The 55934-nt window shown below is 72.8% G+C and carries 52 protein-coding genes (2 of these 52 cut by a window edge); 11 read left to right on the top strand and 41 right to left on the bottom strand.

Annotated elements, in window-relative coordinates; translation table 11 throughout:
- Nucleotides 1-1224: the 5' portion of a glycoside hydrolase family 1 protein gene (locus OEB99_RS15590; RefSeq protein ID WP_263578208.1), read on the bottom strand. The gene continues 198 nt to the left of window position 1, outside the view; the window shows 1224 of its 1422 coding nt (coding positions 1-1224); its start codon is at nucleotides 1222-1224; its stop codon lies beyond the left edge, outside the window.
- 204 nt (nucleotides 1225-1428) lie between these two features.
- Nucleotides 1429-3309 carry a beta-glucoside-specific PTS transporter subunit IIABC gene (locus OEB99_RS15585; RefSeq protein ID WP_263578207.1) on the bottom strand — a complete coding sequence of 627 codons (1881 nt, stop codon included), beginning with the start codon at nucleotides 3307-3309 and terminating at the stop codon, nucleotides 1429-1431.
- Between the two features lie 487 nt (nucleotides 3310-3796).
- Here OEB99_RS15585 and OEB99_RS15580 point away from each other — a divergent pair, with 487 nt between their 5' ends.
- Nucleotides 3797-4087, top strand: coding sequence for an HPr family phosphocarrier protein (locus tag OEB99_RS15580; protein WP_318011427.1), 291 nt, complete (start codon nucleotides 3797-3799; stop codon nucleotides 4085-4087).
- 76 nt (nucleotides 4088-4163) lie between these two features.
- On the opposite strand, the gene OEB99_RS15575 is transcribed toward OEB99_RS15580, so the two are convergent.
- From OEB99_RS15575 to OEB99_RS15515, 13 genes are all read right to left on the bottom strand, one after another.
- The gene (locus OEB99_RS15575) at nucleotides 4164-5000 is read right to left on the bottom strand and encodes an HAD hydrolase family protein (protein ID WP_263578206.1); all 837 of its coding nucleotides are present in this window, start codon (nucleotides 4998-5000) and stop codon (nucleotides 4164-4166) included.
- 109 nt (nucleotides 5001-5109) lie between these two features.
- A complete protein-coding gene (locus OEB99_RS15570) occupies nucleotides 5110-5958 on the bottom strand; it encodes a PhzF family phenazine biosynthesis protein (protein WP_263578205.1) in 849 nt (282 codons plus the stop codon).
- Nucleotides 5959-6001: 43 nt separating this feature from the next.
- The gene (locus OEB99_RS15565) at nucleotides 6002-6220 is read right to left on the bottom strand and encodes a hypothetical protein (RefSeq protein WP_263578204.1); all 219 of its coding nucleotides are present in this window, start codon (nucleotides 6218-6220) and stop codon (nucleotides 6002-6004) included.
- Nucleotides 6217-6810, bottom strand: a complete 594-nt coding sequence (locus OEB99_RS15560; RefSeq protein ID WP_263578203.1) for a hypothetical protein — start codon at nucleotides 6808-6810, stop codon at nucleotides 6217-6219. The genes OEB99_RS15565 and OEB99_RS15560 overlap by 4 nt, the downstream gene beginning before the upstream one ends.
- Nucleotides 6811-6854: 44 nt before the next feature.
- Complete coding sequence (locus tag OEB99_RS15555) at nucleotides 6855-7928, bottom strand: LacI family DNA-binding transcriptional regulator (protein WP_263578202.1); 1074 nt, start codon at nucleotides 7926-7928, stop codon at nucleotides 6855-6857.
- A gap of 2 nt (nucleotides 7929-7930) precedes the next feature.
- Nucleotides 7931-9445 carry a sugar ABC transporter ATP-binding protein gene (locus tag OEB99_RS15550; protein ID WP_263578201.1) on the bottom strand — a complete coding sequence of 505 codons (1515 nt, stop codon included), beginning with the start codon at nucleotides 9443-9445 and terminating at the stop codon, nucleotides 7931-7933.
- A 53-nt stretch (nucleotides 9446-9498) separates the two neighbouring features.
- Complete coding sequence (locus OEB99_RS15545; protein WP_263578200.1) at nucleotides 9499-10521, bottom strand: ABC transporter permease subunit; 1023 nt, start codon at nucleotides 10519-10521, stop codon at nucleotides 9499-9501.
- A complete protein-coding gene (locus OEB99_RS15540; RefSeq protein ID WP_263578293.1) occupies nucleotides 10518-11570 on the bottom strand; it encodes an ABC transporter permease in 1053 nt (350 codons plus the stop codon). Before OEB99_RS15540 ends, OEB99_RS15545 begins: the two co-directional genes overlap by 4 nt.
- Nucleotides 11570-13099 carry a sugar ABC transporter ATP-binding protein gene (locus OEB99_RS15535; RefSeq protein ID WP_263578199.1) on the bottom strand — a complete coding sequence of 510 codons (1530 nt, stop codon included), beginning with the start codon at nucleotides 13097-13099 and terminating at the stop codon, nucleotides 11570-11572. The genes OEB99_RS15540 and OEB99_RS15535 overlap by 1 nt, the downstream gene beginning before the upstream one ends.
- Before the next feature lie 134 nt (nucleotides 13100-13233).
- Nucleotides 13234-14205, bottom strand: coding sequence for an ABC transporter substrate-binding protein (locus OEB99_RS15530; RefSeq protein ID WP_263578198.1), 972 nt, complete (start codon nucleotides 14203-14205; stop codon nucleotides 13234-13236).
- 335 nt (nucleotides 14206-14540) lie between these two features.
- A complete protein-coding gene (locus OEB99_RS15525; protein WP_263578197.1) occupies nucleotides 14541-17168 on the bottom strand; it encodes a bifunctional diguanylate cyclase/phosphodiesterase in 2628 nt (875 codons plus the stop codon).
- A gap of 135 nt (nucleotides 17169-17303) precedes the next feature.
- Complete coding sequence (locus OEB99_RS15520) at nucleotides 17304-17900, bottom strand: sulfocyanin-like copper-binding protein (RefSeq protein ID WP_263578196.1); 597 nt, start codon at nucleotides 17898-17900, stop codon at nucleotides 17304-17306.
- On the bottom strand, nucleotides 17897-18217 hold the full coding sequence (locus tag OEB99_RS15515) for an SHOCT domain-containing protein (RefSeq protein ID WP_263578195.1): 321 nt from the start codon (nucleotides 18215-18217) through the stop codon (nucleotides 17897-17899). The genes OEB99_RS15520 and OEB99_RS15515 overlap by 4 nt, the downstream gene beginning before the upstream one ends.
- A gap of 226 nt (nucleotides 18218-18443) precedes the next feature.
- Between OEB99_RS15515 and OEB99_RS15510 the strand changes: the two genes are divergently transcribed.
- Complete coding sequence (locus OEB99_RS15510; RefSeq protein WP_263578194.1) at nucleotides 18444-19124, top strand: vitamin K epoxide reductase family protein; 681 nt, start codon at nucleotides 18444-18446, stop codon at nucleotides 19122-19124.
- On the opposite strand, the gene OEB99_RS15505 is transcribed toward OEB99_RS15510, so the two are convergent.
- Together OEB99_RS15505 and OEB99_RS15500 are read right to left on the bottom strand one after the other, a co-directional pair.
- Nucleotides 19121-20254, bottom strand: coding sequence for a sensor histidine kinase (locus tag OEB99_RS15505; RefSeq protein ID WP_263578193.1), 1134 nt, complete (start codon nucleotides 20252-20254; stop codon nucleotides 19121-19123). The two genes, OEB99_RS15510 and OEB99_RS15505, sit on opposite strands and share 4 nt — an antisense overlap.
- The gene (locus OEB99_RS15500; RefSeq protein ID WP_263578192.1) at nucleotides 20251-20997 is read right to left on the bottom strand and encodes a response regulator transcription factor; all 747 of its coding nucleotides are present in this window, start codon (nucleotides 20995-20997) and stop codon (nucleotides 20251-20253) included. Before OEB99_RS15500 ends, OEB99_RS15505 begins: the two co-directional genes overlap by 4 nt.
- A 93-nt stretch (nucleotides 20998-21090) precedes the next feature.
- On the opposite strand from OEB99_RS15500, the gene OEB99_RS15495 reads away from it, so the two are divergent.
- Nucleotides 21091-23133, top strand: a complete 2043-nt coding sequence (locus OEB99_RS15495; protein WP_263578191.1) for a heavy metal translocating P-type ATPase — start codon at nucleotides 21091-21093, stop codon at nucleotides 23131-23133.
- Nucleotides 23134-23140: 7 nt separating this feature from the next.
- Here OEB99_RS15495 and OEB99_RS15490 read toward each other — a convergent pair whose 3' ends face one another.
- A complete protein-coding gene (locus tag OEB99_RS15490) occupies nucleotides 23141-24229 on the bottom strand; it encodes a fatty acid desaturase family protein (RefSeq protein ID WP_263578190.1) in 1089 nt (362 codons plus the stop codon).
- Nucleotides 24230-24471: 242 nt separating this feature from the next.
- Between OEB99_RS15490 and cspE the strand changes: the two genes are divergently transcribed.
- Nucleotides 24472-24675, top strand: coding sequence for a transcription antiterminator/RNA stability regulator CspE (gene cspE, locus OEB99_RS15485; RefSeq protein ID WP_263578189.1), 204 nt, complete (start codon nucleotides 24472-24474; stop codon nucleotides 24673-24675).
- A 106-nt stretch (nucleotides 24676-24781) separates the two neighbouring features.
- Here the strand turns inward: cspE and arcC are convergent, their stop codons facing one another.
- The 4 genes from arcC to OEB99_RS15465 all read right to left on the bottom strand — a co-directional run bounded on the left by arcC (nucleotide 24782) and on the right by OEB99_RS15465 (nucleotide 29538).
- Complete coding sequence (arcC, locus tag OEB99_RS15480; RefSeq protein ID WP_263578188.1) at nucleotides 24782-25771, bottom strand: carbamate kinase; 990 nt, start codon at nucleotides 25769-25771, stop codon at nucleotides 24782-24784.
- Between the two features lie 7 nt (nucleotides 25772-25778).
- Nucleotides 25779-26789 (bottom strand): putrescine carbamoyltransferase, encoded by a 1011-nt coding sequence (gene ptcA / locus OEB99_RS15475; protein ID WP_263578187.1) that lies wholly within the window; start codon nucleotides 26787-26789, stop codon nucleotides 25779-25781.
- Nucleotides 26790-26923: 134 nt separating this feature from the next.
- A complete protein-coding gene (aguA, locus tag OEB99_RS15470) occupies nucleotides 26924-28021 on the bottom strand; it encodes an agmatine deiminase (RefSeq protein WP_263578186.1) in 1098 nt (365 codons plus the stop codon).
- A gap of 32 nt (nucleotides 28022-28053) precedes the next feature.
- Nucleotides 28054-29538: an APC family permease gene (locus tag OEB99_RS15465; protein WP_263578185.1), complete on the bottom strand. Its 1485-nt coding sequence runs from the start codon at nucleotides 29536-29538 to the stop codon at nucleotides 28054-28056.
- Nucleotides 29539-29719: 181 nt separating this feature from the next.
- On the opposite strand from OEB99_RS15465, the gene OEB99_RS15460 reads away from it, so the two are divergent.
- Both OEB99_RS15460 and OEB99_RS15455 read left to right on the top strand, forming a co-directional pair.
- Complete coding sequence (locus OEB99_RS15460) at nucleotides 29720-30343, top strand: TetR/AcrR family transcriptional regulator (RefSeq protein WP_263578184.1); 624 nt, start codon at nucleotides 29720-29722, stop codon at nucleotides 30341-30343.
- 9 nt (nucleotides 30344-30352) lie between these two features.
- Nucleotides 30353-30589 carry a hypothetical protein gene (locus tag OEB99_RS15455; RefSeq protein WP_263578183.1) on the top strand — a complete coding sequence of 79 codons (237 nt, stop codon included), beginning with the start codon at nucleotides 30353-30355 and terminating at the stop codon, nucleotides 30587-30589.
- A 7-nt stretch (nucleotides 30590-30596) separates the two neighbouring features.
- On the opposite strand, the gene OEB99_RS15450 is transcribed toward OEB99_RS15455, so the two are convergent.
- The 3 genes from OEB99_RS15450 to aceA form a co-directional block, all read right to left on the bottom strand.
- Entirely contained in the window at nucleotides 30597-31640 is a 1044-nt protein-coding gene (locus OEB99_RS15450) for a 1-aminocyclopropane-1-carboxylate deaminase (RefSeq protein ID WP_263578182.1), read from the bottom strand.
- A gap of 97 nt (nucleotides 31641-31737) precedes the next feature.
- Nucleotides 31738-33324 (bottom strand): malate synthase A, encoded by a 1587-nt coding sequence (aceB, locus tag OEB99_RS15445; protein WP_263578292.1) that lies wholly within the window; start codon nucleotides 33322-33324, stop codon nucleotides 31738-31740.
- Between the two features lie 152 nt (nucleotides 33325-33476).
- Entirely contained in the window at nucleotides 33477-34832 is a 1356-nt protein-coding gene (gene aceA / locus OEB99_RS15440; protein ID WP_263578181.1) for an isocitrate lyase, read from the bottom strand.
- A 146-nt stretch (nucleotides 34833-34978) separates the two neighbouring features.
- Here aceA and OEB99_RS15435 point away from each other — a divergent pair, with 146 nt between their 5' ends.
- Complete coding sequence (locus OEB99_RS15435; protein WP_263578180.1) at nucleotides 34979-36478, top strand: helix-turn-helix domain-containing protein; 1500 nt, start codon at nucleotides 34979-34981, stop codon at nucleotides 36476-36478.
- 38 nt (nucleotides 36479-36516) lie between these two features.
- Here OEB99_RS15435 and OEB99_RS15430 read toward each other — a convergent pair whose 3' ends face one another.
- The 9 genes from OEB99_RS15430 to OEB99_RS15390 are packed head-to-tail and all read right to left on the bottom strand — an operon-like array spanning nucleotide 36517 to nucleotide 44926.
- Complete coding sequence (locus OEB99_RS15430; RefSeq protein ID WP_263578179.1) at nucleotides 36517-36714, bottom strand: hypothetical protein; 198 nt, start codon at nucleotides 36712-36714, stop codon at nucleotides 36517-36519.
- Between the two features lie 3 nt (nucleotides 36715-36717).
- Nucleotides 36718-37476 (bottom strand): COG4280 domain-containing protein, encoded by a 759-nt coding sequence (locus tag OEB99_RS15425; RefSeq protein ID WP_263578178.1) that lies wholly within the window; start codon nucleotides 37474-37476, stop codon nucleotides 36718-36720.
- A gap of 25 nt (nucleotides 37477-37501) precedes the next feature.
- The gene (locus OEB99_RS15420; protein WP_263578177.1) at nucleotides 37502-39001 is read right to left on the bottom strand and encodes a hydrogenase large subunit; all 1500 of its coding nucleotides are present in this window, start codon (nucleotides 38999-39001) and stop codon (nucleotides 37502-37504) included.
- The gene (locus OEB99_RS15415) at nucleotides 38998-40446 is read right to left on the bottom strand and encodes a proton-conducting transporter transmembrane domain-containing protein (RefSeq protein WP_263578176.1); all 1449 of its coding nucleotides are present in this window, start codon (nucleotides 40444-40446) and stop codon (nucleotides 38998-39000) included. Before OEB99_RS15415 ends, OEB99_RS15420 begins: the two co-directional genes overlap by 4 nt.
- Complete coding sequence (locus OEB99_RS15410; RefSeq protein ID WP_263578175.1) at nucleotides 40446-41132, bottom strand: hypothetical protein; 687 nt, start codon at nucleotides 41130-41132, stop codon at nucleotides 40446-40448. The genes OEB99_RS15415 and OEB99_RS15410 overlap by 1 nt, the downstream gene beginning before the upstream one ends.
- The gene (locus OEB99_RS15405) at nucleotides 41132-42082 is read right to left on the bottom strand and encodes a respiratory chain complex I subunit 1 family protein (RefSeq protein ID WP_263578174.1); all 951 of its coding nucleotides are present in this window, start codon (nucleotides 42080-42082) and stop codon (nucleotides 41132-41134) included. The genes OEB99_RS15410 and OEB99_RS15405 overlap by 1 nt, the downstream gene beginning before the upstream one ends.
- On the bottom strand, nucleotides 42079-44046 hold the full coding sequence (locus tag OEB99_RS15400) for a proton-conducting transporter transmembrane domain-containing protein (RefSeq protein ID WP_263578173.1): 1968 nt from the start codon (nucleotides 44044-44046) through the stop codon (nucleotides 42079-42081). Before OEB99_RS15400 ends, OEB99_RS15405 begins: the two co-directional genes overlap by 4 nt.
- The gene (locus OEB99_RS15395) at nucleotides 44043-44534 is read right to left on the bottom strand and encodes an NADH-quinone oxidoreductase subunit B family protein (protein WP_263578172.1); all 492 of its coding nucleotides are present in this window, start codon (nucleotides 44532-44534) and stop codon (nucleotides 44043-44045) included. The genes OEB99_RS15400 and OEB99_RS15395 overlap by 4 nt, the downstream gene beginning before the upstream one ends.
- Nucleotides 44531-44926 carry an ArsR/SmtB family transcription factor gene (locus tag OEB99_RS15390; RefSeq protein ID WP_318011425.1) on the bottom strand — a complete coding sequence of 132 codons (396 nt, stop codon included), beginning with the start codon at nucleotides 44924-44926 and terminating at the stop codon, nucleotides 44531-44533. Before OEB99_RS15390 ends, OEB99_RS15395 begins: the two co-directional genes overlap by 4 nt.
- Nucleotides 44927-45049: 123 nt before the next feature.
- Here OEB99_RS15390 and OEB99_RS15385 point away from each other — a divergent pair, with 123 nt between their 5' ends.
- Nucleotides 45050-45886, top strand: coding sequence for a COG4705 family protein (locus OEB99_RS15385; protein WP_263578170.1), 837 nt, complete (start codon nucleotides 45050-45052; stop codon nucleotides 45884-45886).
- 13 nt (nucleotides 45887-45899) lie between these two features.
- On the opposite strand, the gene OEB99_RS15380 is transcribed toward OEB99_RS15385, so the two are convergent.
- Together OEB99_RS15380 and OEB99_RS15375 are read right to left on the bottom strand one after the other, a co-directional pair.
- Nucleotides 45900-47273 carry an MATE family efflux transporter gene (locus OEB99_RS15380; protein WP_263578169.1) on the bottom strand — a complete coding sequence of 458 codons (1374 nt, stop codon included), beginning with the start codon at nucleotides 47271-47273 and terminating at the stop codon, nucleotides 45900-45902.
- Between the two features lie 11 nt (nucleotides 47274-47284).
- Nucleotides 47285-48283, bottom strand: a complete 999-nt coding sequence (locus OEB99_RS15375) for a phosphotransferase family protein (RefSeq protein ID WP_263578168.1) — start codon at nucleotides 48281-48283, stop codon at nucleotides 47285-47287.
- A 185-nt stretch (nucleotides 48284-48468) separates the two neighbouring features.
- Between OEB99_RS15375 and OEB99_RS15370 the strand changes: the two genes are divergently transcribed.
- Together OEB99_RS15370 and OEB99_RS15365 are read left to right on the top strand one after the other, a co-directional pair.
- Nucleotides 48469-49323, top strand: coding sequence for a TetR/AcrR family transcriptional regulator (locus OEB99_RS15370; RefSeq protein WP_263578167.1), 855 nt, complete (start codon nucleotides 48469-48471; stop codon nucleotides 49321-49323).
- Nucleotides 49314-49793, top strand: a complete 480-nt coding sequence (locus OEB99_RS15365) for a nitroreductase/quinone reductase family protein (protein ID WP_263578166.1) — start codon at nucleotides 49314-49316, stop codon at nucleotides 49791-49793. The genes OEB99_RS15370 and OEB99_RS15365 overlap by 10 nt, the downstream gene beginning before the upstream one ends.
- A 17-nt stretch (nucleotides 49794-49810) precedes the next feature.
- Here OEB99_RS15365 and OEB99_RS15360 read toward each other — a convergent pair whose 3' ends face one another.
- The 4 genes from OEB99_RS15360 to OEB99_RS15345 form a co-directional block, all read right to left on the bottom strand.
- Nucleotides 49811-50476 (bottom strand): response regulator transcription factor, encoded by a 666-nt coding sequence (locus OEB99_RS15360; protein ID WP_263578165.1) that lies wholly within the window; start codon nucleotides 50474-50476, stop codon nucleotides 49811-49813.
- Complete coding sequence (locus OEB99_RS15355) at nucleotides 50473-51726, bottom strand: sensor histidine kinase (RefSeq protein ID WP_263578164.1); 1254 nt, start codon at nucleotides 51724-51726, stop codon at nucleotides 50473-50475. The genes OEB99_RS15360 and OEB99_RS15355 overlap by 4 nt, the downstream gene beginning before the upstream one ends.
- 4 nt (nucleotides 51727-51730) lie before the next feature.
- Nucleotides 51731-53941: an MMPL family transporter gene (locus OEB99_RS15350; protein WP_263578163.1), complete on the bottom strand. Its 2211-nt coding sequence runs from the start codon at nucleotides 53939-53941 to the stop codon at nucleotides 51731-51733.
- Nucleotides 53942-54028: 87 nt separating this feature from the next.
- Nucleotides 54029-54751 carry a hypothetical protein gene (locus OEB99_RS15345; RefSeq protein WP_263578162.1) on the bottom strand — a complete coding sequence of 241 codons (723 nt, stop codon included), beginning with the start codon at nucleotides 54749-54751 and terminating at the stop codon, nucleotides 54029-54031.
- Nucleotides 54752-54891: 140 nt separating this feature from the next.
- Between OEB99_RS15345 and OEB99_RS15340 the strand changes: the two genes are divergently transcribed.
- Nucleotides 54892-55590 (top strand): TetR/AcrR family transcriptional regulator, encoded by a 699-nt coding sequence (locus OEB99_RS15340; protein ID WP_263578161.1) that lies wholly within the window; start codon nucleotides 54892-54894, stop codon nucleotides 55588-55590.
- A gap of 90 nt (nucleotides 55591-55680) precedes the next feature.
- Here OEB99_RS15340 and OEB99_RS15335 read toward each other — a convergent pair whose 3' ends face one another.
- A protein-coding gene (locus OEB99_RS15335) for a glycosyl hydrolase family 18 protein (RefSeq protein WP_263578160.1) crosses the window boundary here: on the bottom strand, nucleotides 55681-55934 show its 3' portion. Its footprint extends 1402 nt past the window's final position; the window shows 254 of its 1656 coding nt (coding positions 1403-1656); its start codon lies off the right edge, out of view; its stop codon occupies nucleotides 55681-55683.

Raw genomic sequence — 55934 nt, 5'->3', positions numbered from 1 at the left:
GCCGTCCGCGACCGCCTCGGCGACCTGCACGAGGTGGTCGTTCAGGTAGGAGATCCGGTAGTCGTCGACGACCGTCTTCACACCGTCGACCTCGACCAGCCGGTCCTTGGCACCCAGCCCGTTCTCGACGATGAACAGTGGCTTGCCCCACCGGTCCCAGAACTGGTTCAGCACGACCCGCAGGCCGACGGGGTCGATCTGCCAGCCCCACTCCGAGGCGGGCAGGTGCGGGTTGGGGACACCACCCATGATGTTGCCCTCGCCGGCCGACTTGGTCGGGTCGGCCGTCTCGCACAGCGACATGTAGTAGCTGAAGGACACGAAGTCGACGGTGTTCGTGAGGATCTCGCGGTCCTCGTCGGTGATGTCGAGCTCGATGTCGTTCTCGCGGAAGTAGCGCAGCGCGTAGCCGGGGTAGGCGCCGCGGGTGTGCACGTCGGAGAACATCAGGTTCGCGTGGTCGGCGTTCATCACGGCGAGCACGTCCGCGGGGGCGGGGGTCAGCGGGTAGATCGGCATCGCGATGACCATGCATCCGACCTGGATGTCGGGGTCGGTCTCGTGGGCGATCTTCGTGGCCAGGGCGCTCGCGACCAGCTCGTGGTGGGCCGCCTGGAACAGTGCGCTCGGCGCAAGCCGGTCCTTGGGCGTGTTGATCCCGCCGGACAGCAGCGGCGCGTGCAGGACGGAGTTGATCTCGTTGAACGTGAGCCAGCGCTTGACCCGGTGGCCGTAACGCTCGAACAGCACCCGCACGTAGCGCTCGTAGAAGCCGATCAGGTCACGCGACACCCAGCCGTCGTACGTCTCGGCGAGGTGCAGCGGGGTCTCGTAGTGGGAGATCGTCACGAGCGGCTCGATGCCATGCTTCTCGAGCTCGTCCAGGACCCGGTCGTAGAAGGCCAGACCCTCCTCGTTGGGGGCCTCCTCGTCTCCGTTCGGGAAGATCCGGGACCAGGCGATCGAGAACCGGAACACCGAGAAGCCCATCTCGGCGAACAGGGCGATGTCCTCGGCGTAGCGGTGGTAGAAGTCGATCGCCTCGAGCTTCAGGTTGTCCGGCGTCGGAACCTCGGTGCGGGGCGCGACGATGCCGTTCGGCATCACGTCCTGGATCGAGAGCCCCTTGCCGCCCTGGTCGTAGGCACCCTCGATCTGGTTGGCGGCGGTGGCACCACCCCACAGGAAACCGTCCGGGAAGACGACGGGGTTCGACGTGGTCATGATGAGCAGTTCTCCGTTCGGGACGAGTCGGGTGCTGCCGTGCACCCGATGACGGGGGTCGAGTGGGAACCGGCCGGGGGGGGGGGGGGGGGGCCGCCCGGCCGCGGGGGGGCCGGGCCCGGGGGGGGCCGCGCCGCCCCGGTGGGGGGCGGGGGGCGCCCCCCGGGGCCCGCGCCGCCCCCCCCCCCCCCCCCGCCCGTCGGGTCAGCCGACCAGGTCGAGCGCGACCTCGCCCTTGGCGATGTCGCCGGTGGCCACCGGGACGACGGCCGAGTACGGGCCGTTGTTGGTGACGATCATGACCGTGATCGGGTTGTAGCCGGCCGCCTCGATGGCAGCGAGGTCGAACTGGGTGAGCAGGTCGCCGGCCCGGACGCGAGCGCCCTGCGCGACGGCCGCCGTGAAGTGCCGGCCCTTGAGCTCGACGGTGTCGAGGCCGACGTGCACGAGCACCTCGAGCCCGGTGTCGGTGCGGATCCCGAAGGCGTGCGGCATCACGGTGACCAGCTCGCCGGACACCGGCGCGAACGCCTCGCCGACCGCCGGCACGACGGCCAGACCGGCACCCATGGCGCCGGACGAGAAGACCTTGTCCGGGACGGCGTCGAGCGGCACGACGGTGCCGATCGCGGGCGCGGTCACCGCGACCGCCTCGGAGGCGACCTCGCCGGCATCCTCCGGCTCGGCGACGGCCTCGGCCGTGGAGGGCAGGTCCTTGAACCCGAGGACCATGGTGAGCACGAACGCGATCACCACGGCGAGACCTGTGCCGAGCAGCTGCATCGCGAACGAGCCGATGTTGATCGTCGAGGTGAGGGTGATCAGACCCGGGAGCACGAAGCCCTCGGCGGCCGAGCCGCCGGCCGCGGCGATCGCACCACCGATCGCACCACCGATCACGCCGTAGACGAACGGCCGCTTCAGGCGCAGCGTGACGCCGTAGATCGCGGGCTCGGTGATGCCGGCGAGGATGCCCGAGATCGCGGCCGGGCCGGCGACCTCCTTGAGCTCCTTGTTGCGGGTCTTGACGAACACCGCGGCGGCGGCGGCACCCTGCGCGAGCACGGCGGCGAACAGCGGACCGGTGAGCAGCGAGTAGCCCTGGGTGGACAGGTCCTGGATCATCGCCGGGACGAAGCTCCAGTGCACGCCGAAGATCACGAACACCTGCCAGAAGGCGCCCATCAGCGCGCCGCCGATCACCGGGCTGAGGCCCCACAGCCAGTTGACGCCGTTGGACAGGCCGGTGCCGACCCAGTCGGAGACCGGGCCGATGACCAGGAAGGTCAGCGGGACGATGATCGCCACGACGAGCATCGGGGTCACGAAGTTGCGGATCGCCTCGGGCAGCACCCGGGTCAGCAGGTGCTCGAGCTTGGCCTGGGCATAGACCGCGAGGATGGTCGGGATGACGGCGGACAGATAGCTCACCATGATCACCGGGATCCCGATGAAGGTGAGCTGGTCGCCGCCGGCGAAGCCCTGCAGCGTGACCGAGACGCCGTCGGCGTTCGGGATCACCGCGATGGTCGCCGAGTAGATCAGCGCGCCGGCGATCGCGAGCGACGTGTAGACGTTCGCCTTGAACTTCTTCGCCGCGGTCACCGCGAGCAGCATGGGCAGGAACTGGAACAGTGCGTCGCCGGCCACGTACAGGATCGCGTAGGTCGAGTTCGCGGCCGCCTCGGGCTGGAGCTTGACCCAGACCGCCAGCAGGGCCTTCAGCAGACCGGTGCCCGCGAGGACCCACAGGAACGGCGTGAAGATGCTGGTGATCAGGTCGATCGCCTTCGCCAGCAGACCGCCCTGCACGGCGTCGCCGGCCTTGATGTCGTGCTTGGCCACCAGGGCCTCGTAGACGTTGTTGACGGTGTTGCCGATCACGACCTGGAACTGGCCGCCGGACTCGACGACCGTGATGACACCACGGGTCGCCTCGACCGCAGCCTTGTCCGCCTTGTCCCGGTCCTTCAGCGTGAACCGAAGTCGGGTCGCGCAGTGCGTCACCGACGCGACGTTGCTCTCGCCACCGACGCCCCGAAGGACGGCGTCGGCGAGCACCTCGTACTTGCTCGCAGTTGCCACGATTCCTCCTCGAATCAGTCATGTCCGCCGTTGGGGCATGCCTTTCGGGCAACAAAAAAACCCGAGACGAGATCTCGCACAACGAACGAGATCCGACTCGGGTTTTGCCTGCCGCGCAGTAACAATCCCAGACTTCGGGGATACCGAAACCGGCATCCGAGACACGAAGGTAGCCACCGAGGCACCCGGCCGTCAAGGACTCAGGTCCTGGTCGTCGAGATTCGGTCCGCCCGGCCGCACCGCCGAGCCCGGTGATCATCGTCGCAGGTCACCGCGTGCCCCGAAGCGGACCCGCGCGCCCGGGTCCGGGCTCCGGGCGCAGGCTCGCGCGCTGTCCCGGGCGATGCCATGAGGCCCGGAAGGACTTGACTCCGTGGCACACGTGGCCCTATACCAGTGGCCACGGATTGTGACCGACACCCGTCGGGCAAGACCTGGTGGAACTCGCGAGAGCGACGTTTCCCAGGTCTTTTTTGTGCACCGAGACATGACGAAGGGCAACACGATGCTCAGCAGGACCGTGACCGTAGGGGCCGCCTCCGGGCTGCACGCCCGACCCGCCGCGCTGTTCACCAAGGCGGCCGCGCAGTGCGGCCACCAGGTGCTGATCGGCCCCGCCGGAGGCCCGAGCGTCGACGCGTCGAGCATCCTCATGGTGATGGGCCTCGGCGTCCGGCAGGGGCAGCAGGTCGAGCTCTCGACGGCGGACGAGGCGGGGGCCGGAGCGCTCGACGAGCTGGCCGCCATGCTGGCCTCGGACCTGGACGCCGTGGGCTGATCACCGGCCGGAGCCGCCGGCCCGGCAGCGGGGCCCGATCGGACCGGACCGAGGCCGTCGGGCCCGACCGGAGGCCTCAGACCAGACCGAGCTCGTCGAACAACGTCACCAGGCCGGCGCGCTCGGGACCCGGCGCGACCCGGTCGGCGACCGCGAGGAGCCGCGGGTCGGCGCCCTCGATCGCGACGCCGACACCGGCCTCGGCGACCATCTCGAGGTCGTTGAGGCCGTCGCCGACCGCCACGACCTGGGCCATCGGCAGGCCGAGGTGCTCGGCCGCCAGTCGCATCCCGATGCCCTTGTGCACGCCGACCAGGTAGATCTCCCCGGCGCGCTCGCCGAGGCCCGGGATCGACGCGGGCAACGCCGCGACCTGCGGTCCCATCTCCTCGACCAGTGCCGGGATCGGCGTCGAGGAGTCGAAGCAGGTGATCTTGCCGAAGGACGCCGTGGTCAGGTCCGCGGACAACACGAGCCGGTCGAGGATGTCGTGCGGCACCGGGCTGGTGGCGTCCGGGAACCGCGCGGCGAAGTGGACGGCCAGGCGCTCGTCCACCCCGACGGCTCCGTGCAGCACGTCAGGCGCCTCCAGGAGGTAGGCGACGTCGTGGGCGTCCAGCACCTCGACCGCACGGGCGGCCAGGTCGGCCGGGAACCGCCGGTCGGCGAGCACCGTGCCACCCACCTCGACGTACGCGCCCGCGCCGCCGACGAAGCCGTCGAACCCGGCGGACATGATGCGCTCGGGGACCATGGACCTCGGCCGCCCGGTGCACAGCAGCACGGCGTTGCCCGCGGAGCGGGCCGCCCGGACCGCGGCCACGTGCGCCTCGGGCACGATCCCGCGCTGGGCGTAGGTGCCGTCGATGTCCAGGAACACTGCGCGCCGGCCGGGCCGGTCAGGGGACGTCACGGGCGACCACGGTACCGGGCAGCACGCAGGGCCCCGCACCGTCCCGGGCGTCAGCCTGGGCGAAGCTCCTGCGGGCGAACGACCGACGCCCCGAGCGGCGACGCCCCGGTCAGAGCGTGACGCTCCCCCGGATGAGCGACGTCGCGCTCCCGCCCACCCACACCGTGCCGTCCGGGTCGGCGGCGATCGCGATCGACCCGGCCCGGCCGACCCGGGCCCCCTGCGCCACCCGGTAGCGCGGGGTCGCGGCGCCCGTCCGGGCGAACCACTGGGCGACCGACGCGTTCAGGCTGCCGGTCACCGGGTCCTCACCGATGCCGACCCGGGGTGCGAAGGCACGCAGCTCGAAGGCGTGCTCGGACCCGGGCGGGTAGGCGCCCACCGCGCCGACCATCGCGTCCGGGATCCGGGTTAGGTCCGGGTCGAGCGCGAGGACCTCGTCGGCCGTGGCGAGCTGCAGCACCGCCCAGCCGGGTCCGTTGTCCACCCACTGATGGGCGACGACCCGGTCCCGCGTGATCCCGAACGCCGCCGTGAACCGCGCGACGTCCGCCTCGTAGAGCTCGCCGTCCCGCACCAGCGGCGGTGCCGCGAACGCCGGCTCGCCGTCCCCGATCCTGATCTCGACCAGGCCCGCCCCGCACTCCTGCACCACCCGGCCCTCGACCCGCGGTACACCGGCGTGCTCGAGCCAGGCGTGGGCCGACCCGAGCGTCGGGTGCCCGGCGAACGGGAGCTCGCCGCCCGGGGTGAAGATCCGCAGCCGGTAGTCGGCGCCGGGGTCCTCGGGCGGCAGCACGAAGGTGGTCTCGGACAGGTTCGTCCATCGCGCGAACCGGCCCATCTGCGCGTCCGTGAGGCCCGCAGCGTCGAGCACGACGGCCACCGGGTTCCCCAGGCAGGGACCGGTGCCGAACACGTCGACCTGGGCGAACGGACGGGTGCGGGGCTCGGTCATGCGCCCACCGTACGTGCGACGGGTCGCCGTCCGGCGTCGCGGACTACGTCGGCTCCGGCGACGTGTCGCCCTTCCGCCCGCGGACCGGCGCCACGTACGCGAGCAGCACGCCGAGCACCATCCCGGCGATCGGCGGAGCCGCGAGCCAGGCGATCGTCGCCGGCACCACGCCGAGCACGATCAGCACGAGGCCCACACCGAGCCCGAGGAACAGACCTGCGAAGAACCCGAGCACGGGCCGCCGCCGCACGTCGGTGGTCATGACGCACCTCCCGCCGCCGCGGCGCCGCCGGCCACGACCTTCGTGCCCGCGAACATGCCGATGAACATCAGCAGCCCGATCACGCCGAGCCCGAGCCCGCTCCAGAAGATCGGCGAGGAGGTCACCGCACCCGTCCCGGTGATCCAGCCGCTGCCGTGGCACGAGCCGCCGTCACCCGTGAGCGTGCCGCTGACCGGGATCACCATGCTGCCCCGCAGCGCCCACGCGATCGGGGCGAACGCGTCGGCGAGGTTCTCGGTGCCGCCTGCCGAGGTCTCGCCGTCGGCGTTCTCGAGGTCACCGCTCGCGACCCGCACGCCGCCGACCGTGATCGACCAGCTCCCGTTGGTGATGACCGCGTCGGTGCTGCCCGACCAGACCACCGTGCCGGCCGGGTCGACCGGCAAGGGGTCGGCCTGCGTCGCGCCCGGACCGGGGACCTCGACCGAGCCGAGCTCTGCTCCGGCCGCATCGGTGGTGGTGACGGACCCGGAGCAGCCCTCGGCCTCGACGGCCGACGCTGCGAGGGGTACCGCGACCACGGCGGCGACCGTTCCGGCGAGCACGAGCATGATCGGGCGACGCTTCATCGCAGCCTCCGGGTGGCTTCCTTGGCATTCCCGTGGGGCGAACGTTACTCGCGCCACGCGAGCCGCGGGTCCGCTTCGGCGGCCTCCGTCGGGTCGGCCGGGTCCGCACCGCGGCGACGGGCCGACTCCCGGACGATCAGGTGGGTCGGCAAGGGCGTGTCCGTCGTCTCGCCCTCGCCTTCCTCGAGCGCGACCAGCACCTTCTGCAGCATGAGCTCGCCCAGCGCGGCGAAGTCCTGGCGGACGGTCGTCAGCGGCGGGTAGAGGTAGGCGGCCTCCGGGATGTCGTCGAAGCCGACGACGCTGACGTCCTCCGGCACGCTGATCGACCGCTCGCGCAGCGCCGAGAGCAGCCCGAGGGCCGTGAGGTCGTTGGACGTGAAGATCGCCATCCCGGGCTCGAGGTCCATCTCCCGCCCGATCCGGTACCCGTCCGCGGCGCTCCAGTCCCCGTAGACCAGGTCGACCACCGGCAACCCGCGCTCGGCGAGCTCGTCGCGCCAGCCGCGGACCCGCTCGACCGCGTCCGCGGCACGCGCGGGTCCCGCGATGTGCGCGATACGCGTGTGGCCCAGCTCGGCGAGGTGGCGCACCGCGGAGCGCGCACCCCGGTACTGGTCGATCTGCACGAGCAGCGGGCTGCGCCGGGCCGACGACGCCGCCGCCACGACGGGCACCGACAGGTCGAGGCCGCGCACCATCTCCAGCACGCCGATGTCCATCACGATCAGCACGATCGCGTCGACCCGCTGGCGCAGCAGGCCTTCGATCGCGGCCCGGACCGCGCCCGGGTCGTCGTCGACCGTGGTGACCATGTCGACGCTGTAGCGGGCCGCGCGGGCCGCCATCGAGAAGTGCATCCCGATCCGGATCGGTCCGTGGTCGGACACGGCAGGTGCGATCAGGCCGATCGTCCGGGTCCGGCGCGACACCAGCGACCGGGCCGCCGGCGACGGGCTGTACCGCAGCTGGGCGATGGCCTGCTCGACGCGCTCGCGGGTCGCGGGACGCACGTTGGGCAGACCGTTGAGCACGCGCGAGACCGTCTGGTGCGAGACCCCCGCGAGACGGGCGACGTCGAAGATGTTCGCGGCCCGGGCCGGCTTGCCGTCGGACATGCTCAGCCCTCCTGCTCGTCGGGCTGGGCCACGAGGGCCAGGAGGGAGTCGACCGTCATGTCGCCCGAGCGGAGCGTCTCGACGATCCGTCCGTCGCGCAGGATCGCCACGCGGTCCCCGACCCGCAGGACCTCCTCGAGCTCGGCGGAGATGAACATGACGGACAGGCCGTTGTCCGCGAGCTCGCCGACCAGGTTCTGGATGTCGACCTTGGCGCCGACGTCGATGCCACGCGTCGGCTCGTCGAGCACGAGCACGCGGGGCGCGAGCGCGAGCAGCCGGGCGAGCAGCACCTTCTGCTGGTTGCCGCCGGAGAGCGTGCCGGCCGGCCGGTCGAGGTCGGGCGGTCGGATCCCGAGCGCCTCGACCCAGCTCTGCGCGAGCTCGCGCTGCCGGGCCGGCCGGATCCGCCGGAAGATGCCGCGGTGGGCCTGGAGCGCGAGCGTGATGTTCTCCAGCACCGACAGCTCGGCGAGGATGCCCTCGGCGCGACGGTTCTCCGAGGAGTACACGACACCGAGCGAGATGGCGCGCCTCGGGGAGTCCAGGTGGGCGGCGCGGCCCTCGATCCGGATGATGCCGGCATCCAGGTGCGCGGCCCCGGTCAGGGCCCGTGCGAGCTCGGTGCGACCCGATCCGAGCAGCCCGGCGATGCCGACGATCTCCGCCTCACCGAGGTCGAGGTCCGCCGCCCCGATGCCGCGCGCGGTCACGCCGCGCGCGCTGAGGAACACGGGCGCGTCCGGCTGCGTGACGGGCTCGCGCTGGCGCGCCTTGTAGTCCGAGACGTCGTGCCCGAGCATCTTGTGCACCAGGTCGATCCGCAGCAGCTCGCGCGTGAGGTACTCGCCGACCAGCCGGCCGTCCCGCAGCACCGTCACCCGGTCGCAGATCTCGTACACCTGGTCCAGGAAGTGCGACACGAACAGGATCGCGACCCCACGCGCCTTGAGCTCACGGATGATCCGGAAAAGCTCGCCGACCTCGTCCAGGTCGAGGCTCGAGGTCGGCTCGTCCAGCACGAGCACCCGCACGTCGGTGGAGATCGCCCGGGCGATCGCGACCAGCTGCTGCACGGCCACCGAGTGGGTGCCCAGGATCGACGCCGGGTCGATGTCCAGCCCGAGGTCGGCGAGGATGCCGCGGGCCTGGTCGCGCATCCGGCGCTGGCTGACCACGCCGTGGGCGCGCGGCTCGCGGCCCAGCAGGATGTTCTCGGCCACCGAGAGGTTCGGCAGGAGCTCGATCTCCTGGTAGACGGTGCTGATCCCGGCCCGCTGCGCGTCGTGCGGCGTGGGGAACCTGACCTCGTCGCCGTCGAGGGTCAGTGTGCCCTCGTCGAGCGCCAGCGCGCCGGTCACGGCCTTGATCAGGGTCGACTTGCCGGCACCGTTCTCACCCATCAGCGAGTGGACCTCGCCCGGGAACATCCGGAACGAGACGTCGTCGAGCGCCGCGTCGGCACCGAAACGCACCGTCGCGCCGGTCAACTCGAGCAGCGGCCGCGCTCCGTCCACCGCGCCATTATCCCGAGCGGGGCCCGGCGTCGCCCTCACCGACGCCCCGATGACTACCGCCGCTGCTCCGACCGCGCGACGATGGCCCGCTGCACGACGATGAACAGCAGGAGCAGGGCACCGATGATGATCTGCATCCACGACTGCTCGGCGCCCATGAACGAGATGATCGTCTTGATCGTCCCGTAGACGAAGACGCCGACGAGCGAGCCGAGCACGTAGCCCCGGCCACCGGTGAGCAGCGTCCCGCCGATCACCACGGCCGCGATCGCGTCGAGCTCGGTGCCGATGCCGTTGCGCGGGTAGCCGGCACCGGAGTACGCCGTCAGCACCAGGCCGGACAGCCCGCCGCAGAAACCGCTGATCACGTACGCCGCGACCTTGGTCCGGCCCACGTCCAGACCCATCAGCCGCGCGGACTGCTCGTTGCCGCCGATCGCGTAGATCGTGCGGCCGAAACGCGTCAGGTGCAGCACGAACGCCGCGACCGCCACGGTCAGCAGCGCGATCAGGCCGGTCGGGGTGATGTACCAGTCGCCGACCCTGATCCGGTTGGTCTGCAGCCACAGGACGCCGGTGTTCTCGACCTTGATCGAGGACAGGCTCACCACGTAGGCCAGGCCTCGGGCGAGGAACAGCCCGGCGAGCGAGGCGATGAACGGCTGGACGCTGAAGTACTGCACGAGCGTGCCGATCAGCAGGCCGATCACGGCGCCGCCCGCGAGCATCGTGACGATCGCCAGCCACGCCGGCACGCCGCGCGCGAGGAGCTGGGCGCCGAGGATGCCGGTGAACGCCATGACCGAGCCGACCGAGAGGTCGATGCCGGCCGTCAGGATCACGAACGTCATGCCGACCGCGAGGATCACCAGGTAGGCGTTGTCGAGCAGCAGCGCGGAGATGTTGCCGGGCGTGATGAAGTCACCCCGCAGGAACGCCTCGGCGCCGACGAACAGCAGCACGAGGATGATCAGCGCGGCGAAGGTCGGCATCATCCCGGCACGCCGGGACAGGAAGGTCTGGAACGTCGAGGTGGGGCGCTCCGCGGCCACCGTCCCGGTCATCGCCGCGCTCACGAGGCCACCTCCACCTTGGGCCGGTCCTGGACGGATGCCGCCGCTCGCGGCCGCCTCGCCCCGCCGAGGGCGCGCAACGCGTTCCTGGTCCGCGGCGACTGCGCGATCACCACGGCGACGACGACGAACGCGAAGAACACCGGGCTCTGCGCCGACGGGACGCCGAGGAACAGGATCGTCGAGTCGAGCGTCTGGATGATCAGCACGCCGATCACGGTCCCGGCGATGGAGAACTTGCCCCCCGCCAGCGACGTGCCGCCGAGGACCACCGCGAGGATCGCGTACAGCTCGATCAGGAACCCGGCGGCGTTCGCGTCGGCCGCCTTGATGTTCGAGGCGTAGATGATCCCGGCCAGGCCCGCGAGCACGCCGCTGACCATGTAGGCGCCCCAGATGATGCCGCGCGACCGGACGCCGGCCAGCCGGCTCGCCTCGGGGTTGATGCCCACCGCCTCGGTCAGGACCCCCAGCGCGGTCCGGCGCTCGACCAGGCCGAGCGCGGTGATGACGACCACCGAGATGATGAACGCGAACGGCAGCACGGTCAGGTAGCCGCTCGCGATGTATGCCAGCGGTGCGGAGTTCACCGTGGTGATGAACCCCCCGGTGATCAGCAGCGCGACGCCGCGGCCGGCGAGCATCAGCACCAGGGTCGCGACGATCGGCTGGATCCCGAGCGCGGACACCAGGAACCCGTTCCAGGCCCCGAGCACCAGGGAGACCAGCAGCGCCACGACCACCGCGACGAGCACCGTGCCCGTGGCGCCCGGGTCGCCGGAGCCGTCGATGATGGTCAGGGCGACGGCGCCGGAGACCGCCATCACCGCACCGACCGACAGGTCGATGCCCCGCGTGGCGATCACGATCGTCATGCCGAGCGCGACCAGCATCAGCGGCGCGCTGTTGCGCAGGATGTCGATCAGCGCGCCGTACAGCTCGCCGTCCTGCAGCGTGATCCGCAGGAACTGCGGCCGCGCGATCGCGTTGACCGCCACGAGCACGACCAGCGCCGCGCTGGGCCAGAACAGCCGGTGCCTCCAGATGCGCATCACGCCGCACTCCCCTTGCCCTCGTTGGCCAGGTAGTCGATCAGCCCGTCCAGGTCGACGTCGCCGGAGTCGAGCTCGCCGATCTTCTTGCGGTCCCGCAGCACCGCGATCCGCTGGGCCAATCGAAGCACCTCCTCCAGCTCCGACGAGATGAAGATGACGGAGAGTCCCTGGGCCGAGAGCTCGGAGACCTTGTGCTGGATGTCGGCCTTCGCGCCGACGTCGATGCCGCGGGTGGGCTCGTCGAGGACGAGCAGCTCGGGAGCGGTCGCGAGCCAGCGGGCGAGCAGCACCTTCTGCTGGTTGCCACCGGAGAGGTTGCCGACGATCAGCTGCGGGTCCGCGGGCCGCACGCCGAGCGCCTCGATGTACTCGGCGACGACGGCGTCCTGCTCGCTCTTGCGGATCTTGCGCATCCAGCCCTTGCGCGCCTGGATGCCGAGCACGATGTTCTCCGCGACCGTCAGGTCCGCGACGATGCCCTCCCCACGCCGGTCCTCCGAGGAGAACGAGATCCGCCGGTCGATCGCGTGCCGCGGCGAGGTGATCCGGGCCGGCCTGCCGTGCACCGCGACGCGGCCGTGGTCGGGACGATCGGCGCCGTAGAGCAGCCGCACCAGCTCGGTCCGGCCGGATCCGAGCAGGCCCGCGAGACCGACGACCTCGCCGGCGTAGACCTCGAGGTCCGCGGGCTCGAGCACACCGCGACGGCCGACGCCCTCGGCGCGCAGCACGGGCTCGCCGGTGCGGTCGATCACGCGGTGCGCCGAGCGCGACAGCGCCTCGAGGTCGTCGAGCTCGCGGCCGATCATCTTGGTGACCAGGGCGTCCCGCGGCAGGTCGGCCACGGGGTACTCACCGACCAGGGCGCCGTTGCGCAGCACCGTGATCCGGTCGGAGATCTCGTACACCTGGTCCAGGAAGTGCGACACGAACAGGATCGCGACCCCGGAGTCACGCAGGTCCCGGATGACGCCGAACAGCTGCTCGACCTCGTCCCGGTCGAGGCTCGAGGTCGGCTCGTCCAGGATCAGCACCTTGGCCTCGAGCACCATGGCGCGGCTGATCGCGACCAGCTGCTGGATCGCGATCGAGTGGGTGGACAGCAACGTCCGCGGGTCGAGCTCGAGGCCCAGGCTCCGCAGGTGCCGCTCGGCCTCGGTGTGCGTGGCGCGCCAGTCGATGGTGCGTCCCCGGCGCGGCTCGTGGCCGAGCATGACGTTCTCCCCCACCGTGAGGTTGGGGCAGAGGTTGACCTCCTGGTACACGGTCGAGATGCCCGCCGCCTGCGCGTCGGCGGTCGTCGCGAACGTCCGGCGCTCCCCGGCGACCGTGATGGTGCCGTCGTCGACCGCGTAGACCCCGGTGAGCGCTTTGATCAGAGTCGACTTCCCGGCGCCGTTCTCACCCATCAGTGCGTGCACCTCACCGGGGCGCAGCAGGAAGTCGACACCGTCGAGCGCGAGCACCCCGGGGAACCGGATGGTGATGCCACGCATCTCGACGATCGGGGGGGTGTCCGCACGCATGCGCTGGTCACTTCCTCGTGAGTCCGGGCCGAGGACGGCGTCGGTGTCGTGCCGACGCCGTCCTCGCGCGAGTGGTCGGCCGGTCCTCCCTGCGCCGGCCTGCCTGGCGGGGAGGTCGGCGCAGGTCGGTCCGCTCAGTACTTGCGGTCCGGCAGCGCCTCTTCGGCGGCGGCCTGGTCGAACGCCTGGTCCTCGACGATGGTGCGCTTGTCGACGGCGTCGCCGGCGAGCACCTTCTTGACCAGGTCGGCGGCCTTGTCGCCGAGCAGCGGGTTGCACTCGACGATGTAGTTGATCTTGCCGTCGACGAGCGCCTGCATGCCGTCGTGGACCGCGTCGATCGAGACGATCTTGATGTCCTCGCCCGGCGTGGCGCCCGCGGCCTCGATGGCCTCGATCGCACCGAGGGCCATGTCGTCGTTGTGCGCGTAGACCAGGTCGATGCCGTCGACGCCGTACTTCTGCAGGAAGCCCTCCATGACGGACTTGCCGCCGTCACGGGTGAAGTCACCGGTCTGCGAGTCGATCTTCTCGATCGGTGTGCCGGCGATGGCCGCGTCGAAGCCCTCGGCCCGGTCGTTGGCCGGGGCGGACCCGGTCGTGCCCTCGAGGACGACCATCTTCGTCGGCTCGGTGAACGTCTGGGCCGCCCACTCGCCGGCCTTCTCGCCCTCGAGCTTGAAGTCCAGGCCCACCCAGGTGGCGTAGAGGTCCTCGGACGCGGTCACCGTGCGGTCCTCGAGGACCACCGGGATGCCGGCGTCCTTGGCCTCGGTCAGGACGTCGTCCCAGCCGTCCTCGACGATCGGGGCGATCACGATCGCGTCGACGCCCTGGTTGATGAACGAGCGCACCGCGGCGATCTGCGCGGCCGGGTCGTTGTCCGCGGCGTTGAACACGAGGTCGAAGCCGTTGTCGGTGGAGAAGGCGGCCTTCATCGACTCGGTGTTCGCGCTGCGCCAGCCGCTCTCCGAACCGGTCTGGGCGAAGCCCACGGTGATCGTGTCGCCGCTCGCGCTGCCGGAGTCGCTGCCGGACGAGCATCCGGACACCACCAGAGCCGCCGAACCCAGCAGCGCCATCCCGGCCAAGATCCGCTTCCGCATATCCAAAACCTCCTCGTTCTGGTCCGGCGCCATCGCCGGTATCGGGGTCTTGCCTCGCCAACCCGCGCGACGGGTCGTGTGATGGATATTAGCGCTCACATTCCGTGCTCAGGCTAGACACAGGCCATCACATTTTCGTAACGCTCGTGTGCGTGCACGGCGCTCTGACCTCGGCAGATGGTCGCGATGTGACGCATCACATCCCATCACATCCTGAGTCTGTGCTGGTCAGGCCGGTCGGACGCTGCTCCGGGCGCGCGAACCACCCCCGACACGGGCCGCGCGCCGGCCGGACGCGCGTCGGGCACCAGCAGGCGCCCGACCTGGGCGGGACCTCAGGCGCGAGCGGACACCGAGTCGAGCCGACGGTTCGCCGGTGGCACCGGGCCGACCGGTTCCGGCCTGCCGAACCAGAACCCCTGAGCGGTGCGGTAGCCCGCCCGGCGCAGCATCTCCGCCTGGGCCGCCGTCTCGACACCCTCGGCGACGGGCTCGACGCCCAGGGCCTCGCTCAGCCCGAGCACCGCCCGCATCACGGCGTCCCGGCGCGGGTCGCGCCCGCCGTGCGAGACGAACTCGCGATCGAGCTTCACGATGTCCAGCGGCAGCTCGGACAGCTGCTTGAGCCCGGCGTACCCGGTCCCGAGGTCGTCCATCGCGATCCGGACGCCGCGGCGACGCAGCTCGTCCAGCCCCAGCGAGAGCACGCTGTCGAGGTTGGGCATCCTGGTCTCGGTGATCTCCAGCACTAGCCGGTCCGCCGGGAGCCCGCCGGCCGTGATCGCGTCCACCACGTGCTCGACGAAGTGCGGGTGCTCGAGCTGCGCCGCCGCGACGTTCACGTGGATGCTCGGCGTCCGGTCACCGAGCGACCGGGCCCAGCTCCCGCCGACCCGGCACGCCTCGGCGAGCACCCAGCGTCCGACCGGCTCCATCAACGTGCTGGTCTCCAACGCCGGAAGGAACTCACCGGGGCCGAGCAGGCCGCGGGTCGGGTGCTCCCAGCGGAGCAGCATCTCCACCGCGAGGGTCGCGCCCGTGTCGAGGTCGACGATCGGCTGGGCGTGCAGCCGGAACTGCTCCTCGCGCAGCGCGGTCCGCAGCGCAGGCAGGAGGGTCGGCACGGCGCCGCCGAACATCTCGCCGTACGGACGGATCGCGTTCCGCCCGGAACGCTTGGCCTCGTACATCGCGGCGTCCGCGCACGCCAGGGCGGCCTCGGCCTCGGTCCCCGGGCCGACGACCACGACGCCGACACTCATCCCGACCCGGAACCCCTCGCCCGACTCCACCCCGAGCGGGCGGTCGAGCACGTCGATCAGGCGGGTCGCGACCCGCTCGAGCTCGGAGATGGTCGAGATCCCCGGGCACACCACGGCGAACTCGTCGCCGCCGAGCCGCGCCACGGTGTCGATCGGGCGCATCCGCGACGCCAGCCGATGGGCGACCTCGCGGAGCGCTCGGTCCCCGGCCGCGTGACCGAACGTGTCGTTGATCTCCTTGAACCCGTCCAGGTCGCAGAACAGCAGGCCCGCGGACGCGCCGGTGGCCGTGGCCTCGGCGATCCGGTCGTGCAGCAGGGTGCGGTTCGGCAGCCCGGTCAACGGGTCGTGCAGGGTCTGGCGCAGCAGCGCGGCCTCCGCGCGGTGCCGGGCCGTGACGTCCTCGATCAGGCAGAGCAGAGAGGGCCGCGCCGACCCGGACGCCTCGTTCGCGACGCGGCGTCCGGAGAGCACGCCCCAGATCATCCGGTCGTCGGCGCCCTGGAACCGGACCTCGACGGTCGACCCGGCCTCGCCGACCCGGGACACCCGCGCCAGCCAGCGTCGCACCGTCCCACGGTCCTCGGGGTGCACCAGGGCCTCCAGGCCCATCGCCCGCAGCTCGTCCAGCGACCGGCCGGCGAACTCGGTCGCCGTCACGTTCGCCTCGAGGATCGGTCCGGGCGCTCCCGCGCTGCTCACCTCGACGATGACCATGCCGATCGGCGCCGTGCCGAACGCGTGCCGGAAGCGCACCTCCGACGCGGCGAGCAGGCCCTCGGCCGCGAGGCTCCGGTCCCTGCGCAGCCCGAGCGACAGCGCGACCAGGCTCAGCACACCGACCAGCGCCTGCGCGAGGAACGCGGCCTCGTGCGGGTTCGGCACGGCGAGCGGGCCGAACCCGTGCAACGTCGCGTACACCACGACCGCGCCGGCGACGACCGCGTGCACGCCGGCGACGTTCGCCCCGTAGCGCTCCGCGACCGCGATCGCGACCGGCAGCACCAGGAACGCCGCTGCCGGGGAGTCCAGGACCCCGAACAGGGCCGCGGTCAGCGCAGCGCCGGCGAGCAGCACCACCAGGACCTCACCCAGCGGCCGACGGTCCGCCGGCCCGACCCGGGGCCGTTCGTCGTCGAGCAGCACGATGGCCGGTGCGGCGACCACGACGATCCCGGTCGCGTTGCGCAGGACCCAGTGGCCGAGCACGTCGAGCACGACGGCCCCGGACGTGGCGTGGAGCACGAGTGCCGCGCCCAGCCCCGCGACCGTCGCGGCCACGAGTGCGGCCCCGGTCGCGACCAGCAGGTCGGCGGCGCCGCGCAGCACCAGCGGACGTCGTCCCAGACGGCGCTGCACGGCGACCAGCAGCCAGCACCACGCCGCGGCCTGGAGCCCGTTGACCACCCCGAGCGCGGCGCCGACCACCGGCCCGGCCCCGGTGATCGCGTTCAGCACACCGGCCACCACCGTGAGCAGGCCGACGGCCGCGGCACACTGGCGCCGACGGGTCCACGACCGGGCGACCCACAGGGCCCCGACCCCGGCCGCGGGCCAGATCACCGCCAGCTCGCCGCCGTGGAGCCTGGTCGCCCGGCCGACCACGACCGCCACGCAGACCACCGCCGTCATGACGGCGTGCTCGCGCCATGCAGCACCGGGACGGGTCGACGGCAGGCCCACGGATGGTGCTGCGCTCATGTGCGGGGGCCCCTGCTTCGGTCGACGGCGGTCAGCCGTACATATCGGCGCGAGAACGGCGCACCTGAGGTTCTCCTCACCCCGGTGCGGCGGACCCGACCCGGGCTTGCGCGCGCGCCGAGCCCGGCGTCCGGATCAGGTGACCACCAGCAGGGTGTACATGCCCGCGGCGTAGTGCCCGTCGATGTTGCAGACCAGCTCGTAGCGGCCCGGCTGAAGATCCAGCGTGACCCACCCGCTGGTCCCGGGTGCGATGCCGTCGCCCTCGCCCTCGGCGCCGGTCGCCGAGGCCTCGCCGAGGCTCGTCGACTCGTCGACCGCGTCGTCAGCGCCCACGGTGCGCTGACCGACCTGCTGCCCGTCGGCGAGCGGGAGGACGACGAGCTCGTGGTCGACCGTGCCCCGGTTGTCCAGGCGGAGCGTGACGGTGCCCGCCTCGACCTCGACCCGGTCGGCCCTGAGCATCATCCGGGTGCTCCCCCAGCGGCCGGCGGCGCCCATCATCCCGCGACCCATGTCCATCGCGACGACGTCCACCACGGTCCCGGGCAGGTCGGTGGTGGCGGGCAGGTCGTCAGCGCTGTCGGCGACCGCGCCCGCCCGCATGGGCCACCCGACGGCCGTGGCCGACTGCGTGAGCCCACCACCGAACGCCCAGGTGACCGACCCGGCCAGCAGGGCGACCGCCGCGACCAGCGCCGCGATCGTCCAGCCGCGCGCCCGGCGAGTCACTGGGGCGCCCCTCGCCCCTCGAGGATCGCCGCGCGGACCGACCGGTAGGTCTCGACGTCGATCTCGCCGGAGGCGAGCCGCTTGTCGAGGATGTCCAGCGCGGGCCCGGCGCCACCGTGCGCCGCGACCGGCGGCGGGGTCGGCGCCTGGGGCGCGACCGGGGCCACCGGCGGGAGCTGCTGCGGCGCCTGCGGCTGGTTGTGGCTCGGCAGCAGCCTGACCACCAGCCAGACGATCAGCCCGATCAGCACGAGCCAGAACAGGCCCATGCCCATCCAGCCGAAGCCGCTCATCCCGGTTCCGTACCAACCCATCATGTCCATGTCCTCTCTCGGGTTCTGCTCCCAGCCTCGGACGCGCAGATGTGAGGCTGCCGGTGAGAACGACGAAGAAACGGTCAAGAAGTGCGACGCCGAGCCGTTCGCTGCGCAGGCCGACGACCCGGACGGCGACACCGCGCGAACCTTGATGCGTTCTTGACGGATCCTGAGACGCTTCTGCGGTCGGCGTGCCGATGGTGGTCCCAGCGAGAGGAGACCGCCGATGAGTCCGGAGACCACCACGCCCGCGTCCGCGCCGCCCGACCTCGACCACCTGGGGCCAGCAGGTGGCGTGTGGGCGCGCGTGCACCGGATCCGTCACCACGACCGGTTCATCTTCGCGACCATGCTCGCCTCGGCGTGCGTGAGCCTGATCGCCTCGTTCGTGCTGTCGGTGGACGCCCTGAGACTCGCCGCCGACCCCGGCACGCAGCTCGCCTGCGACATCTCCAGCACGCTCAGCTGCGGCACGGTCGCCCAGGCCTGGCAGGCGCAGCTCTTCGGCTTCCCCAACGCGTTCCTCGGCCTGGTCGCCGAACCGGTCGTGATCACGATCGCGGTCGCCTCGCTCGGCGGTGTGCGCTTCCCCCGCTGGTTCATGCTCTCCGCCCAGGTCGTCTACACCCTCGGCCTGGTCTTCGCGTACTGGCTGTTCACCCAGTCCATGTTCGTCATCCACGCACTGTGCCCGTGGTGCCTGCTCGTCACCGTCTCCACGACGCTCGTGTTCACCTCGCTCACCCACGTGAACATCCGGGACGGCAACCTGCCCCTCCCGGCGCGGACGCAGGCCAGGGCGCAGGCGCTGATCGCCGCGGACGTCGACGCCATCGGCGCGGCAGCCTGGCTGGTGTTCCTGGCCGCGGCGATCCTCGCCCGGTACGGACCCGGCCTGCTCGGCTAGGTCCCGGCGCCCGGGCCTGGGCCGTCCGGCACGATCGGCAGCCGCAGCGTGAAGGTGCTTCCTCGACCCGGACCGGCACTGTCCGCCGTGAGGGTGCCGCCGTGCGCACGCGCGATCGCCCGGGCGATCGCGAGCCCGATGCCGGAGCCGCCACGTGCGCGGTCCCGCGCCGGGTCCACGCGGTAGAACCGGTCGAAGACGCGCGCCAGGTGCTCGCGGGCGATCCCCTCGCCGGTGTCCGACACGACCACGGCAGCGCTGTCGCCGTCGCGTCGCAGCGCGACCTCGACCCGGCCCCCGCGCGGGGTGTGCCGCCGGGCGTTGTCCAGCAGGTTGGTCAGCACCTGGCCAACCCGGTCCGGGTCCGCGGACACGGTGAGCTCGGCCTCGGCGCGGCTCTCGAGAGACACCTCGGCCTCGGCGAAGGCGGCCGCCGCCGCCCCGACGGCAGCCCGGACGACCTCGTCGAGCGACACGTCCCGCAGGTCCAGCCGCAGCCGGCCGTCCTCGGCGCTCGTCACCAGGGCGATGTCCTCGGTGAGTCGCGCCAGACGCGCGGTCTGGTCACGCAGCACGGCGAGCGTCTCCTCGTCGGCCTGCTCGACCCCCTCGGAGATCGCCTCGAGATAGCCGCCGAGCACCGAGACGGGCGTGCGCATCTCGTGCGCGAGGTCGGCGAGCATCCGGGTCCGGGTCGCCTCGACCTCGCCGAGCTGGGCCGCCATCGAGGAGAACGTCTCGGCGAGCCGGTCGAGCTCCGGCCCGATCCCCGGAGGCGCCACCTGCACGTCTCGCTCGCCCGACGCCACGCGACGTGCCGCGTCGGCCAGGGGCGAGAGCGAGCGACGGATCCGCCGGGCGAGGACCACGCTGACGACGGTCGAGGCGATCAGTGCGGCCGCGAGCGCGATCGACAGCGACAGCGCGGCCGCGGTGCCGAACGCACGCTCGGCGTGCTCGGTCGCGCTCTCCGCCGTACCGGTCGCTCGTTGCATGTGGGCGTGGAAGAGGCTCGGGCCGACCAGCGCACCCACTGCCCACGCGACACCCGCACCGACCAGGACCACCAGCGCGAACGCGACCAGCAGCCGGGCGGACAGCTCCACCCGGGCCAGGCGCCATCCGCTCATCGGCACGCCCCCAGCCGGTACCCGAAGCCACGCACGGTCTGGACGAACCGTGGCGTGCTCGCGTCGTCGCCGAGCTTGCGGCGCACGTTCGCCAGGTGCACGTCCACGAGGTGTGGGTCCCCGACCCAGTCCGCGCCCCAGACCTCCGACGTCAGCTGGGTCCGCGACCACGCCCGGCCCGGGTGCGAGACGAGCGTGGCGAGGACGTCGAACTCGGTCCGGGTCAGCTCCACGGGGCGGCCGTCGACCTGCACGTCCCGGGCGGTGAGGTCCATTCGCAGCACCCCGATCTCGCGGACGTCGTGCGCGGTCGACGCGTCGGCAGCGGGCCGCATGGTCGTCACGGCCCGCGGCCTGCGCAGCATCGCCTGGACCCGGGCGACCAGCTCCCGCGGGCTGAACGGCTTGGTCAGGTAGTCGTCCGCGCCGACGGCCAGGCCGATCAACCGGTCGACCTCGTCGACCCGGGCAGTCACCATGACCACGTAGGCGTCGCTGAAGGTGCGCAACGTGCGGCACACCTCCACCCCGTCGAGGCCGGGCAGGCCGAGGTCGAGCACGACGACGTCCGGCTGCCACACGCGGGCCCGGTCGAGCGCCAGGAGACCGTCCGCCACGACCTGCACGGCGAACCCCTCGCGCTCCAGGTACGAGGCGGTGAGTCGAGCCTGGGCCGCCTCGTCCTCGACGACGAGCACGCGCGTCGGCGCGCCTCCGGCCGGCTGCGCGGTCGATGCGTCCATGGCGCCATCCTCTCGCCTGCTCGGGAATACCTCCGAGTCGCGCCTCGTTGTCGCACACCATACCCTGGGGGGGTATCGGAACGAGGAGGCGACATGCACGACCACGAGCCGATGACGACAGCGGACGACGACCAGCACGCCGGCCACGACTCGCACGCCGGGCACGACTCGCACGCCGGGCACGGGGACCACGTGGCCGTCTTCCGCCGCCTGTTCTGGGTGATGCTGGTGGTCGCGGTCCCGGTGGTCGCGTTCTCACCGATGTTCGCGATGCTCATCGGCTACGACCTCCCGGCGGACGGGTGGACCACCTGGATCTCGCCGGTGCTCGGCCTGCTGATGTACGCCTGGGGCGGGCGCCCGTTCCTGACCGGCGCCGTCGCCGAGATCCGGGCTCGGCAGCCCGGGATGATGCTGCTCGTCGGCCTGGCGATCACGGTGGCTGCGGCCGCCTCGCTCGGCGCGAGCCTCGGCCTCCTGCACCACGAGCTCGACTTCTGGTGGGAGCTCGCCCTGCTGATCGTCGTGATGCTGCTCGGACACTGGGTCGAGATGGGCTCGCTGGCCCGGACCAGCTCCGCCCTCGACGCCCTCGCGGCCCTGCTGCCCGACCAGGCCGAGCGGGTCGAGGGATCGGGCACCGTCACGGTCTCGCCGTCCGATCTCGAGGTCGGCGACCTGGTGGTGGTCCGGCCCGGCGGGTCGGTGCCCGCCGACGGACGCGTCGTGGACGGCCGCGCCGAGATGGACGAGTCGATGATCACCGGCGAGTCGCGCACCGTCACGCGTGGCCCCGGGGACCAGGTGACCGCCGGGACCGTCGCGACCGACTCGGGGCTGCGGGTCGAGGTGACCGCGACCGGCGACGACACCGCGATGGCCGGCATCCAACGGCTCGTCGCCGAGGCTCAGAGCTCGTCCTCGCGCGCCCAGCGGCTGGCCGACACCGCGGCCGGCTGGCTGTTCTGGTTCGCGCTCGGCTCGGCGGCCCTCACTGCCCTCGTCTGGACGACGCTCGGCACGCCGGACCTCGCCGTGGTCCGCACGATCAGCGTCCTGGTGATCGCCTGCCCGCACGCCCTCGGGCTCGCGATCCCCCTCGTGGTCTCGATCGCCACCGGGCGCGCGGCCGCCGCCGGCGTGCTGGTCAAGGACCGGCTCGCGCTCGAGGCCATGCGCACCGTCACCGCCGTGCTGTTCGACAAGACCGGCACGCTCACCACGGGTGAGCCGACCGTGAACCACGTCGTGGCCGCAGCGGGCGCCGACGAGGACGAGGTCCTCGCGCTGGCATCGGCAGCAGAGAGCGACAGCGAGCACCCGCTGGCCCGCGCGATCGTCGCGGCCGCGGCCACTCGTGACCTGGCACCGCGGTCCGCCCGCGAGTTCAGCTCCGAGCCTGCACTCGGTGTCCGGGCGACCGTCGACGGCCGCGAGGTCCGGGTCGGCGGCCCCCGGCTGCTCCAGGAGGCCGGCGCCGAGCCGCTGCCCGCCACCGACGGGTGGTCCCGCGACGGTGCGACCGTGCTGCACGTGCTGCGGGACGGGACCGTGCTCGGCGCGGTGGCCCTGACGGACACCGTCCGCCCGGAGTCACGGACCGCGATCGCCGCGCTGCACGACCGCGGCGTGAGCGTCGCGATGATCACCGGCGACGCCGAGCCGGTCGCTCGCGCCGTCGCCGAGGAGCTGGGCATCGACCGGTGGTTCGCCGAGGTGCGCCCCGAGGACAAGGCGGCCAAGGTCGGCGAGCTCCAGGCCGACGGCGACAAGGTCGCGATGGTCGGTGACGGCGTCAACGACGCCCCGGCCCTCGCCCGGGCCGACGTCGGCATCGCCATCGGCGCGGGCACGGATGTCGCGATCGCCTCCGCCGGGGTCGTGCTCGCCGGGTCCGACCCGCGCGCCGTGACCTCGGTCATCGACCTGTCGCGCGCGACGTACCGCAAGATGCGCCAGAACCTGTGGTGGGCCGGTGGCTACAACCTGCTCGCGGTCCCGCTCGCGGCCGGCGTGCTGGCACCGATCGGGTTCACGCTGCCGATGTCCGTCGGCGCGGCGTTGATGTCGCTGTCCACCGTCGTGGTCGCGCTGAACGCCCAGCTGCTGCGCCGGCTGGACCTCCGCCCGGCGTGACCGCTGCTCAGCGGGCCGAGCGCAGCTCCGCGGTCAGCGGGCACTGGAACGGGTCGCGAGCGGCGAGCCCGACCTCGTTGAGGTAGCGCACGACGATGCCGTACGAGGCGCCCAGCGTGGTCTCGGTGTACGGCACGCCCTGCTCGACGCAGGCCTCGCGGACCATCGCCCGGACCCGGCGCAGGTGCGGGCGCGGCATGGAGGGGAACAGGTGGTGCTCGACCTGGTGGTTGAGGCCGCCCATCGCCCAGTCGACGACCCGGCCGCCGGTGATGCCGCGGCTCATCAGGACCTGACGCGAGAAGAAGTCGATCCGGCTGTCCTTCGGCACGATCGGCATGCCCTTGTGGTTCGGGGCGAACACCGCGCCCATGTAAAGCCCGAAGATGCCGAGCTGGACACCGAGGAACGCGAACCCGAGGCCGACCGGCATGAACCAGAACACCAGGGCCAGGTAGCCGACGATGCGCGCGCTGACGAACGCGATCTCCACCGGACGCCGCTTCACCGGCCCGCGCCCGAAGATCGTCTTCACCCCGGACACGTGCAGGTTCAGGCCCTCGAGCAGCAGCAACGGGAAGAACAGCCAGCCCTGCCGAGCGGCGAACCAGCCGCGAAGGCCCGTGCGCGGTTCGGCCAGGTCGCCCGTGTGGAAGACGAGCGTCCCGGTGGCGATGTCCGGGTCGGCGCCGACCTGGTTCGGCTTGGCGTGGTGGCGCGAGTGCTTGTGCTGCCACCAGCCGTAGCTCATCCCGGCGTACAGGTTCGCGATGACCAGGCTCGCCCAGTCGTTCCAGCGACCGGACGCGAAGATCTGCCGGTGCGCGGCGTCGTGACCGAGGAACATCACCTGGCCGAGCACGACGGCGAGACCGGCGGCCACCGCGAGCTGCCACCAGCTGTGCCCCAGCAGCACCACGGCGGCGACCAGCCCGCCGAGCAGACCGGTGAGGACGACGAACGTCGTCCAGTAGTACCCGTGCCGGCGCCGCATCAGACCGGCCGCCTGCACGCGGCGGCTGAGCGTCAGGTAGGCGCTGACCTGGCGTTCGCGCGGGGCCTCGTCAGGTGCCGGGTGGGTGGCTGCGATCGACATGGTGCTCCGCTCGTGGGGGGCCAACGCACCGGGCAGCACATCGACAAGTGAGGTGAGGCTACCTGGCAATGCTGCTCTTGGCGCGGTAATGAGATAACCTCGGCACACCGTTGCTGTGTTTCTTGCGTTTTGCGGTGGTCGGGCCCCCCGGCTGCCACCCTTCTTGGAGCGAACGAACGAATCATCGTGACGACCGGTGGCGACAGGCGCTGCCGGTTGACAGCTCTGGAAGGAGCACCGATATGGCCACCGGAACCGTGAAGTGGTTCAACGCCGAGAAGGGCTACGGCTTCATCGCCCCCGACGACGGCAGCGCCGACGTGTTCGCCCACTACTCGGCGATCGCGACCAACGGCTACCGCACTCTCGAGGAGAACCAGAAGGTCGAGTTCGAGGTCACGCAGGGCCAGAAGGGCCCGCAGGCCTCGGAGATCCGCCCGCTCTGATCTCAGACCGAAGGCGGGCCCGCGCAGAGCGGGCCCGCCTTCGGCATGTCCGGGTACGTCCGGCCCGCGGGCCGACGGCCGGATCTGGGCCACCACCGGCCCCGGATCAGACCGTGGCCGCGACCCGACGACCGTCCGTCGGGCCCGGCAGCAGGGTGTCGGCCCGCACCACCGTCCCGCTCAGCCCCCGCATCGCGAGCGGCGCGTTCTCCAGCGAGCAGATGACCGCCCGGCGGCCCGTCCCGCTGGCCGCGAACTGCATCGCCGCGCGGACCTTGGGGAGCATCGAGCCCGCGCCGAACTGCCCCTCGTCGATGTACCGCTGCGCCGTGGCCAGGTCGAGCTCGTCGAGGTCCCGCTGCTCCGGGGTGCCGAACCCGATCGCGACCCGGTCGACGGCCGTGAGGATGAACAGGTAGTCGGCTCCGACCGCCTCGGCGAGCGACGCGGACGCGAAGTCCTTGTCGATCACCGCCGGCACGCCGTGCAGGTCGCCGTGCGCGTCCCGGACCACGGGCACCCCGCCGCCGCCGCACGCGATGACGATGAACTCGTGGTCGAGCAGGTTGAGGATCGAGTCCCGCTCGACGATCGAGACGGGCCGGGGTGACGGCACGACGACCCGCCACCCGCGTCCGGCGTCCTCGGTCATGACCAGCGTCGGGTCCTCGGCCATCATCGAGCGGGCCGACGCCTCGTCGTAGAACGCCCCGATCGGCTTGGTCGGCCGCTCGAACGCCGGGTCGCGCGGGTCCACCTCGACCTGCGTGACCACCGACGCGACGTGCCACGGCATGCCGACGCGCCGCAGCTCGGCCAGCAGGCCCTGCTGCAGGTGGTACCCGATGTAGCCCTGGCTCATCGCGGTGCACTCGGGCAGCGGCATCCTCGGGACCCGCCCGGTCGCGTCGGCCGCGGTGTCGAACGCCAGGTTGATGGCGCCGACCTGCGGCCCGTTGCCGTGCGAGACGATGATCTCGTGCCCCTGGGCGATCAGCCCGACCAGGGACGGGGCCGCCGCCGCGATCCTGGCCTGCTGCTCGGCCGGGGTGTCGCCGAGGGCGTTGCCACCCAGCGCGATGACGATGCGTGACATCCGCGCCTCACAGGATCCCGGCGAGCACGGCGTCGAGCTCGGCCTTCGCGGCGGCGACCTTGTGCGGGTTCGCGACCTCGGGCCGCAGGAAGTACACCAGCAGCGCGCGCTGGGCGGTCAGCCGGTTGCCGGCCTCCTCGAACGCGATCGAGTAGTCCGAGTCGAGCACCTCGTCGGTGACCTCCTCGCCGCGCGTGGCGGGCAGGCAGTGCATGAACTTCGCACCGGGGTTCGCCAGCGCCATGAGCTCGGCGCTCACCTGGTAGGTCGGCATGAAGACGGCGAGCCGCTCCTCCTCGCCGAGCTCGGCCTCGTAGTCGCCGTACCAGACGTCGGTGTAGACGAAGTCCGCGCCCTCGAGCGCCTTGTGCACGTCGTCGGTGACGAACACGCTGCCACCGGACGCGGCCGCGTTGCGCCGGCCGATCTCCTGCATCTCGGGCTTGAGCTGGAAGCCCTCGGGCCCGAACTGGACGAAGTCCATCCCGACCTTGGTGGTGATCATCATCAGCGACGCGCAGACCTGCGTGGCGTCGCCGACGAAGACGACCTTGCAGTCCTCCAGGCGCTTGCCGGCGGGCAGGTGCTCGACCATCGTGATCAGGTCGCCGATCTCCTGGGTCGGGTGGTTGTAGTCCGACATGCCGTTGAGCACGGGCACCGTGGCGTTCGCGGCGAGGTCGACCACGGTCTTGTGCCGGGCGACGCGCGCCATGATGACGTCGACCAGCCGGGACAGGACGCGCGCGGTGTCCTCCATGGACTCGTGCCCGCCGAGCTGGATCTGGCCGGGCGCGAGGTACTGCGCGTGACCGCCGAGCTGGGTCATGGCCGTCTCGAACGAGACCCGGGTCCGGGTCGAGGACTGCTCGAAGATCATGCCGAGGGTGCGCCCGGCGAGCAGCGGCGGGTAGTAGCCGGCGGCGATCGACGACTTGAGCGCGAGACCGAGCCGGACGATGTCGAGGACCTCGTCCTTGGTCAGGTCGCTGGTGTCGATGAAGTGGCGCACGGTCATGGTGGTTCTCCTGAGGTCGGGCCCGTCGGTGGGCACGGTCGGTCACGGCGGGGACCCGGTGGGTCCCGACCGATGGGTGTGTGGGGTGGAGCTGCTCCGGCCCGGGCAGGGGGCGGCCGGGCCGGAGCAGGTCGTCAGTGCCCGGCGGGCACCTGCTGCGTGATGCAGTGCACGTTGCCGCCGCCGAGCAGGATCTCCCGGCCCGGCACGGTGACCACGGCGCGCGGCGCGAACAGCTCGGCGTACGCCGCGACGGCCGCGTCGTCGTGCGGGTCGTCGAACAGCGGGAGCACCACGACGTCGTTGCCGATGTAGGAGTTCACGTACGACCCGGCGAGCCGGTCACCCTCCTCGCGCGGCAGCGTGCCGTCGACGGCGTCGACGCCGGCGGCCTCCTCGGCGGTGATGTGGATCGGCCCCGGCTGGTGGATCTTCACGACCTCGAGCTCCCGGCCGCGCGCGTCCGTGACCGTCTCGAGGACCTTGAGGGCGGCTGCGGACCGCTCGTACTGCGGGTCGGTCTCGTCGTCGGTCCAGGTCAGCATCACGACGCCGGGCCGGACGAACCGGCAGAAGTTGTCCACGTGGCCGTTGGTCTCGTCGAGGTGCACGCCGTACGGCAGCCACACGACGACCTCGACGCCGAGGTAGTCGCGCAGCGCCTGCTCGATCTCCTCCCGGCTCAGGTCGGGGTTGCGCCCCTCGGAGAGCAGGCACTCCTCGGTGACCAGGACCGTGCCCTCGCCGTCGACGTCGATCGAGCCGCCCTCGAGCACCAGCGGGGCCTTGTAGCGGTCCCGGCCCTCGATCTCGCAGACCTTGCGGGCGACGTCGTCGTCCGCGTCCCACGGGAAGTACAGGCCGTCGACCAGGCCGCCCCAGGCGTTGAAGTCCCAGTCGACGCCCCGGACGTCGCCGGCGTCGTTCACCACGAACGTCGGGCCGATGTCGCGCATCCAGGAGTCGTCGTTCGACATCTCGACGACGCGGACGTGGTCCGGCAGCTGGGTCCGGGCATTGGCGTACTGGCGCGCCGAGACCGCCACGGTGACCGGCTCGGTGCCGGCGATCGCGGTCGCGACCGCCGTGAACGCGGCCTGCGCGGGCTTCGCGCCGAGCCGCCAGTTGTCCGGCCGCTCGGGCCACACGAGCCAGCAGCCGGTGTGGTGGGCCCACTCGGCCGGCATGCGGTAGCCGTCGGCCGCGGGTGTCGAGTCGATGGTGCGGGTCATGTCAGATACCTCCTCTCAGGGGCGGGTCGGCGTCAGGAGAGCGTCTCGGCGAGCTCGGGCTCGGCCTCGGGCTCGTCGCCGCGTTCGAGGGCGCGCTCCCGCGTCCACTGCGGCGACTTGTGGCAGAACCACTCCTGGAGCACGACCGTCACGGCGAGGCCGATCAGGATCGATCCGGTGACCGCCCACGAGAAGTCGAACGGGTTCCAGACGAAGAAGACGACGGCCGCCGCGAGCAGCACGGTCGGGATCCAGGTGAACACCCAGATCGCCACGGCGCCGCCCGGCACCCGGTAGGGCCGCACGCGGTCGGGGTCGATCCGGCGCAGCTTGCGGAACGCCAGCATCATCACGATGTACGGCAGCAGGAAGATCACCGACGAGAACGCGAAGAGGTTCCAGAAGACGTCGTCGATCGCGCCGTCGGTCAGCGAGAAGAGCGCGGCGTAGCCGACCGTGAACACGGTGCCGACCACCGAGGTCAGCAGCGCCGCGCCCACCGGGGTGCCGCGGACCGGGTGCTTGCGGGCGAAGACCTTCGGCAGGTCGCCCTGCTGGGCGGACTCGGCGGCAGCGAGGTTGGCGCCGATGGTCCACGGGACGAGGCTCGCGAAGAAGCAGAAGAGTGCGCCGATGCCGAGCACGGTCACGACGACGTGCGCCACCGTGGAGTCGCCGAACCCGCGCTGCAGCGCGTCGAGCAGGCCGGTGGTCTCGGAGATCTCGTCGGCCGGGTAGATCAGCTGCATGCCGACCGTGGCGAGCAGGTAGAAGCCGCCGATCAGCGCACCGGCGATCAGGATCGTGCGGGGCACGTCGCGGCGCGGGTTCTCCATCTGGGTCGAGGCGGACGACATCAGCTCGAAGCCGAGGAAGTTGTAGATGATCACCGGGAGCGCGAGGGCCAGTGCGGGCATCGCGTCGGTCGGCAGGATCGCGCTGAACGACCACTCGGTCGCCGAGCCGTTCGCCGACGCGTACATGCCGCCGGCGATCGCGAGCGCGGCGATCACGGCGAGCGTGATGCCGGCGCCGAGGTTGGAGACCCAGGTGCCGGTCTCGAGGCTGCGGGCGTTGACCCAGTAGTTGACCCAGATCAGCGCCACGGTGATCGCGACCTGGACCCAGAAGTTGAGCTCCCCGCCGAAGAACATCGACGAGATGGCGCCGGAGAACATCAGGTAGACGCTCGGCACCCACAGGCCGACGTTGACCCAGTACCACCAGGAGACCCGGCTGCCCCAGCGGTTCCCGAAGGCCCGGACCACCCACGCGTAGATCCCGCCGGCGTCGGGGTACGCCGAGCCGAGCTCCGCGGTCACCAGGCCGTACGGCGCGAAGAACAGCACGATGATCGCGACGGTCCAGAAGATGGCCGACGGTCCGACCGACGCCGTCACGGTGATCTGGGACAGCAGCAGCATCGCCGCGACCGAGAACAGCACCATGTCGAACATCCGGAACGCGGGTCGGGCGGGGGCGTCCGTCGTCGTCGACGGACTGTCGTGCGCGGCCATGAAGGCTCCTCAGGGGAAACGTGTACGTTCGTACAAGAACTGAACGTGTACGAAAGTACATGTTCACGGGATACGCTGAAAGGACCTACGTCCCGACCAGCGCCGACGGGGTGAACGCCCGCCGGACCAGCGGCCACACGAGGCTACGCTGACCGGGATCTGCCGTTGAAGGAGGACGTCCGTGAGCACCACATCCAGCCGGCTGCTGGAGGCCGGCCGGAGGCCCGGACGCGGTGAGGTGCGCCGCCGCCAGATCCTCGACGCGGCGGTCCGGATCATCGGGACCGGCGGGCTGTCCTCGCTCACCCACCGCGCCGTCGCCGACGCCGCCGGCGTCCCGCTGGGCTCGACGACCTACTACTTCAAGGACCGGGACGACCTGCTGCGCCAGACCATGGCGTACGCCGTCGAGATCGAGCGCGCCCGGATGGACGAGATCGTCGGAGCCGTCTCGGGGCCGCCGAGCCTCGAGGGCTCGGTCCGGCTGCTCACCGAGATCTTCCTGGACAAGTCGGTCGCCGACCCGCTGTACGACCTCGCGCTGTTCGAGATGTTCCTCGAGGCGACCCGGAACGACGAGTACCGCCCGCAGACCCGCGAGTGGTCGGCGCTGATCGGCGAGATCGTCGACCAGGTCCTGCCACCCACCGACCCGACGATCCCGCGCCCGGTCGCCCTGCAGATCGTCGCCGCCCTGATCGACGGGCTCATGCTGGAGAGCGCCTCGAACCAGGAGCTCACGGTCGAGGAGCTGGCCGATCACCTGCGGATCGCGCTCGAGCGGCTCGTGGTGGCGGACGCCTAGGCCGGCCAGATGCAACCCCCGTTCGTGAGGGCGAAGTTCATCCCCTGGTATCGGTCGGTCGTTCTCGCGGCCGGGCTCGGTCTGGCGATCTGGATGTGGTTCAACGGGTACCACCCGCCCCAGCCACCCGCCGGGACCGCGAGCTACGCGTGGGTGCCACTGGCCGTGGACACCGCACTGATGCTGTGGTGGCACCACCAAGCTGAACAGGCGTGGATGGCCGCTCACCGGCAGCCCACCGTCTGACCACGCCCTAGTGGGACAGCTCCCGCTCCGGCGACCCCAGCCCGGGGTACCCGGCGTACGCGGACAGCGCCGGCTGGCCGCCGAGGTGCGCGTAGAGCACGCGTGAGCCGGGCGGGATCTCGCCCGACCGCACCATGCCGATCAACCCGGCCATCGACTTGCCCTCGTAGACCGGGTCGGTGAGCATCCCCTCGGTGCGCGCCGCCAGCTGGATCGCCTCGACCGTGGTGCGGTCCGGCAGCCCGTACGCGGGTCCGACGTAGCCGTCCACGAGGGTCAGCTCGTCGTCCCGCAGCGGGCGTCCGAGGTCGATCGTCTCGGCGGTCGACGACGCGATCCGCCAGACCTGGTCGCGGGTCTGCTGGTAGGTGCCGGAGGCGTCGATGCCGAGCACGCGCCGCCCCGGCCGGTCCGAGATCGCGAAGCCCGCGATCATCCCGGCGTGCGTCGAGCCGGTGACCGTGCAGACCACCACGGTGTCGAAGAAGGTGTCGAGCTCGGCCTCCTGCGCCTCGACCTCCACCGCCCAGCTCGCGAACCCCAGCCCGCCGAGCGGGTGGTCCGACGCCCCGGCCGGGATCGGGTAGGGCTTGCCGCCGGCCGCGACCACCGAGTCGATCGCCCGGCTCCACGAGTCGCGGATGCCGATGTCGAACCCGGCGGGGTCGATCCGGATGTCGCCGCCGAGGATCCGGGTGAGCTGGATGTTGCCGACCTTGTCGTAGGCGAGGTCGGGGTAGTCGACCCAGCCCTCCTGCACCGTGACGGCCTTCAGGCCGAGGTGCGCGGCCACGCCGGTGACCTGACGCGTGTGGTTGGACTGGATGCCACCGATCGAGACCAGGGTGTCGCACCCGGTGTCGATCGCGTCGGCGACGAGGTACTCGAGCTTGCGCACCTTGTTGCCGCCGAAGGCGATCCCCGAGTTGCAGTCCTCGCGCTTGGCCCAGATCTCCACCTCGCCGCCGAGTGCCTGGGACAGGCGCGGCAGCGGGTGCACCGGCGAGGGACCGAACAGGAGCGGTTCACGGCGGAAGTCGGCGAGGCTCATGCCCTCGGATGCTAGGTCGCAGCGTCGGCGGTCCCCATGACCGTCCGCCGAACGGGATGGCCGTGGGGACCGCGCGACCAGGTGAGTCGACCCCACCTCACCGACGCGTGACGAGGAAGCGCGGGTAGGCGACCGTGGTGAGGAACGTCGGGAACGTGTCGCCGAGCGCGATCTCCGCGAACACGTCGGCGGCGTCGTCGAAGCGGTCCTCGGGGTGCCGCGGCATCTCGGCGAGCACCTCGGACAGCACGTCGGCGACGTGCTCGCGGGTGACCGGCGTGCCCTCGCCGGTGACCACGCCGTGGTGGATCCACTGCCACAGCTGCGAGCGCGAGATCTCCGCGGTCGCCGCGTCCTCCATCAGGTTGTCGATCGCCGCGGCCCCCGTGCCGCGCAGCCACGACTCGAGGTACCTCAGCCCCACCGACACGTTGGTGCGCACCCCCGCGTCCGTGACGCTCGCCGCGCGCGGGACCGCGAGCAGCTCGGCCGCGGTGACCGACACGTCCTCGCGCAGCACGTCGAGCTGGTTCGGCCGCTCCCCGAGCGTGCGGTCGAACACCTCGCGGGCCACCGGCACCAGGTCCGGGTGGGCGACCCAGGTGCCGTCGTAGCCCTGCCCGGCCTCGCGCTCCTTGTCGGCGCGGACCTGCTCGAGCGCCCGCGCGGTCACCTCGGGGTCGCGCCGGTTGGGGATGAAGGCGCTCATCCCGCCGATCGCATGCGCGCCGCGGCGATGGCAGGTCGCGACCAGCAGCTCGGTGTACGCCTTCATGAACGGCGCGGTCATGGTGACCTGACCGCGGTCCCCCAGCACGGTGTCGTCCCGGTTCCGGAAGTTCTTGATCATGCTGAAGATGTAGTCCCACCGTCCGGCGTTGAGCCCGGCGCAGTGGTCGCGCAGCTCGTAGAGGATCTCCTCCATCTCGAACGCCGCCGTGACGGTCTCGATCAGCACAGTGGCCCGGACCGTGCCGCGGGGCAGACCGAGCAGGCGCTGGGCCGTGACGAACACGTCGTTCCACAGCCGCGCCTCGCGGTGGTTCTCGAGCTTGGCCAGGTAGAAGTACGGCCCGGTGCCGGTCTCGATCAACCGGCGCGCGTTGTGGAAGACGTACAGGCCGAAGTCCACCAGGCTCCCCGACGCGGGGCTCTCCAGACCGGAGCGGTCGCGGAACACCAGGTGCTTCTCGGCGAGGTGCCACCCTCGCGGGCGCATCACGATGGTCGGGGTCTGCTCGCCGACCTCGTACCGCTTGCCCTCGGGCGAGACGAACACCAGCTGCCCACGCACCGCGTCGTACAGGCTGTACTGCCCGCCGACCACGTTCTGCCAGGTCGGCGAGGTGGCGTCCTCCTGGTCGGCGAGCCACACCTTGGCACCGGAGTTCAGCGCGTTGATCGTCATCTTCCGGTCGGTCGGCCCGGTGATCTCGACCCTTCGGTCGGCGAGCCCGGGTCCCGCCCCGGCCACCCGCCAGCTCCGGTCCGCGCGGATCTCGGACGTCTCGGGAAGGAAGTCGGGCAGCACGCCCGCCGCGAACTCGGCCCGGCGTCGCTCGCGCGCGGCCAGCAGGTCGTGACGCCGACCGAGGAACTCCGAGTGCAGCGCGGCCAGGAAGTCCAGTGCGGCCGGGGTCAGGATCTCCGACGTCCCGGGGACGTGCGGCCCGACGATGTGCATGGTGGGCGCGGCTCCTGTCGCGGGACGCTCGGGACCGACGGCCTCGGTAGGCGCGGCCGGCGCGCTCGGACGGTCGGTCCGGCCGGCCGGGTCGGGGGTCGGACGGTCGGTGGTCGGACGGTCGGTGGTCGGACGGTCGGTGGTCTGAGTCATCAGTGGCTCCTGAACTGGGCGGTCTCGGTGGACCCCGTCATCGCGGTGGTCGCGCTGGCCGGGTCGATGGTCGTGGAGACCCGGTCGAAGTAGGCCGTGCCCACCTCGTGCTGGTGCCGGGTCGCGGTGTAGCCGTCCGCCTCGGAGGCGATCTCGGCCTGCTGCAGCTCGACGTAGGCGGTCATCCCGCCGCGGGCGTACCCCTGCGCGAGCGTGAACATCGAGTGGTTCAGCGCGTGGAACCCGGCCAGGGTGATGAACTGGAACGCGTAGCCGAGCTCGCCGAGCGTGTCCTGGAACGCGGCGATCTGCGCGTCGTCCAGGTGCTCGCGCCAGTTGAAGCTCGGCGAGCAGTTGTAGGCGAGCATCTTGCCGGGGTAGCGCTCGTGGATCGCCTCGGCGAACTCGCGAGCGACACCCAGGTCGGGCGTGCCGGTCTCCACCCACAGCAGGTCGGCGTACTCGGCGTACGCGAGCTGCCGGCTGATCACCGCCTCGAGACCGGGCCGGGTCCGGTAGAACCCCTCCGCGGTCCGCTCACCGGTGAGGTGCTCCGCGTCACGCGGGTCGACGTCGGATGTGATGAGGTCGGCCGCGAGCGCGTCGGTCCGGGCGACGACCACCGTCGGCACGCCGCTCACGTCGGCCGCGAGCCGGGCCGCGGACAGCGTGCGCACATGCTGCGAGGTCGGTACCAGCACCTTGCCGCCGAGGTGGCCGCACTTCTTCTCCGCGGCGAGCTGGTCCTCCCAGTGCACGCCCGCCGCGCCGGCAGCGATCATCGCCCGCATCAGCTCGAACGCGTTGAGCGGGCCGCCGAAGCCGGCCTCGGCGTCGGCCACGATCGGCACCAGCCAGTCCCGGACCGGGCCGCCGTCCGAGGTCTCCACCTGGTCGGCCCGCAGCAGCGCGTTGTTGATCCGGCGCACCACGGCGGGCACCGAGTTCGCCGGGTACAGCGACTGGTCGGGGTAGGTCTGCCCGGCCAGGTTCGCGTCCGCGGCGACCTGCCAGCCGGACAGGTAGATGGCCTCGAGCCCCGCCCGGACCTGCTGGACCGCCTGGTTGCCGGTCAGGGCCCCCAGCGAGCGGACGAAGTCCCTGGTGTGCAGCAGCTCCCAGAGCCGCTCGGCACCGCGCCGCGCCAGGGTGTGCTCCTCGACCACGGTGCCACGCAGGGCCAGGACGTCCTCGGCGTCGTAGTCGCGGCGTACGCCGGCCCACCGCGGGTCGGTGGCCCACTCGGCACGGAGGTCGTCGGCGGTCTGGCGCTGGTCGCCCGAGCGAGGCCGTGCGCCGGGAACGGCCGGTACCTCGGGCCGGTGCTGGACGGGTCGTGCGGTGGTCGTGGTCACGTCGGTCTCCCCTCGTCGGGCCGGTCGAGACCCATCGTGAGCGGAACCGGACCGTGTTGAACCGGGGTCTTCCGTGGGAAGAATCGGCGTTCTTCTGCGCCGCACAACCTGGCGAGGTCGCGCGGGACGCTGCACCCTTGGATGCCATGGACGCGACCGATGGCGCTCGCCTCACCGACGACCCTGCAACCCCCCGCCGGGGGTTGCGCGCGGTGCCCGAGTCCACCACCGACCCGCTGCTGATCGGCCGACGGGTCCGCCACCTGCGCCAGGCACGCGGGCTCACGCTGGCCGAGCTCGGCCAGGCGGTCGGCCGCGCCGCCTCGCAGATCTCCATGCTGGAGAACGGGCTGCGCGAGCCACGCCTGTCCCTGCTGCGCGCGATCGCCGACGCACTCGACGTCTCGGTCGACGCCCTGCTGGACGCGTCGCCGCCGAGCCGCCGGGCAGCACTCGAGGTCGAGCTCGAGCGCGCCCAGCGCGGACCGCTGTTCGCCGGCCTCGAGGTGCCCACGGTCAAGGTGTCCCGCTCGCTGCCCACCGACGCGCTGGAGACGATCGTGGCGCTGCAGTCGGAGGTGCGCCGGCTGCTCGCGGAGAAGGCCGCGACCCCGGAGGAGGCGCGCCGGGCGAACGCCGCGCTGCGCGAGCAGATGCGCGAGCGCGACAACTACTTCCCGGAGCTCGAGGAGAAGGCCCGCGACCTGCTCGACGCGATCGGCCACACCGGCGGCCCGCTCTCCCAGCGCGGGGTCGCCGAGCTCGCCGACCACCTGGGCTTCACGTTGCACCACGTCACCGACCTGCCCCCGTCGACCCGGTCGGTGACCGACCTGGCGCACCGGCGGGTCTACCTCGGCCACGTCGGCGACGACCCCCGCTCGGTGGTGCTCCAGGCCCTGGCCGGCTACGTGCTCGGCCACGACGACCCGGCCGACTACGGCGAGCTGCTCGCCCAGCGGGTGGAGACCAACTACCTCGCCGCCGCGCTGCTGCTGCCCGAGGCGGCGGCCGTCGCGCTGCTGGCGGAGTCCAAGCGGACGCGCACGCTCGCGGTCGAGGACCTGCGCGACACCTTCGCGGTGTCCTACGAGGTCGCCGCGCACCGGTTCACCAACCTCGCGACCCGGCACCTGGAGATCCCGGTGCACTTCATGAAGGTCGAGCGCAGCGGCGCGCTGCACAAGGCCTACGAGAACGACGGCGTGGTCTTCCCGACCGACCCGCTCGGTGCGGTCGAGGGGCAGCACGTGTGCCGACGCTGGACCGCGCGCCGGGTCTTCGAGGTCGACGACCGGTTGAACCCCTACCACCAGTACACCGACACCCCGTCGGGCACGTTCTGGTGCACGTCGCGCGTGCAGAGCTCGCCCGAGGGCGAGTTCTCGATCAGCGTCGGCGTGCCGTTCGCGCACGTGTGGTGGTTCGCCGGCCGCGACACGACCGAGCGCGCCGTCTCGCACTGCCCGGACCCGCGCTGCTGCCGGCTCGCCCCGCCCGAGCTCGCCGAGCGGTGGAGCGGCCAGGTCAGGCCGAGCACCCGCACGCACGCGAGCCTGCTCGCCACCCTGCCCACCGGGATCTACCCGGGCGTGGACCAGACCGAGGTGCTGGGCTTCCTGGAGCGGCACGCGCCTCAGGAGTGACCGTCGGCCGGGTCCGTGGATGCGACCGATCGGCCGCCTCAGCGCCGGACCAGGCGCCGGATGCTCACCGGGACCAGACCGAGCACGAGGACGGGCAGGAACCACCACGCGTTGACGCCGACGTGGACGAGCGCTGCGGTGATCGCCAGCCCGGCGACCACGGCAACCGCGACCAGCCAGTCGTCGCCGACCACGAAGTCCCACCAGAACGCCCCGAACGCCTTGAGGTGTCGCACGGCTCAGACCCTCTCCAGGCTGCGGCCGAGAGCCAGCTCCGGCCTCCGGCGCAGCACGGCGATGTAGGCCAGGCACACCGCGAGGACCGCCGGGACCAGCACGAGCAGCGCCGCGTCGGCGCCCGGCCACTCCACCCCGGCGCCCTCGGCACCCCAGAAGATGCCGAACGCGGTGAGCATGATCCCCACGCCGAGCTTCATGGTGTTCTCCGGCACCCGGGCCAGCGGCCGGCGCACCGCGACACCCAGCACCCCGACCAGGAGCACGGCGGCCACCGCGCCGAACGCGGCGAGCGGCACGTCCTGCTGGTTGGTGCCGAACGTGAGCACGATGAACACCACCTCGAGCCCCTCGAGCAGCACGCCCTTGAAGCTGAGCGTGAATGCGTACCAGTCGCCCACGAGCGCGCGTCGCTCGGTCTCAGCGGTGCGGGACGCGGCGACCTGCGTCGCGAAGATCTCGTCCTCGTCGTGCAGCGCCTTGAGCCCGGCCGCACGCATGATCGCCTTGCGCAGCCAGCCGACCCCGAAGATCAGCAGCAGACCGCCGACCAGGAGCCTCAGCCAGTCGATCGGGATCGCGGAGATCGCCGGACCGAGCAGCGCGACGATCGCCGCGAGCGCGACGACGGCGGTCCCGGCCCCGATCAGGGCGGACCGCCAGCCTCGCGTGGTGCCCACCGCGAGCAGGATCGTCAGCGCCTCGACCGCCTCGACCACGCACGCGGCGAACACCGCAACGACCAGGGCGACACTCGTCACGGCCCCCGACCCTACCCGCGCAGCCCTAGAGGTCGTTGCCCGCGTACGACTGGTTGAAGCTCTTGTTGGCCAACGGGAAGTCCGGGACGATCGTGTCCTGGAGCGAGACCGGCAGTGCCGGCCAGGTGAAGAACGACGGGTCCACCACGGCGACCCGGGTCGTGCGACCTGATGCGTCCAGCTCGACGCGGTGGCACGCGGTCCCGCGCCACGCCTCCACGAGCGACGCCCCCGACCGGCTCGCCGCCCCGGTGAGGTCTGCTGCGCTGCGACCGGTCCCGCGACGCCCGTCCAGCCGGTCGGCGAGATCGGCGACCAGCGCCGCCGAGACCTGCGCCTCCTCGGCCCGGACGGCGAAGCGCGCGTGCACGTCACCGTCCTGGCGGGTGACCACCGCGAACCGGTCGCCGAGGTCGACGAACGGGTGGTCGCGCCGGGCGTCCACGTCCAGGCCGCTCGCCCGCGCGACGTAGCCGAGGACCCCCATCTCGGCGGCCGCCTCGCGGCCCAGGACGGCCGTGCCGACGAACCGGTCCATCACCACCGAGTTGCCGAGCGTGATGTCCACGACCTCGGCCAGCTCGGACGCGACCCCGCGGACCAGGGCGACATCGACGTCACCCGCGAGCGCGGCACCGCCGATCCGCACCCCGCCGCGCAGCAGCCGGTGGCCGGTGAGCGCTGCGTGCTGCCGCAGCAGACGCTCGCGAAGGCGCTGGGTGTGGGCGGCCGCGATGCCGAAGCCGACGTCGTTCGCGATCGCCCCGAGGTCGCTGACGTGGTTGTGCAGCCGCTCGAGCTCGAGCAGGAGCGCGCGGACGAGGCGGTCCTGCTCGTCGACGACCAGACCGGCCGCGTCCTCGACCGCCATCGCGAACGCCAGCCCGTGGCCGACCGCCGTGTCACCGCTGATCACCTCGGCCAGCGCGAGGCCCTCGGCCGCCGTGCGGCCCTCGAAGAGCTTCTCCATCCCGCGGTGCACGAACCACAGCCGGGCCTTCATCCGGATGATCGTCTCGCCGACGACGGAGAACCTGAAGTGGCCCGGCTCGATCATCCCGGCGTGCACCGGGCCGACCGGGATCTCGTAGACGCCTTCGCCGAGCACGGGCACGAACGAGAACGTGCCGCGGTCCGGGCCGAACCGCGGCTCGGTGGTCGCGTCCCGGCGCATCGGGTACCAGTCGACCGGCCAGTGGTCGTGCAGCACGAGGCGTCGCGGGCGCGGATGACCGGTCGGGGTGATCCCGAACGTGTCCTGCAGGCCGCGCTCGAAACGGCCGGCCGGGAACGACAGCGATGCGAGCGACGGGATCGCGGGTGCCTCGCGCGGCACCCGGAGCACCAGCTCGGTGCGGCCCTGCGCCGGGTCGGCGAACAGGTACACGACCCGGAACCCGGAGGGGCCGTCGTCGTGCGCGGCGACCAGCGCCAGGCGCGCGCCCGCACCGAGCAGGGCTTCGACCTCGCCCACCAGACGGCCGGCCTCGACCTCGTGGGCGGTGTGCCGGGGGTGCGTGCTCATCCCGTCACCACCGCCACCGCGCGAGCGATCGCCTCGCCCACCGAGGCCGACAGGAACCCGGCTACCGCGGTGACCGCCAGGGCGAGGACGAGCGGCGCCACCGGACCTCTGCCCGCCGACCCCGCCGCAGTGTCGCCCGGATCGGGTCCTGCCGCTGGACCGGACACCATCGCGAGCACGGCGCGGGCCACCCCGGCGAAGACCACGAGCAGCGCGACGAGGACGACGCCCATCGCCCAGCCGAGGCCGCCCCGCCACCCGGCGACGACGAGGCCGACCTCGGAGAAGAACAACGCGAAGGGTGGCATGCCGAGCAGCACGGCAGCCGCGGTGACCAGGAGGCCCGCGAGCAGCGGCCGGCGGGCGAGCAGGCCACGGACCTCGTCGATCCGGCTGGTCCCCTCGACCTCGAGGATGCGACCGGCGGTGACGAACGCGGTGGCCTTCGCGAGCCCGTGGCCGAGCACGTGCAGCAGCACCGCCGCGAGCGCGAGCGGCCCGCCGACGGCCGCGCCGACCGCCATCAGGCCCATGTGCTCGACGCTGGACCAGGCCAGCAGCCGCTTGTAGTCCCGCTGGCGCCACACGAGCGCGGCCGAGACCAGCAACGAGCCCAGCCCCGCGGTCAGCAGCAGCCCGCGCATGAGCCCGGGGCCCACGACCGCGTCCACCACGACCTGGACCCGCAGGATCCCGTAGAACGCGACCGCGAGCAGCACGCCCGACATCAGCGCGGAGACCGGCGCCGGAGCCTGGCTGTGCGCGTCCGGGAGCCAGGCGTGCATCGGGACCAGCCCGGCCTTGGTGGCCAGGCCGAGGACGGCGAGCGCCCCGGCGACCCGGACCAGCCCGGGATCCAGCGGCAGCCGGCCCGAGGTCAGCACCACCCAGGACAGGGTCGCGTCGCCCGCGCTGCGGCTCGCCGCATACAGCAGGACCACGCCCAGCAGGGCGATCGCGACGCCGACCGAACCGAGCATGACGTACTTCCAGGCCGCCTCGAGCGCACGACGGGTGCCACGGTGGCCGACCAGGAACGCGGTCGCGATCGTCGTCGCCTCGATCGCCACCCAGAGCAGACCGAGGTTGTCGGTGAGCACCGCGACGGACATCGCACCCAGGAAGACGCTGACCATCGCCGCGTAGCGCCGCTCCGCCCGCGTCGCGGTGCCGGTGCGTGCGCTCGGCAGACCGGCCCAGGTCGCGGTCAGCCCGACCGCGCCGACCACGGTCAGCAGGTACGCGGAGAGCGCGTCGGCCCGGAGCAGTCCGCCCGCGAGCTCGGGGACGGGCCCGCGGTGCGCGACCAGCGCGAGACCGCTGACCAGGACCGCACCGGAGGTGACGACGCCGGACCAGGCGGTCACCGGCCGCCACGACGTCACCGCGGCGAGCAGCGCGAGCGTCGCGGCCGCGAGCAGAGGCAGGATCAGGACGCCGGCCATCAGTCCCTCAGCTCGTCGAGCTCGTCGACGGTGACCGCGCCGATCACCGCGTGCAGGCGTCCGGACAGCACGGCCAGGATCAGCGCGACCAGCAGCACGTCGAGGGACACGCCGAGCTCCACCACGAACGGCACACCGGCCGCGGTGAGGAACGCGACCGCCGCGATCCCGTTGTCGAGCACCAGGAAGCCGACGAGCTGCGACAGCGCGCGGCGCCGCGTGACCACCAGGAGCAGCCCGACCAGGACGAGCGTCAGGCCCGCCGGGACGGCGAACGCGCCGGGGCCGCTGGCGACCACGCCACGCCCGGCGATGGCGGCGCTGATCGGTTCGCTGACCAGATAGGCGAGCGTGGTCAGGCCGGTCGCTGCGACCAGGCCGGCGGTCGGGTTGAGCCGCGGCGCGTCCTCGCGCTGCACACCGGAGACGCGCACGCCACGCGCGACCACGGCCGGGATGACGACACCCTTGAGCGCGAGCACGACGAGCGCGACCACGCCGAGCTCGACCTCGCGCTCCTCGAGCGCGATGGCGCCGACCAGGAGCGCGAGGCTCGCGCCCTGCACGGCGAGCACCCGCGCGGAGGCGGCCAGGGAGCGTCGCCAGACGAGCAGCGCCGCGGTGACCAGGAGGGCGCCGGTGCTCAGCGCGAGCGCCTGCGTCGCGAGGGAGTCGAGAGTCGTCATCAGGCCACCAGCGCCGATGCGGTGACGGCCAGGAACGCCAGCACGAACGACCCGGCGAGCAGCTCCGGGACGCGGAACAGGCGCAGCTTGGCCACGCCGACCTCGGCGGCGCCGAGCACCGCGGCGAGCAGCCCGAGCTTCGCCAGCAGGGCCACGGCACCGAGCGCGAGCTCGCCCGGACCGGTCCCGCCCGCGACACCCCACGGCAGCACGAGGTTGCCGACCAGCCCGAGCAGCGCGGACAGCCGCAACCACCCGCCGAGCTCGAGGCTCGCCAGGTCCCGCCCGGACGCCTCGAGCAGCATCGCTTCGTGGACCATGGTGAGCTCGAGGTGGGTCGACGGGTTGTCCACCGGCAGCCGCCCGGTCTCGGCCAGGACCACGACCACCAGTGCGACCACCGCGAGCACCCCGGCGGGCGACGCGATGCTGGCGGGGTCGTCCCGGCGCGCGTCGACGATCGCGGACAGCGACGAGCTGCCCACCGGCACCGAGAGCGCGTACACCGCCATCAGCACGGTCGGTTCGACCAGCGCGGCGATCATCATGTGCCGGCTGGACCCCATCCCGCCGAACGCCGACCCGGCGTCGAGCCCGAGCAGGGCGATCGCGACCGTGCCGACCAGCAGCACGGACACCACGACCAGGAGGTCGGCGGGGACCACCGTCGGAGCGGCCGTGACCAGCGGCACCAGTGCCACCACGACGAGGCTCGAGCTGAGCAGCAGCACGGGCGCGATCCTGCTGACCACGCTGGTGCCGGTCGCCTGCAGCGGCCGCTTGCGCCACCACTTGACCAGGTCGCGCCACGGCTGGCCGACCCGGCCACCGGCGCGCCCCTCGGCGCGAGCGCGCACCTCCCGCGTCACGCCGACCACCACGGGTGCGGCGAGCACCAGCACGACGACCTGGACCACGGCGACGACCACCTGGGCGCCCACGGCGCTCATCGGGCGACCACCACCAGGACGGCCACGAGCGCACCGAACGCGAACGTCAGGTACCGCGACACCGAGCCGTTGTGCACCCGCCGGACCCGGTCGGCCACGACGTCGACCGCGCGCAGCACCGGCCGGTAGAGCCGGGTCTCGACCACGTCGGACAGCTCCTGGCGGTACGCGACGCGGGCCGCCAGGTACCGCGACTCGGCGATGTGGGTCACCTCGACGTCGCGCTCGGGCTGCAGCGCGTCGTCGAACACCCGCAGCAACGGCTCGGCGTACGAGGTCGCCGTGTACTGCACCCGGGGGTCGTCGCGCACCGCACCGCAGCCCCACGCGGGCACCTCCACCACGCGCGGCGCGCGGCGCGCGGCGACCAGCACGGCGGCCACCACCGGCACCGTCAGGCCGAGGCCGAGCGCGGCCACCAGCGCGGGGTCGAGCACGGGCCCGGCACCGGGCAGCGCGATCCCGGCGACCCCGGTGCTCGTGACCGGGACGTCCACCGCGCGCGCCAGGGCGACCGCGACCGGACCGGGTGCCACCCCGAGCGCGACCACCGCGGCCGCAGCTGCGACCATGCCGGCCCGCATCGACACAGGAGCGCGGTGCGCCCGCTGGGTGCCGGGTGTGCGCGGCCGTGCGAGGAAGCCGATGCCGAAGGCCTTCACGAACGTCAGCAGCGCGAGCCCGGCGGTCAGCGCCACCACCCCGATGGCGAGCGGGGTCGCGACGGTGACCGTGCGGTCGACCGTCTCGCCGCCACGAACCAGGGCCTGCAGCAGGACCCACTCGGCGACGAACCCGCCGGTCAGCGGCAGGGCCGCGGCGCCGAGCGCACCGATCGCGAACGTGGTGGCCGTCCACGGCATGGTGTGCACCAGGCCCCCGAGCCGGTCCAGGTCACGCTCCCCGGTCGCGTGCAGCACCGAGCCGGCACCGAGGAACAACGTGGTCTTGAACGCTGCGTGGCTCACCGCGAGCAGCAGGCACGCGAGCAGCGCGGTGGCCGACGCGACCGGCGCCGCCGGGCGCAGCAGCAGCGCGACGCCGAGCGCGAGCACCATGAGGCCGAGGTTCTCGGTCGTCGAGTACGCGAGCAGCCGCTTCAGGTCGGACGCGACGCCCGCCTGCAGGATCCCGTAGACCGCGGAGACGGCACCGAGCCCGATCAGCGTCCAGGCCCACCAGGCCGGGCCACCTGGCAGCAGCCGCACGGTCACCAGGAGGAGCCCGTACAGCCCCATCTTGACCATCGCGGCACTCATCGCGGCCGAGGCGTGGCTCGGCGCCTCGGGGTGCGCCCGCGGCAGCCAGACGTGCAGCGGGACCAGCCCCGCCTTGGCCGCGAACCCGAGGGTGAGCAGCACGAACGCGGCTCCGGAGGCCGCCGGGTCCGCGGTGGCGAGCGTGGCGAAGTCCTGACCGCCGGTGGCGACGACGAGCAGCGCGAAGCCACCCAGGATCGTGACCAGGCTGAGGTGCGTCATGACCGTGTACCAGACCCCGGCCGGCCGCGCGCTCGGCCTGGTCCGGTGCTCGGCCAGGACGAGCACCGCGGACCCGCCGGCCATCAGCTCCCAGGGGAGCAGGAAGCCCAGCACGTCCCCGGCCGCGGGCACGAGCTGCATGCCGAGCAGGAGCACCGCGAACCCGGCCCAGGTGGTCCGTGCCGCCCAGGCCGCGTAGCCGATCCCGTACACCGACGCGACCACGCCGACCCCGCCGGCGAGGATGATGAACAGACCCCCGAGCCGGTCGGGCGCGAAGGTCATCGAGACGCCCGGCAGCGCGGTGCCGACCACGAGCACGCCCGCACCACCGGCCATGGCCTGGGCGCCTCCCCACACGCCGGCACCCGCCGTCACGGCACATGCGGCGCCGGCGAGCCGACCGCGCAGCCGGGCGGGGGCGACGACGGCGAGGAGCACCGCGAGCAGCGCCGCAGCGGCCTGCACCCACAGCGGGGTCATCGACCGGTCACCCGGCGCAGCGCCTCGACCACGGCGGCCGGTTCGGGCGGGCACCCGGGGATCTCGGCGTCGACGGGCACCACGTCGTCGGCGCCGCCCACGACGCCGTAGCCGTCGCGGAACGGGCCGCAGCCGCGTGCGCAGTCCCCCATCGCGATGACGAGCCGCGGCTCGGGCGTGGCCCGGACGGTGAGGCGGAGCGGCTCGGCCATGTTCCGGGTGACCGCACCGGTGACCAGGACGGCGTCCGCGTGACGCGGCGAGGCGACCAGCCGCGCACCGTAGCGCTCGGCGTCGTACACCGGACCGAACGCGGCGCCGAGCTCGATCTCGCACCCGTTGCACGAGCCGGCGTCGACGTGCCGGATCTGCAGCGACCCGCCGAGCACGCCCGCGGCTCCCGCCGGCTCGGCCTCGGGCAGGGGTGGTGCAGGTTCGGCGACGGTGCCGGTCCGCCGGATCAGTCCGGCCAGCGACCGCCAGCTCACTCGGGCACCGCCTCCGCAGCGTGGCCGACGGCGGGCGGTTCGCCGTCAGGAGCGGGCTCGGCCGGTCCCGGTGCGGCGACCAGCTCGTCCCGCAGGCTCGCCTGGTCGGCGAGGATGTCGGCGAGCAGGGCGCGGGCGACCCGCAGCAGCTCCGCGACACCGGGCACGCTCGCGGCGTAGACGACCTCGGCGCCCTCGCGCCGGTGGTCCACGAGCCCGGCGCGGCGCAGGACGGCCAGCTGCTGGGACAGGTTCGACGCCTCGATGTCGATCGCGGCGAGCAGCTCGTGGACGGGGCGGTCGCGCTCGGCGAGCAGCTCGAGGATGCGGATCCGAGCGGGGTGGCCCAGCGTGCGGAACAGCTCGGCCTTGGCCCGGTAGACCTCCGGCACGCGCACCTCCGATCGACGATCTACGAACTTTACAACATGAATACTTCTTCAACTGACGCACCCGGCGGTCGCCTGCCGACGAGCTCCCAGGCAATCCCAAGGTCCGGCCCGCAGCATGCCTGCGTGCCGACCTCACCGCCCCCGTCCGCCCGGTCGTCCGCCCGGTCGACCTCCTGGTCGTCCTCCTGGTCGTCCTCGTGGGGGTCGACCGCGGTGCGCGTCGCCGAGATCTCGACCGCGTTCTGGGTGATCAAGGGCCTGTCGACGGCGCTCGGCGAGTCCGCCTCGGACTACCTCGTGCTCGCGATCAACCCGGTGGTCGCGGTGCTGGCCGGGTTCGTCGCATTCGCCGCGGCCCTCGCGGTCCAGCTCGCGCGCGGTCGCTACACGCCCTGGGCGTACTGGCTCGCCGTGGTCATGGTCGGCATCTTCGGCACGATGGCCGCCGACGTCGTGCACGTCGTGCTCGGCGTCCCGTACCTGGTGTCGAGCCTGGGCTACGGCGCGGTCCTCGCGGGCGTCTTCTGGCTGTGGTGGCGCGTCGAGGAGACCCTCTCGGTGCACGCGGTGACCACCTGGCGGCGCGAGCTGTTCTACTGGGCGGCGGTCGCGGCGACCTTCGCGACCGGCACCGCCGTGGGCGACCTGACCGCGGTGACCCTGCACCTGGGCTACGCAGGCTCGGTCCTGCTGTTCGCGGCGGCGATCTGCGTGCCGGCGATCGGCTACCGGTGGTGGCACTGGAACCCGGTCGCCGCGTTCTGGACGGCCTACGTGCTCACCCGCCCGCTCGGCGCCTCGGTCGCGGACTGGACCGGCAAGTCGACCGAGGTCGGCGGCCTGGGCTGGGGCGACGGCCGGATGGCCCTCGCCTTCGCGCTGCTGATCGCCGTGCTGGTGGCGCGACTCTCCTGGCGCGCGAGCCCGGCCCCGCTCGGGGTCGAGGCAGCGCCCGACTAGGTGTCCTGGGCCGTCAACGCGACTCCCGGGTGCCCGTCGCGGGCAGCACCGCGGGCTCCCCGACCCGCCCCGCACGCCGGAGCACGGCCACCGCGGCGACGGCCGCCACGGCCTCGCCCGCCGCCAGCGCCACCCAGACACCGGTGGGCCCGAACCGCGCGCCGACGAGGACGAGCGGGATCTTGATCGCGACCAGGGTGCCGATCGACAGCGCATAGGCGGGCCGCGCCTGGCCCAGCGCCTGGAAGGCCGCCGCGGCGACCGGGACCACGCCCGCGGCGACCAGCCCGAGCGTCGTGATCCGCAGCGCGACCACCCCGTCGGCGGCGATCTCCGGGTCGGACACGAAGACCCCGACCAGCGGCCCTGCGAGCACAGCGGCGACGAGGGCTGCCAGCGCGCCGTACCCGACGGTGGCCCGGAGCCCGAGCGCGCGGGCCCGCACCGCCCGGGCCCAGTGCCCGGCGCCCGCGTTGTACCCGATCAGCGGCTGCACACCCTGGGTGATCCCGACCTGCGGCATCCCGAGGAACGTCTGCACCCGCGCCGCCACGGCGTAGGCCGCGAGCGCCACGGTCCCGCCGGTCGCGACCACGAGGTTGTTGACCAGGCCGACCAGCACGGTCGCGCCGAAGCCGCTGAGGAACGACGGGGCGCCGAGCGTGACGACCTCGCGGGTGGTGGGGCCGTGCGGGCGCAGCTCCGCCCGACCGACCCGGTACGGCCGGTCACGCTGGACGAAGAAGAACCACATGCTCATCCCGGCCGAGACCGCCTGACCGCCGACGGTGCCCAGCGCTGCACCGCGGACCCCGAGGTGCAGGCCCCAGATGAGCAGCGGGTCGAGCGCGATCTGCACCAGCACCGGGACGACCCACAGCATGGTCGAGAACCGCATGCGCCCCTCGGCGCGCACGAGGCTGGAGAAGCCCGTCGCGGTGATCGCACCGGCGAGCAGCACGACGGCGTAGTCGCGTGCGTAGCCACGCGCCTCGCCTCGCGCACCGAGCGCGGTGAGCAGCGGCTCGATCGCGAGCAGCCCGACGACGGTGATCGCGAGCGCAGCGGACCAGAAGACCACGAACGCGTTGCCCGCGGCGCGCCCGGCGCCGTCGGGGTCGCCGGCCCCGAGCCGACGCGAGACCAGGGACGCACCGCCCACGCCGACCGTGGTGCTCACCGCGCCGAGCACCAGGAGCACCGGGGCGACCAGGTTGACCCCGGCGAGCGCCGTCGCGCCGACGCCGCGTGCGACGAACCAGGCGTTGGTGAGCGCGTAGATCCCGTACACCCCGACCGACATCGTGGTCTGCGAGCAGGTGTGCCACAGCAGCCGCCCCACCGGGGCGGTGCCGAGGTCTGCCGCGCGGTCGCGGGTGCGCGCCACCGGACGCCCCGTCAGGTCGTGGGCGCGGCCACGCCGAGAGCAGCCATCACCTCGTCCATGCGCTCACGCGCCCAGTCGTACTGCGTGGTGTCCGCATGCCCGCGGTAGTCGGTCTCGATCATCATGACCAGCACGAGGTGCAGGCAGTACAGCTGTCGCCGGAGCCGCTCGGTCTCGGTGAGCTCGGCCCAGCCGTAGCCGGCCATGAACGCCGCCGAGTCGCCGAACGCCGGCAGCTGTGAGGCCACGAACCCGGCCTCCATCAGCGGGTCGCCGTACAGCGCGCGCTCGTGGTCGATGATGCCGACGATCCGGCCGTCGCGGATCATCGCGTTGCCGTCCCACAGGTCCCACTCGATGAACCGGGGCTCGGTGACCTCGTCGAGCACGGCGGCCCGCTCGGCGATCACCCGGCGGACCAGGCCGTAGTCCCAGCCGAGGTCGACGCCCCGACGTTCGCCGTCGTGCAGCACGTCCTCGACGATGCCGCCGAACACGACGCGCCACGACGGGTCGCCGGGACCGGCGAGCGGACCGAACCACGGGCCGCGGATCGCGTTGAGCTCGCGGTTCAGGGCGCCGAGCTCCCGGTTGTAGTGGTCCTGCTCCTCGTCGCTCAGGGCGTCGCGGACGACGGCGAAGTTGTCACCGTCGACGAACGGCATGAAGAAGTAGTCGGCGTCGACCAGCTCGTGCGTGGTGTCGACGAAGTCCACCTGCGGGACCGGGACGGCGGTCTGCTCGGCGATCATCCGCAACGACGTCAGCTCGATCCCCATGGCGCCGCGCTCGTAGGTCATCACCTCGACCCCGGGCGGCGGGGCGATCTTGACGACCTTGGCCTGGCCGTCGCGCAGGGTGATCCGGTAGGCGACGTTGAACCAGCCGTGGCCGAGCTCCTCGTGCCACGTGTCCTCGGGCCCGGTGGGCACCAGGTCCGGGCCGTAGGCGCGCTCGATCATGGCCTGCAGGGTCTGCGGGCTCTGGCGGTTCTTGGTGATGCTCTCCATCGAGCGGTTCTCCCGGTCCAGGTCTCTCGGCGACCGCACATCTGTGAGCGGTCACAGCGACGGCGAGCACGCTAGCACCGTGCGGCAGTCGGTCGGCGAGCGGATCGGACGGGAGGACGTCGCGCGCTCCACGCGCCACCACGACGACTATTGATACATCATGTCTCACAAGGCATGGTGGAGGCATGAACAGCCCCTCCGGGACACCCGCGACCGCCTCCCGCCGGCCCCGACTCTCCGACGCCCAGACCGAGCGCCGGATGCTGGACGCCGGGCTGGCCGCGATCGACACCCAGGGCCTGGCCGTGGGCCTCGAGCACCTGAGCATGGAGGCCGTGATCGCGGCGGCGGACGTCTCGCGCGCGTCCGTCTACCGGCGCTGGCCCACCAAGGAGCTGTTCTTCGGGGACCTGCTGCTGGAGATCGCCCGGGCGACGCAGCTCACGGCCGAGGGCGCCGAGCTCGTGGCCGACGCCGCTCGGGACGTCGCCGAGCGCTGCGCGGAGCTGCTGGACGAGCGGTCGCGGCGCGACCTCGTGGTCGACCTGGTCCGCCGGGTGATGCACGCCGACTCGGCGGTGGTCGCCCGGTCGGCTCGCTGGCGGACCTACGTCGCGCTGCACGTGAGCTTCAGCGGCCTGGCCGACGCCGACCTGCGCGCACAGGTCGCCGCCGAGCTCGTCGCGACCGAGCGGGCCTTCACCGAGCGCCGCGCGGACGTGTTCGCCTGGTTCGCCGGGCTGGTCGGCTACCGGCTGGTCGCCGGCGAGACCTTCCGCGGCCTGTCGTTCGCGCTCGGCTGCGCCTCGACCGGCGCGCTGGTCCGTGGCATGGCGGACCCCGACCTGCTCACCACGACCAGGCAGCGCACGGCCCTCGGCAGCGCGACCCCGATGGAGTGGACCGAGCCGGCGCTGCTCGCGGCGCGGATCCTGGACGACCACCTGGAGCCGGACCCGGACGTCCGGTGGGACGAGGCACGAATGACGGCGGTCCGCGAACGCGCCGCCGCCGGACCCTGGGAGGACGGATGGGCGTGATCATCTCCGACGCGGCGCTGCGCAGGATGTACACCGGGCAGCGCGCCGACCGCACCGCGACCCGGCTGTCCCGGCTGTGGGCGAGGGTGTTCGCCTGGGGCCTGCAGCCTCGACGATGGGTGACGCTCGAGGTGCCCGGCCGCACGACCGGCAGGCCGACCACCTTCCCGCTCGGGATGGCCGACCTGGACGGGCGCTGGTACCTCGTCTCGATGCTCGGCGAGCGGTGCAACTGGGTGCGCAACGTGCGAGCGGCCGGGGGCCGGGCGGTCCTGGTCCGCCGACGCCGGCGCCCCGTGACGCTCCGGGAGGTCCCGGTCCCGTTGCGCGCGCGGATCCTGCGCCGGTCCCGGCAGCCCGGCCGGGGGGGGCGCCCGCACATCCCGGTCGACCCAGCGGCGCCGCTGGCCGACTTCGAGGCGGTCGCGGCGCAGTACCCCGTGTTCGAGGTGCTGCCGGCCGAGGACTGACCGCACGGCCCCGACGGTCAGGCGCTGCGGTCCACGAGGCCCGACTCGTAGGCGAACACCACCAGCTGCGCGCGGTCGCGTGCCGCGGTCTTCGCCATCGCCCGGTTGACGTGGGTCTTGGCCGTGGCCGGGCTGATGAACAGGCGCTCGCCGATCTCTGCGTTGGACAGCCCGGCGGCGACGAGCGCGACGACCTCGCGTTCGCGGTCGGTGAGGTCCGCGACGCCCGGGACCTCGACCCGCGGTCGGGCCGGCTGCTCGACGACCCGGCGGATCACGGCACGCGTCGCGACGGCGGAGAGCAGCTCCTCCCCCGCAGCGACGGTGCGGATGGCGTCGAGCAGACCGGCCGGCTCCACGCCCTTGCCGAGGAAGCCGCTCGCACCCGCCTGCACGGCGGCCACCACCAGGTCGTCCTCCTCGAAGGTCGTGAGCACCAGGACCCGCACGCCGGCGAGCGCCGGGTCGGCACAGATCCGCCGGGTCGCCTCGATGCCGTCCAGCTCCGGCATCCGGATGTCCATCACGACGACGTCGGGACGGTCGAGCGTCGCGCACCGCACGGCCTCGGCCCCGGTCGCTGCCTCCGCCACCACCTCGACGTCCGGGGACGCGTCCAGCAGGAGCCGGAACGTCGCCCGCAGCAGGGCCTGGTCGTCGGCGAGCACCACGCGGATCGTCATGTCGTCCCCTTCTCGTCGCCGGCCGCAGCACGGGACCGCCCGGGCGCCGGGAGCGATGCGGCCACCGAGAACGAGCCGCCCGACTCCTGCGACACGGTGAACGTCCCACCCGCGGCACGGGCCCGCTCGCGCATCCCGAGCAGCCCGTGCCCGGTCCCCGGGGCCGGGCCCGCGGGCCGCGGCGGGGCGGCGTTGACCACCCGGATCTCCAGACCGCCGTCCGTCCAGGCGAGGCGCACGGTGACGGGCGCGTCCGGGGCGTGCTTCATCGCGTTGGTCAGCGCCTCCTGGACGATCCGGTAGGCGGCGAGGTCGGCGAGCTCGTCGAGCTCCACCGGAGCCCCGCTCACCTCGAGCTCGATCTCGGCCCCGGTCGACGCCAGGTCGTCGACCAGGCCCGCCAGCCGGGCCAGGCCCGGGACCGGTCCACGGTCCTCGCCGGCGGGCTCGTCCTCGCCGTCGCGCCTGAGCAGACCCACGGTCGCCCGCAGGTCGGTGATCGCCTGCGCGGTGTGCCGGCTGATCCCGCGCAAGGCCTCGGCCGCGGCGTCCGCGTCCTGGTGCATCAGGTACTCGGCGACCGACGCCTGGGCGTTGACGAGCGTCAGGTTGTGGGCGAGCACGTCGTGCAGCTCGCGCGCGATGCGGAGCCGCTCGTCGATCACGGCCCGCCGGGTCCGGTCCTCGCGCTCACGCTCCTCGCGGTCGACCCGGTCGCGCCAGGCCGCAACGCCGACCCCCGCGCCGGTCGCGATGACCACGAGGTTGGCCATCACCAGGTCGGTCGCCAGGAGGTCCAGCGGATGCGCGACGAGCGCGACGGCCAGCAGCACCAGCGCGGACACCGAGCCCGCGACCCAGCCGATCCACCGCGGCGCCCGCGAGGCCACGGTCCAGGCGGCCACCATCGTCGCGATCGGCACCGGCTGGTAGACCCCCATCGCCTCGGCAGCCGTGAGCCCGGTGTCCACGACGGGCACGAACGCCAGGTGCGCCGACTCGATCGCGACGGTCGCGCCGAGCACGATCAGCGGCGCCCGCGTGCGCAGCAGGAGGGGCGCCCAGGCCGCGACCGTCGCGATCAGGAGCGCCGGCCCGGGGAACGTCGCCTGCTGCTGGCGCACCCAGACGGTGGTGAGCATCACGGCCAGCGTGCCGAACGTCAGCGCCCAGCCGCCCCGGGTGGTGCGGCCGACCTGCGCCACCCGGGTCTCCCACGCTCGCCACGCGGGACGAAGCGGCTGGTCCATCGCGCTACTCCCGCCCGTCGGTCCCGGTGCCCACGTGCTCGAGCACCCGCGTGTCGACCGCGGCGGCCCCCGGCCCGGCGGCGTCGGAGTCGGCGCCCTCGACCGAGACGTGAGGAGTGATGCGGTCCGCCCACCGAGGGTAGGCCCAGTTCCGGTCGCCGATGAGGCGCATCAGTGCCGGGACGAGCGTCAGGCGCACCACGAACGCGTCGACCAGGACGGCGGCACCGAGGCCGAGGCCGATCGCCGAGACGATCCGTTCTCCGCCGAAGCTGAAGGACGCGAACACCGCGAGCATGATCGTCGCCGCGGTCGCGATGACGCGGGCGGTCTCGGTCGTACCGACCCGGATCGCACGGCCGTTGTCGTGGGTCCGGGTCCACTCCTCGTGCATCCGCGAGACGAGGAAGACCTGGTAGTCCATCGACAGCCCGAACACAACGCCGACCAGGATCACCGGGACGATGTACATGGTCGGGGCCGCGTCGCCGACGCCGAGCACGTGACCCGCCCACCCGAACTGGAACAGCGCGGTGATCACCCCGAGCCCGACGGCGATGGTCGCGAGGTTGCTCAGCGCGCCGACCAGGGGCACCAGCACGCTGCGGAACGCGACGGACAGCAGGAGGAACCCGAGCAGGGCCACCAGCGCCAGGTACAGCGGCAGCCGCCCCATCAGCGCCTCGGACAGGTCGATGTTCGTGGCGGTCTCACCACCGACGTACACCTGCAGCGCGCTGCCCTGCTCCGCGGCCGGGATGACCTCCGAACGGAGCGTGTCGACCAGGTCCTGCGTGGCCCGGGTCTGCGCGCTGGTCGTCGGGGTCACGGCGGCGAGCGCGACGGTCCGGCCCGGCTGGACCGGCGCGGCAACCACGGACGCGACCCCGGGGACCGACGGGAGGTCGCCGACCAGCGCGTCGAAGGCCGCGGCGGCAGCGGCGTCCGGGATCTCGGCTGCGAGGACCAGCGTCGCGTCGAGGCCCGCGCCGAACGCCGGGCCGACCAGGTCGGCGTACTCGCGGGTCGGCGACCCGACCGGGTCGGACGTCGCGTCCGAGCTGCCGACCCGCATGCTCGTCGCGGGCAGGGCGAGCACGACGAGCACGCCGATCGCGGCCACGGCGAGGACCCGCGGCGACCTCTGCACCCGCAGCGCCCATCGGCTCGCGCTCCGCGGTCGCCCGGCGCGGCCGGCCACCTGCTCGGCGCCGGCCCGCTCCGCTCGCTGACGCTTCGACAGGACCCGGTGGCCGAGCGCACCGAGCAGGGCGGGCAGCAGCGTGATCGCGGCGAGCACGGTGAGCAGCACGGTCAGCGCCGCCGCCTGGCCCATCCCGGTGAGGACCCCGAGGCCCACCACGGCCATGCCGAGCAGCGCGACGATCACGGTGAGCCCGGCGAGCACGACCGCTCGCCCCGACGTGCTGACCGCCTGGCGCACCGCGTCGGAGACCGCGGCACCCGCCGTCAACGCCGTGCGGAACCGGTTGACGATGAACAGCGCGTAGTCGATCCCGACGCCGAGCCCGATCAGGGCGCCCATGGTCAGCGAGGTCGAGTCGAGGTCCATGACGTGCGACAGCAGCATGACCCCGAGCAGCGAGACGCCGACGCCGGTGACCCCGGTGGCGATCGGCAGCACCGCGGCCCACCAGGACCGGAACATCGCGAACAGCAGCGCGAAGGCCGCGAGGATGCCGACCACCTCCATGCCGTGCGACGGGGACGGCAGCTCGGAGAGCGCCTGGCCGCCGGCGGCGACCTCGAGGACCGCCGAGTCGTAGGCATCGGTGATCGCCCGGACCTCGGCGACGTCGACCGCATCGGTGGCGACCACCGTGGCGAAGGCGGTGCCGACCGTGGCGTTCAGCTGGCCGGCGCCCGCGTCGGTGTACGGGCTGACGACGGCCTCGACGCCGGGCAGCGCGGCGACCTCGTCGAGCATCGCGGCGACCTCGGCCTGGACGGACGGGGCGTCGATGGCGACCCCGTCGGCGTGCCAGACGACCCGGCCCTGAGCGGTCCCGGAGCCCTGCCCCATCTCGGCGAGGAGCTCGTAGGCGGTGGCCGACTCGCTGTCGGGCAGGTCGGCCACCGTGGTGAAGGACGTACCGGCGGTGACGACGGCGAGGACGAGGGCCACCAGGACGGTGACCCAGGCGGCGAGGACCGTGCCACGCCGCCGGTAGCACCAGCTGGCGAGTGAGGACATGACGGGAACCTTTCGGACGCAGTGTCGAGGTCACTCCAGGTTCGTCGGGTCGACCGTCCGGGTCGTCAGCCCTGTGCGGTCATCGCTCTACCGCGTCTGCGGTACGCCCGCGAGCTCGACCGCCGGCAGGCCGATGGGACCGACGGCGCTCGTCCCGCCGCGTCCGGCCCAGCCCCGGGCGATCAGACCGACGCCCCAGGGCACGAAGGCGACGCCGAGCGCTGCGGCCCCGGCGAGGTTCACGATCTCCATGCCGTCGGGCGTGCCGATCAGGAGCATGCCCACCAGGAACGACGCGGCCTGCCACCGCGGGACCGCACCGGTGCGCCAGAGCGCGGCCGCCTGGATCGCGAAGCCGAGCGGCAGCAGCACGATGCCCCAGACCAGCACCATCCATCCGGCCTTGTCGAACAGTGCCTCGACACCGGGGCGCAGCTGCGCGAACACGTCCTCGGGCAGCGTGTCGAAGGCGCTCATCGTGAGGCACAGGGCGCCCTTGTCGGCCGCGAGCGCGAGCGCGCCGATCACGGCGAGGGCGCCGCCGGCGAGCCCGGAGCGGTGCGCCCGGGTGCCGTCCAGCACGTGTACGAGGTGGAGCGCGACCACCACGAGCAGCGGTGTGGCGAGCAGGACCAGGGCGTGGCCGAGCTGGAGCAGGGCCGCGCCGTGGGCCCTGTCGATCACCTCGCCCGGGGTGAGCAGGCGGGGGTCGAGCAGGTCGGGGTGGACGGCGAACGCTGCGACGAACACCAGCGGGACGGCGATGAACGCCGTGCCGGTGCCGACGGGACGAACGGCTGAGTCGGGCATCGGATCCTCCTCGTCGCGGTGACGCCCGCCGGTCGGATCACCTTGGGCTACACCTGTAGTGTTATTAGGTGTACACCCGTAGCCTTAGACTCGTCAACGTCGCCGCTGCCGACCGGCAGCGCGTGCGGAAGGAGGCCGTCATGGCCGATCGCGCCGAGGTGCCGCAGGCCGGTGGCGCCGACACCACACCCGACCCGCGGCCCGACGAGCACGCCCGGCGCCCACGCTCCGGTGCGCCGTCACGGCGTCCCCGGGCACGCCGCGGCGAGGGCGCGCGACTGCGCGGCGAGGTGGTCGAGGCGGCCAGGCGCCTGCTGGCCACGACGGGCGACCCGGCCGACCTGTCGCTCCGGGCGGTCGCACGAGAGGTGGGCATCGCGACGACGTCGGTCTACCTGCACTTCGCGACCCTCGACGAGCTGCTCGCCGAGGTGAAGGTCACCTACTTCACGGACTTCGGCGCGACGCTCGACGCCGCGGCGGACGCGGCCGGCGACCGGCCCGGCGTGCGGGTGCGCGCCCGTGGCCTCGCGTACGCCCGCTGGGGGGCCGAGCACCCCGGCGAGTACCGGGCGATGTTCGAGGCGCCGACGCTCGCGGCCGACGCAGCCGCGCAGGTGGCCCGAGCCGGGGCGGAGGTCTTCGCCGCGATGCGCGACGAGGCCGTCGAGGCGGCCGGGCGGCCGGACGCCGACCTTCTCGCGATCCACCTGTGGACCGCGTTGCACGGCACCGTGAGCCTGCGCACGGCCCGCCCCCAGTTTCCGTGGCCCGATCTCACGGTCGAGGTGGACAGCCTCGTGACCCACCTGCTGGGGGTCCCGCCTGCCACACCCTGACGCACGCGGCGCCGGTCGACGCCCCTGCAGGGTGACGCCCCCGGTCAGGCTCCTCGCGGAACCCGACCGGGGGCGTCACCGACGACCAGGTCAGCCCAGACCGGTGCCGATCGCGCTGATCAGCTCACCGTTCGCGGTGTCCCCGGAGAGCTCCCAGAAGAACGCTCCGCCGAGGTCCCGCTGGTTCACGAACGCCATCTTCCCGGCGATCGTGCCGGGGGTGTCGTAGCTCCACCACTCACCGTTGCAGAAGGCGTACGCGGTGCCACCGACGGTCCCCGTGGGCGGGCAGTCGTTCTTGAGGACCTTGTAGTCCTCGATCCCGGCCTCGTAGGTGCCGGGCG

Source organism: Actinotalea endophytica, from assembly GCF_025717005.1.
Taxonomy (GTDB): domain Bacteria; phylum Actinomycetota; class Actinomycetes; order Actinomycetales; family Cellulomonadaceae; genus Actinotalea.
The sequence above is the reverse complement of the archived record's forward strand: the minus strand, read 5'-3'. Positions and strand labels throughout refer to the sequence as shown.

Excerpts from the sequence above, each read along its gene's own strand:
- OEB99_RS15560 (WP_263578203.1), bottom strand. The coding sequence starts at position 6,810 with ATGAAGCGTCGCCCGATCATGCTCGTGCTCGCCGGAACGGTCGCCGCC.
- OEB99_RS15535 (WP_263578199.1), bottom strand. The coding sequence starts at position 13,099 with ATGCGTGCGGACACCCCCCCGATCGTCGAGATGCGTGGCATCACCATC.
- OEB99_RS15580 (WP_318011427.1), top strand. The coding sequence starts at position 3,797 with ATGACGAAGGGCAACACGATGCTCAGCAGGACCGTGACCGTAGGGGCC.
- cspE (WP_263578189.1), top strand. The coding sequence starts at position 24,472 with ATGGCCACCGGAACCGTGAAGTGGTTCAACGCCGAGAAGGGCTACGGC.
- OEB99_RS15355 (WP_263578164.1), bottom strand. The coding sequence starts at position 51,726 with ATGGACCAGCCGCTTCGTCCCGCGTGGCGAGCGTGGGAGACCCGGGTG.
- OEB99_RS15490 (WP_263578190.1), bottom strand. The coding sequence starts at position 24,229 with ATGTCGATCGCAGCCACCCACCCGGCACCTGACGAGGCCCCGCGCGAA.
- OEB99_RS15435 (WP_263578180.1), top strand. The coding sequence starts at position 34,979 with ATGGACGCGACCGATGGCGCTCGCCTCACCGACGACCCTGCAACCCCC.
- OEB99_RS15465 (WP_263578185.1), bottom strand. The coding sequence starts at position 29,538 with ATGGCCGCGCACGACAGTCCGTCGACGACGACGGACGCCCCCGCCCGA.
- OEB99_RS15495 (WP_263578191.1), top strand. The coding sequence starts at position 21,091 with ATGCACGACCACGAGCCGATGACGACAGCGGACGACGACCAGCACGCC.
- OEB99_RS15415 (WP_263578176.1), bottom strand. The coding sequence starts at position 40,446 with ATGGCCGGCGTCCTGATCCTGCCTCTGCTCGCGGCCGCGACGCTCGCG.
- aceB (WP_263578292.1), bottom strand. The coding sequence starts at position 33,324 with ATGCACATCGTCGGGCCGCACGTCCCCGGGACGTCGGAGATCCTGACC.
- OEB99_RS15400 (WP_263578173.1), bottom strand. The coding sequence starts at position 44,046 with ATGACCCCGCTGTGGGTGCAGGCCGCTGCGGCGCTGCTCGCGGTGCTC.
- OEB99_RS15500 (WP_263578192.1), bottom strand. The coding sequence starts at position 20,997 with ATGGACGCATCGACCGCGCAGCCGGCCGGAGGCGCGCCGACGCGCGTG.
- OEB99_RS15570 (WP_263578205.1), bottom strand. The coding sequence starts at position 5,958 with ATGACCGAGCCCCGCACCCGTCCGTTCGCCCAGGTCGACGTGTTCGGC.
- OEB99_RS15515 (WP_263578195.1), bottom strand. The coding sequence starts at position 18,217 with ATGATGGGTTGGTACGGAACCGGGATGAGCGGCTTCGGCTGGATGGGC.
- OEB99_RS15365 (WP_263578166.1), top strand. The coding sequence starts at position 49,314 with ATGGGCGTGATCATCTCCGACGCGGCGCTGCGCAGGATGTACACCGGG.
- arcC (WP_263578188.1), bottom strand. The coding sequence starts at position 25,771 with ATGTCACGCATCGTCATCGCGCTGGGTGGCAACGCCCTCGGCGACACC.
- OEB99_RS15350 (WP_263578163.1), bottom strand. The coding sequence starts at position 53,941 with ATGTCCTCACTCGCCAGCTGGTGCTACCGGCGGCGTGGCACGGTCCTC.
- OEB99_RS15555 (WP_263578202.1), bottom strand. The coding sequence starts at position 7,928 with ATGTCCGACGGCAAGCCGGCCCGGGCCGCGAACATCTTCGACGTCGCC.
- OEB99_RS15405 (WP_263578174.1), bottom strand. The coding sequence starts at position 42,082 with ATGAGCGCCGTGGGCGCCCAGGTGGTCGTCGCCGTGGTCCAGGTCGTC.
- OEB99_RS15345 (WP_263578162.1), bottom strand. The coding sequence starts at position 54,751 with ATGCCCGACTCAGCCGTTCGTCCCGTCGGCACCGGCACGGCGTTCATC.
- aguA (WP_263578186.1), bottom strand. The coding sequence starts at position 28,021 with ATGACCCGCACCATCGACTCGACACCCGCGGCCGACGGCTACCGCATG.
- OEB99_RS15375 (WP_263578168.1), bottom strand. The coding sequence starts at position 48,283 with ATGGAGAGCATCACCAAGAACCGCCAGAGCCCGCAGACCCTGCAGGCC.
- OEB99_RS15530 (WP_263578198.1), bottom strand. The coding sequence starts at position 14,205 with ATGCGGAAGCGGATCTTGGCCGGGATGGCGCTGCTGGGTTCGGCGGCT.
- OEB99_RS15540 (WP_263578293.1), bottom strand. The coding sequence starts at position 11,570 with ATGCGCATCTGGAGGCACCGGCTGTTCTGGCCCAGCGCGGCGCTGGTC.
- OEB99_RS15410 (WP_263578175.1), bottom strand. The coding sequence starts at position 41,132 with ATGACGACTCTCGACTCCCTCGCGACGCAGGCGCTCGCGCTGAGCACC.
- OEB99_RS15505 (WP_263578193.1), bottom strand. The coding sequence starts at position 20,254 with ATGAGCGGATGGCGCCTGGCCCGGGTGGAGCTGTCCGCCCGGCTGCTG.
- OEB99_RS15455 (WP_263578183.1), top strand. The coding sequence starts at position 30,353 with ATGCAACCCCCGTTCGTGAGGGCGAAGTTCATCCCCTGGTATCGGTCG.
- OEB99_RS15360 (WP_263578165.1), bottom strand. The coding sequence starts at position 50,476 with ATGACGATCCGCGTGGTGCTCGCCGACGACCAGGCCCTGCTGCGGGCG.
- OEB99_RS15510 (WP_263578194.1), top strand. The coding sequence starts at position 18,444 with ATGAGTCCGGAGACCACCACGCCCGCGTCCGCGCCGCCCGACCTCGAC.
- OEB99_RS15525 (WP_263578197.1), bottom strand. The coding sequence starts at position 17,168 with ATGAGCGCAGCACCATCCGTGGGCCTGCCGTCGACCCGTCCCGGTGCT.
- OEB99_RS15450 (WP_263578182.1), bottom strand. The coding sequence starts at position 31,640 with ATGAGCCTCGCCGACTTCCGCCGTGAACCGCTCCTGTTCGGTCCCTCG.
- OEB99_RS15565 (WP_263578204.1), bottom strand. The coding sequence starts at position 6,220 with ATGACCACCGACGTGCGGCGGCGGCCCGTGCTCGGGTTCTTCGCAGGT.
- OEB99_RS15340 (WP_263578161.1), top strand. The coding sequence starts at position 54,892 with ATGGCCGATCGCGCCGAGGTGCCGCAGGCCGGTGGCGCCGACACCACA.
- ptcA (WP_263578187.1), bottom strand. The coding sequence starts at position 26,789 with ATGACCGTGCGCCACTTCATCGACACCAGCGACCTGACCAAGGACGAG.
- OEB99_RS15370 (WP_263578167.1), top strand. The coding sequence starts at position 48,469 with ATGAACAGCCCCTCCGGGACACCCGCGACCGCCTCCCGCCGGCCCCGA.
- OEB99_RS15420 (WP_263578177.1), bottom strand. The coding sequence starts at position 39,001 with ATGAGCACGCACCCCCGGCACACCGCCCACGAGGTCGAGGCCGGCCGT.